Source organism: Cedecea sp. P7760, assembly GCF_013386425.1.
In the GTDB taxonomy this organism is placed as follows: domain Bacteria; phylum Pseudomonadota; class Gammaproteobacteria; order Enterobacterales; family Enterobacteriaceae; genus Cedecea; species Cedecea selenatireducens.
The window spans coordinates 72,971-123,722 of the sequence record NZ_JACARU010000026.1; the positions used below are offsets into that span (position 1 = coordinate 72,971).

A 50,752-nucleotide genomic window follows, 5' to 3' on the forward strand; every position below is an offset into this window, starting at 1 on the left:
ACCGAGCCTCGCTTCAAACCCGCAGCTACACAGAACGTTACAGCTGCTTCAAGACCTACAGCCACACCCTTGTTCCCGGCTCTCATCGACCCTGAATGTTTGGGTGATGGCGTTATCTCCCTGACACGTTCACCGTGCTCTAAACGTGCAGTGTAAACAGACCTACAGGTGAACGGAATAACTGCGGAGCGACAGAATTCTCCCGGAAGATTTTGAAAGAACGTGGGATAAGAGACAGAGAGAAAGATAAACGCCCCTCCGGCGAGAGGCGTCACCACGATTAAGAACTTTCCTTAAGCTAAATCAAACCCGGTTGTCAATGCTGATTAATGCCCTATAAGCTTTGATTTGAAACAAAATTTAACGCTTATAGCGGTTCATCTAATCCGTTAGTGTGATAAAAATCACATTAAGACGGTGGGGGACCTGCCGTCGACAGCCCGTTTTTGTTTCAGTTGAAAAAGTTAGGTCGAACGTTATGGATGCGAAACCAACTCGCAGCCCCGGTGGAAAAATTGCGCTGTGGCTGTTTTATGCTTTTTGTTTGTACATCGTTTGGGCGATGGTGCGTTATTTTTGGGTCGTCAGTGGGGTCACCAGCGGCGATCTGGGCACCTTCGGCGGGAAATTGCTTGGCGCATTAATGGGGTTGCTGGTACTTGGCTCCGTTGCGGCAGTGCTGGGCTGGGTTGCCTGGTATACCCGGCCACGTGTTTATCCTGCCCGCGTCCGCGATAATCGCCAGCATTAAAACGAACTTTCTTAGGCAGAGCCGCATTTGTCTGTGGCTCTGCGCGTTCCCCCGCCTTACCTGCCTTCACTCCCGCGTCCCCAGCCTGCATTGATGTTGTCATATTATTGTCATCAATCTGGTTATACTCAAACTTGCGCTTTTCACGAGAAGGGGAGTACGTGTATGCCGATTGCCCGCTGGCAGCAGCAGTTTGAGCAGTATCTGATTGAGAACTGGGCGCAGGACGACAAGGCCCATGACGTGGCGCATTTTCGGCGAGTATGGAAAACCGCTCAGCATATTATGGAAGGGACCGAGGCCGACAGGCTTGTGGTGCTGACCGCCTGTTATTTCCATGACATTGTTAACCTGCCCAAGAATCACCCGGAGCGCCATCTGGCCTCAACGCAGGCCGCGCAGGAAACGCTGCGTATTCTGGAAACGCACTTCCCGGACTTTCCCCGCGAGCTGTATGACGACGTAGCCCATGCGGTGCGGGCCCACAGCTTTAGCGCCGCCATTGCGCCGCAGACGCTGGAAGCAAAAGTGGTGCAGGACGCGGACAGGCTGGAATCGCTGGGGGCGATAGGCCTCGCGCGCGTGTTTTATGTCTCCGGGGCGCTGGGGCGCTCGCTGTTTGACAGCGACGATCCGCTGGCCGAGCGCCGCGAGCTGGATGATACGCAGTACTCGGTGGATCATTTTCAGAAAAAGCTTCTGCGCCTGCCGGACTCAATGCAGACCGAAGCCGGGCGAGCGCTGGCGCACCACAATGCGGATTTCCTCGTGGGCTATATGGCGAAGCTGTGCGCCGAGCTGAAAGGCGACTATCTGCAGGTAGACGAGCAGGTTCTGCAGCGTTTTAAATCACAGGCTTAATCTTCCCGGCCCGCAGTTCAGTCTGCGGGCTGTTTCCGTTCTCTCTGGGTCAAATCAGTGATACAGTTTCACTCCCTTTTCCCATCTTTGGTTCACGATGAACGATCTTGACGCGATAGCAGAACACCTCTCCCTTCAGGCACAGCGCCACAAACAAACTCAGCAAGAAGAAGATCACGCCCTGGTCAGCCGCTTACTCGAAATCTACGATCAAAAAACCGTCGCCCTGCGCCTGCGACAGGTGGGAGGTGACTGGACGCGCGAATCCCTGAACCGCTGGTATAACGGCAAGTCTGCGCCACGGGGCTTAACCGAGGTGGAAGTGCAGATGCTGCAAAGTATGCTGCCGTCGCCGCCGTCGCATCATGGCCGCTATGCCTTCCGCTTTATCGACCTGTTTGCCGGCATCGGCGGCATTCGCAGCGGCTTTGAGGCGATTGGCGGCCAGTGCGTGTTTACCAGCGAATGGAACAAACATGCGGTGAAAACCTACAAGGCAAACTGGTATTGCGACCCGGCGCAGCATCAGTTTAATGAAGATATTCGTGACGTGACGCTCAGCAACCGCGGCGACGTGACGGACGAGCAGGCGACGAAACACATTCAGGCCACGCTGCCCGACCACGATGTGCTGCTGGCCGGCTTCCCCTGCCAGCCGTTTTCCCTGGCGGGCGTGTCGAAGAAAAACGCCCTTGGGCGCGCGCACGGCTTTGCCTGTGAAACCCAGGGCACCTTGTTCTTCGACGTGGCGCGAATTATTGCCGCCAAACGTCCGCCGATTTTCGTGCTGGAAAACGTTAAAAACCTGAAGAGCCACGACAAAGGCAACACGTTCCGCATCATCATGCAGACGCTGGACGAGCTGGGCTATGACGTGGCCGATGCCGCCGTCACCGGGCGCAATGACCCGAAAATTGTCGATGGCAAAAACTTCCTGCCGCAGCATCGCGAGCGCATCGTGCTGGTCGGCACGCGCCGTGACCTGAACCTGGACTCTGCGGTGACGCTGGCAAGGCTCAGCGATTTTTATCCGGCTCGTCGCCCGACGTTTGGTGAGCTGCTGGATGATGAAGTCGAAGCAAAATATGTTCTGACCCCGACGCTGTGGAAATACCTCTATAACTACGCGAAGAAGCACCAGGCCAAAGGGAACGGCTTCGGCTACGGGCTGGTTGACCCGACCAATCCGGCAAGCGTGGCCAGAACGCTGTCGGCCCGTTACTTTAAGGATGGCGCGGAGATCCTGATCGATCGTGGCTGGGACAAGGCGCTGGGCGAGGTTAACTTTAACGATCCCGATAATCAGCTGAACAGGCCGCGCCGCCTGACGCCGCGTGAATGCGCCAGGCTGATGGGCTTTGAATCACCGAAGGGCAAAGCGTTCCGCATTCCCGTGTCCGACACTCAGGCTTACCGCCAGTTTGGTAACTCCGTAGTCGTTCCCGCGTTTGCCGCAGTGGCAAAACTGCTGGAGCCGGTCATCAAGCAAGTGGTGAAAAAGCGCTAAGCGGAGAAAGATATGGCGGATGTACACAGCAAAGCTATACGCAGTAAAAACATGCGAGCCATTGCTACGCGCGACACCGCCATTGAAAAACGCCTTGCCGCGCTGCTGGCCGAATGCGGATTTAGCTTCCGCGTTCAGGACGCAGCCCTGCCCGGCAAGCCGGACTTTGTGGTGGATGAATTCCGCTGCGTTATCTTTACCCACGGCTGTTTCTGGCATCACCACGACTGCCACCTGTTTAAGGTCCCGGCCACGCGCACCGACTTCTGGCTGGATAAGATCGGCCGCAATGTGGCAAGAGATAAACGCGATGTCGGGCTTTTACTGGCGCGGGGCTGGCGGGTACTGGTGGTTTGGGAATGCGCGCTGCGTGGCCGCGAGAAAATGAGCGATCGGGCGCTGTGTGAACGTTTAGAAGAGTGGATTTGCAGCGGCGGGCGTAGCGCAGAAATTAACGTGACCGGAATACATCAGCGGGATGAAGGCGACCAGCAAACGCTGGCCGCAGAGTAGCTATTTTTCTACTTCACAAGTCTCAACAACCGGTTTGGCTGGGAAGAGATATTTGCCCAGCGTGACCAGCACCACGGCAAAAATGATGATGCCCAGCGCCAGCCATTCAATCGGCGAAAGGTTTTCGCCCGCAAAGGTGGTGCCCAGCAGCACGGCGACGACCGGGTTAACGTAGGCATAGCTGGTCGCTACGGCCGGGGAAACATTACGAATCAGGTACATATAGGCGCTGATGGCGATCATGGAGCCAAACAGCGCCAGATAGCCTACCGCCAGGAAGCCTGCGGCATCCGGCATAGCCGTTAAGCGTTCGCCGCTCAGGGCCGAAACGCAAAGGGCGACAATGCCCGCCGCTAACATCTCAATGGCGCCCGCCATCATCCCTTCGGGCAGCTCGATCCGCGAGCCGTAAACCGAGCCAAATGCCCAGCTTAATGAGCCAATGAGAATCAACAACGCGCCCGTCGGATTTCCACTGAGGTTGCCGCCGCTGTTCAGCAACAAAATGCCCGCCAGGCCAATGGCAATGCCCAGCCACTCCAGCTTGCGGGTTTTAATCCCGAACAGGCGGCTGAAGCAGAGGGTAAACAGCGGCACGGTGGCAACCATCACCGCAGCAATGCCGGAAGCAACGTGTTGGTGCTCGGCAAGCGTCACAAAGCCGTTGCCAACCGCCAGAAGCAGGACGCCTATCAGCGCGGCATTAAGCATTGGCCGCAGGCGCGGCAGCTTGTGCCCCCGGAAAAGCAAAATAGCCGTTAATATCACGCCAGCGCAGAGAAAACGCACGCCGGCCATCATAAACGGCGGCCAGCTTTTTACCCCAATGGCGATGGCAAAATAGGTCGATCCCCAGATGATATACAGCGCGAAAAGAGCCGCAATCAGCGGCAACAATTGGCCAGAACGAAGACGCATATTCCCTCACCAGGCTTCAATTTCAGGCCGATAGTTAACGCCAAAAGGCAGCGGATAGCGAGCCTTTTACTTGTTGATGTAATGTTAATTTACATTGACAAAGACGAGTAATTTTCGCGGCGGCGATTTTGCTTCATACTCTTGGGTAACGAAATCAATAAGGACAGATATTTTGGCTGGAAGTAGCTTACTGACATTGCTCGACGACATCGCCACGCTGCTGGACGACATTTCCGTGATGGGCAAACTCGCGGCAAAAAAAACGGCTGGCGTACTGGGCGATGACCTTTCGCTTAATGCCCAACAGGTGTCGGGCGTTCGCGCTAACCGGGAACTGCCCGTCGTCTGGAGTGTGGCAAAAGGGTCGTTTATCAATAAACTGATTCTGGTGCCGCTGGCGCTGATTATCAGCGCCTTTGCTCCCTGGGCAATTACGCCGTTGCTGATGGTGGGCGGGGCATTTTTATGTTTTGAAGGCGTGGAAAAGGTGCTGCACAGCATAAAGGCGAGCAAGCACAAGGAAAGCGCGGAGGAAAAGCAGGCGAGGCTGGAATCTATAGCTGCCCAGGATCCGATGGCTTTTGAGAAAGACAAAGTAAAAGGGGCAGTGCGTACCGACTTTATTCTTTCGGCGGAAATCGTCGCCATTACGCTGGGCATTGTGGCCGAAGCGCCGCTGCTGAATCAGGTACTCATCCTGGCCGGTATCGCGATTCTGGTGACTATTGGCGTCTACGGGCTGGTTGGGATGATTGTGAAAATCGACGACCTGGGCTATTGGCTGGTGGATAAACGCGCGGCGCTGGCCCGGATGGTGGGCAAAGGGCTGCTTGTTCTTGCGCCGTGGCTCATGAAGATCCTCACGATTGTTGGCACGCTGGCGATGTTCCTGGTTGGCGGCGGCATTCTGGTACACGGTGTGCCGGTGCTGCATCACGGCATTGAGCAATGGGCGGGCCAGTTGGGCGGCGTTGTGGAGCTTGTCGGCCCCACGCTTGCTAATCTGGTGCTCGGCTTTATCGCCGGCGGTATTGTGCTGCTCGTGGTGAATGGCATAAATCACCTGCGGGGCAGCGCTTCGCACTAAGTTCGAGAAGAAAAATATCGCTTTAGTCAGGAAAAAACGCTGACCATTGGCTATACCTTTAGAGGTTTTCACCCCTAACGCCGGAGGCGGCAATGGTCTATGTGGTCAGCGATGAAGTCCGGCGTAAAAACGGTGGTCCTCGCATGATAGTCACGGGTTATTCCAGTGGCATGGTGGAGTGCCGGTGGTACGACGGTTATGGCGTAAAGCGCGAGGCGTTCCGTGAGGACGACCTGGCGCCTGTTGAAACCAGAGAGCATCACCAGGCGTGAAGCCTCTGGTTCTCTAACTGAACCCGGCATTGCCGGGTTTTTTTATGCCGCCGTAGCGTGGGCTATCTTCGACAAAGCGCCGCCGCGATGGCAAAATCTGCCATGATTTCATTCTTCCGGCATTTCCGGGAGGAGTTGATAACGGCGGCTTAGGCCACCAGCCAGGGAGTCTCCCCCTTGATCGGTAACGCATTTGAGCGGTTTTTAAGCCGCTATAAAAGACCGCAGCGGGTGGTAAACCTCTGTTTTGTTGTGGTGTTTCTTTGTTCAACGCTGCTGACCTGGCGCGAAGTGGCGGTGCTGGAATCAGCCTATATCTCTAACCAGCGCAATAGCCTGGATAACGTCGCTACCGCGCTGGACCGGCAGCTGCAGCACAGCATCGATAACCTGTTGTTTTACCGCAATACCATGCACTACGCGCTGCAGTCGCCTATTTCGACGGACATTTCCCGTAAAACGCTGGCAGATTTCGCCATCCAGCGAACGCAACCTTACTGGCAGCTGAAGCTGGATCTTAATCGTGGCATGCCGGTTAGCGGCGTTTCCGACGAATTTGTCGCCCATAACAGCCTGCTTGGCCGCGATGAAAACTGGCTTTATCCGGAGCTGGAGGCGGCGCTGGAGTTCAGCTACATCATGCAGCTTGCCGACGCTAAGCGGGACCTGCAACGGCGGGTATTTTACGCCTCAAGGGCGGGCTTTTTCCTTTCCAGCACGCCACCGGAAAACGACCCGGCGATTGTTTCGCTCTACCATCGTTTGATTGCCCAGCCCTATTTTGTCGCCCAGTCACCGGAAAATAACCCCGGTCGTGGCCTCCAGTGGACCCACACCGATAACCCCGGCAGCCACAGCGGGCAAATAATCACCGCGTCGGTGCCGCTTGATCTGAATAACCGCTGGTATGGCGTGCTGGCGATGGATTTCCCTATCAACGGCATGCACGAATTCCTCCAGGCGCTTTCTCACGATCGCTATGAAGGCAAGGTTATGCTGTTTGACAGACAGTTCTCGCTGATTGCTACGGCGGCTGACCACGTGTCGCTCGCGCCGGTGTTTAACGAAAAACAACAGGCCGAGATTGCACGCTCCATGGAAAACGGAGAAGAAGGTGAGCTGCGGATGGATACCCGCTTCGTGACGTGGGCGAAGCTGATGAACTTTGACGGCGTGTTGATCAAGGTGCATACCCTGGGCGAGGGCGTTCAGGGAGAGTTTGGTCGGATCAGCATTGTGCTGACGGTGCTTTGGCTGCTCTTTACGCTGATGCTGCTTATTTCCTGGCGAATCATCCGCCGGCTGGTGAATAACATGCTGACCCTGCAGCAGACGCTTAGCTGGCGTGCGAATTACGATACCCTTACCCGGCTCTACAATCGTGGCGCGTTCTTCGATATTGCCCACGGTCTCGCCCAGGATTGCCAACGCGAGGATAAACCTTTTTCGGTTATCCAGATGGATCTCGACTTCTTCAAAGGGATTAACGATCGCTATGGGCATCACGCCGGGGATAAGGTCCTGGCTCACGCTGCAGCGCTGCTAAGCTCAGCCCTGCGTGAGGAAGACGTGGCCGGGCGAGTGGGCGGCGAAGAGTTCTGCGTCCTGCTGCCGGGAACTAACCTTCCTGCAGCCGCGAAAGTGGCAGAGCGTATTAGATTAAGGATTCATACCAAAGAGTTGCTTCTGATGGCCGGTGAAACCATTAAAATCAGCGCCTCGTTTGGCGTCAGCTGCGCGCATGAGCGCCATGATTATGATTTTGAACACCTGCAGTCGATTGCCGACAGGCGTTTATACAAAGCGAAGCAAAACGGCCGCAATCAGGTTTGCACCCAGGACTGATCCTTCCCGCGAACGATGTCCGCTATATCATATAAGCACTGCTGATGTTTTGTTCGCGGTGTAAGCGGGAGCCGTTGCAGAAATAAGGGTAATGTTTTGCCGCGTCATACACTGCTGCCTACGGGGAAGTTTGCTGAGTTTGCGCTGAGATAATGGGAAGGAAGGGACCGGGTGGTTTAGGATAAATCTCATTTTTATCAGGTGGTCACTTTTGTTTGAGCTCAGGGGGATGGCAAAAAAAATACGTTTCATAAGCAATTAGCATCAAATTCACCACATCAATAAGGTAGCGTCTCTCCATTCTTTAAAAGAATATATCCTTGTATTCAATAAAATTTAAGGTAATGTGGTCAACACATCAGATTTCCTGATGTAACGAATTTCAAGTGCTTCTTGCTTAAGCAAGTTTTCATCCCGGCTCCCCGGCCGGGATGCTTTTCTTAGCGATTAATTTCGTTCACGCTGAAATCCCGAATATCCAGCTCAAAAGCATCCGCCAGTTCCTTATAGCTATGCCATTCCCGGCCATCAACGCTCACTCGTTGCGGGTGCTCATCGTTGCCGGCGTGCCGGATATCGCTCTCGCTAATTTCATTGATGGCGGCCAGCAGCGCGTCAACATCGACTTCCGTGTCCTGATGCGCCGCGTTACCGCTCATTTTCACGGTCTTCATCACTTTACCCTCGCCTGACTACCAGCCTTAAGTATAGACGCTTCAGATAATGCGCCAGACCGTCCGCAGAGAGGGCGCTGAAGGGCTTTTTGATCTACAATGGCAAACAATGTATCTGGAGGAAATAACCATGAAAATCAACGATCGGGTGACCGTTAAGACCGACGGAGGCCCGCGACGTTCGGGCGTTGTTCTGGCGGTGGAGCCGTTTAACGAGGGGACGATGTATCTCGTGGCGCTGGAGGATTACCCGCTGGGGATCTGGTTCTTCAACGAGTCCGGGCACCCGGACGGGATTTTCGTGGAGAGGGACGAGTAGGTTTTGGGGATGAACCTCACCCTGGAAGGGAGAGGGAATAAAAAATGTTCCACGTTGGCTGTTTTCCCCCTCTCCCTCTGGGAGAGGGACGGGGTGAGGGGAAGATTTGTTCCCGGCTCTCATCACCCCCGGCTATGACCCAACTCAGGCGGGGTTGGGCTGCCGGGAGCAGCGAAAGAGAGCGATCGCCTGGCACGATAACCGCCGCAAAAATCGGCGTAATCAGCGAATATTTCATCGCTTAATATACCTTACGATTTTGCTTCTTCAGGGTTTGCTGCTGTTGAGGTCACGCTCGTTGTTGCGGTTTTGTTACGGTTATGGGTGTCGTGAGCTTGTATTTAATCTCTGACACCGTCAGAGATTAAATACCACGGCCTTAAAGGCGTAGGGGAGAGGCGCAAGTAAAAAAAGCTACCGAAGGTTAACAAAAATACCGTTGGTGACGTTATCGGTGAGGCGAACTACATGATATATCACCTGCTTGTTGTGGGTCTTGATTTTGCGTTTAATATTCCCTTTATGCGATGAAACGGTTTTTGCCTTGATGTTCATTTGATCGGAGATTTGAATCGTTCCCTGTCCTGACATCCACATTTTCAGCATGCTGGACTCTGTGCGACTAAGAGAAAGTGTCGGCAAATTAATATGTCCAATACATTGTGCATTTTTTGCTAAGTATTCCGCTAAAATATCGTCTAAAGATTCAGGCTTGATGGATTTCGAACTGATCAACAGGTTTTCCCGAACCAGCAGATATTCATCAAAATGAATATTGGCAATAGCCATAAAGACTAAAAATAGCGTCCCTGGATGTTGATTAATGATCTGCTTTATTTGCTGATTGCTTTCCGGGTCATGAATAAAGCAGTCTTCATTAATAAACACCACGCTGGGTGCCTGCAACCGGCATGCCTGTGCCAGCTGTTCTACCGTTTCTACATCTGTAATGTGCCGTTTTCTAACCCCGCGGCTGGCTAAGTAGCCGACAAGCCCCAGCCGGGTATAGCTGCATAAGTCCATAATAATCGTTGACATAGCAAACCCTCACTAAGCGCGTTATACCCGCAATAAGCCGCAGTGCAGATTGAAAGCTGTACTGGTTTTACCAGTGACTGACGAGGTCAATCTCAGGGCAAAACCCGCCCGCCGCATTTCCGCAGTTCGAATTATTTTGGGTAACCATTATTAATAATTTAAAAGGCGAAATCACTATCCCGGAAAGTTGCCTATAATTTGCCAGGAATGTTCTTAAAGTAAAGTGAATGTTGCGTATTGTGAGCAAGGTAAAAACTTATATTCCGCGCCAGATATATCTTGGCGGATGTTATTAACAATTTTTTTTAGGAATATCCTCAGAGAGGCATCATGAAAGGTGTGGGAATTAATTTGCGGGGATTTCGCTGACTATATCCGCGAGAAGGTCAAAAATCTCGCCGAATAAATGCTCGGTGAAGGGGGCGATAAGCGGCATCATTACCATAAAAATTAGCATCCCGATAGACAAGGTGACCGGAAAGCCGATAACAAATACCGATAGCTGGGGCGCCATACGGTTTAACAGGCCCAGGGCGATGTTAAGGGTAAGTAACAAAGTGACTAACGGCAGCGCCAGCATCAGGCCATTGAGGAATATAAGCCCGCCTGCTCGCGTCAGCGCCATAAAGGCGTTGCCGTTGATCGGATTGCCGCCGATGGGCAAGGTGTGAAAGGTATCGACCAGCATCGAAATCAGCCATAAATGGCCGTTAAAGGTGAGAAACAGCAGCATCGCCAGAATATCCAGAAACCTGGCCAGTACCGGCATGTTGAGGCGGCTGCCGGGATCGAAGAACGTGGCAAAGGAAAGGCCCATCTGCAGGCCAACAATTTCCCCGGCGGTACGCACGGCGGCAAACGCGAACTGCATCGTAAAACCCAGCGCTACGCCAATAAGAATTTGCTGCATTGCCAGCCAAAACCCGGCGGCGGAAAAAATCGTTACGCCGGTTGCGGGCAGGGAAGGCGCGATGATGAAAGTTATCATCAGGCCGAGGCCGATTTTGACGCGCTTGGGGATCGAACGCTCGCTAAGAATTGGCGCCGACATGATAAGCGCGAGCACGCGCAGCAGCGGCCAAAAATAGAGACTCAGCCAGTTAAGCCACTGGTTGCTGTCAACGTGGATCATCCAATGGTGTTCGGCAGATTAGTCAGCAGAGAGCGCATGTAGTCCAGCAGCAGGTTGAGCATCCACGGCCCGGCGATAACGATAGTCACGAACACCGCCAGGATTTTTGGAATGAAAGACAGCGTCATTTCGTTAATCTGCGTCGCCGCCTGCAGCAGGCTGATGACCAGGCCGCTTATCAGCGCCACCAGCAGCAGAGGTGCCGCAAGGGCAAGGGCGACCTTCATGGCTTCGGTGCCCATCATCATGACCGATTCTGGCGTCATTTTCTCTCTCCGCTAGCTGTAAAAACTTTGCGCTAATGAACCCACCAACAGCTGCCAGCCGTCTACCAGCACGAAAAGCATCAGCTTAAAGGGCAGGGCAATTGTCGCAGGGGGAACCATCATCATCCCGAGCGCCATCAGGACGCTGGCAATCACGAGGTCAATAATCAGGAACGGAATAAACACCGTAAAGCCAATCTGGAACGCCGTTTTCAGCTCGCTGGTGACGTAAGCCGGCAGCAAGATGCGCATAGGCACGGCTTCCGGTCCCTGCAGCGGCTGCGTATTGGCGAGGCGAGCAAACAGCGCCAGGTCTGCTTCACGCGTCTGGCGCAGCATAAACTCACGCAGCGGCTGAGCGCCTTTATCGATGGCGACTTCCATCGATATTTTGTCTTCGCTGAAAGGCTGGTAGGCGTCGCTATAAATTTTGTCGAACACCGGCGACATAATAAAAAAGGTCAGAAACAAAGCCAGGCCGACCAGCACCTGGTTAGGGGGGGCGGACGGGGTGCCGAGGGCGTTACGCAGCAGGCCAAACACAATAATGATGCGCGTGAAGCTGGTCATCATCAGCAGAATGGCCGGCAGGAAGGTCAGGGAAGTAATAAAGACCAGCGTTTGCACCGGCAGCGACCAGCTCTGCCCGCCGTTGGCGAGGGGCTGGCTTATCAGGCCCGGTAACTGCGCAAAGGCGGCGGCAGGGAGCAGCAAAAATAAGCCCGGTAACGAGAGCGTTAGCAACCGTTTCATCAATCTTTCCCGTTACGTTTAAGCAGGTTCTTCATCACTTTCTGGAAATCAGCAGGCGCAGGCGCTTTTTCCACAACGTCTGCGGCAGGCGCCGGAGGCAATGTGTGCAGATGGGTTATTTGGGTGGACGTCACGCCGAGCACCAGGCGAGCGTCCTCAACGTCCACCACCACCACGCGCTCGCGCGGGCCTACGCTCACGCTGGCGCTAATATTCAGCGACTTTTTTGCGCCAACGCCCGCGCCGGTGAAACCAAAGCGCCTGGCCAGCCAGGCGGCCACCAGGATAAAAATCACAATACCGGCCAACGCGCCGCTTACCTGAACAAGCGGCGAGCTGGCGTTGACGGTAGGCTGACTGACGGTGGCCTGGGTTTTCATTTAGCGGCTCAGGCGACGCATACGTTCTGATGGGGTAATGATGTCGGTAATACGCACGCCGTATTTGTCGGCCACCACCACCACTTCACCCTGGGCAATCAGGTAACCGTTGATCAGAATATCCAGCGGCTCACCGGCCAGCCCGTCGAGCGCCACCACGGAACCCTGCGTCAGGCGCAGCAGCTCTTTGATGGTCATACGGGTGCGGCCCAGTTCGACGGTCAGTTTGACCGGAATATCCATAATCAGGTCGATATCCTGCACGTTACCGGCAATATCATTACCTTCCAGCGCGCGGAACACGTTGTCTGCGGTACTTTTTCCGGAACTTTTCTGCTCGTTTAACGCATCAGCCCACAGATCGTCCACTGAGCCTGCATTGTCATCGGACGGTTGATTAATATCACTCATTTGGGCTGTTCCTCATTCAGCGAATTCAATATCGGGTTGATCAAATGTTCGACGCGCAGGGCATACTGGCCGTTGACCGTGCCGTACTGGCTGGTCAATACCGGCACGCCGTCTACATGCGCGATAATACGATCTGGCTTTTCGATGGGCAGCACATCGCCAGGTTTCAGTTTTAGGATTTGGGACAACCGCAGCGGGATATCGGCGAAGTTCGCCACCAACTCCAGCTCGGAATGCTGCACCTGACGCACCAGGGTGTCGCGCCAGCTTTGATCTTCCTGACGTGAGTTCTCCAGCGGAGGATTCACCAGCAGCTCGCGCAGCGGCTCAATCATGCTGAACGGCAGACAGATGTTGAACTCACCGGTCAGGTTGCCAATTTCGACGTGGAACGGGGTGTTAACCACGATGTCGTTAGGCGACGTGGTGATATTGGTAAACTTGACCTGCATTTCCGAACGAACGTATTCCACGTCCAGCGGATAAATCGCCTTCCACGCGTCGCTGTAGGATTCCAGCGCCAGCTTCAACATGCGGTTGATAACGCGCTGCTCGGTGTGGGTGAACTCGCGGCCTTCCACTTTGGTCGGGAAGCGCCCGTCACCGCCGAACAGGTTGTCGACCGCAATAAACACCAGGCTTGGTGAAAAGACCAGCAGCCCGGTGCCGCGCAGCGGCTTAAGGTGGATCAGGTTCAGGTTGGTTGGCACCGGCAGGTTGCGGGCAAACTCGTGGTACGGCTGAATACGAATCGCCCCGACGGTAATGTCCGGGCTACGGCGCAGCAGGTTAAACAGCCCCATACGGAACTGACGAGAAAAACGCTCGTTAATGATTTCCAGCGCCTGCAGGCGCTCACGCACAACGCGACGCTGGGTGTTCGGGTCATAAGGACGAATGTCGGTTTCGCCCGGCGTCCCGGCCTTCGGCTCGTCTTTATTCTCACTGTCGCCGTTTAACAGCGCATCGATTTCGGCCTGAGAAAGAATACTGTCGCCCATGGAGTTACCGCAAAATAAAGGCGGTATACAGCACGTCGCTGACTACCTGTTGAGGTTGCCCGGCGACCAGAGGCGGCGCCAGAGTAGTTTTGATCGCTTCTACCAGCTTCTGCTTGCCCGCATCGGTGGCGAGCTGGTTGGCATCCTGACGAGAGAACAGCAGCAGCAGGCGGCTGCGGACTTCCGGCAGGAATTCGCTCAGGCGCTGGCGGGTGGCTTCATCTTTCAGGCGAAGCGTAACGCCGATGTACAGGACGCGATCCGCATCACCCAGATTGACGGTAAAGGTATCCAGAGCGAAGAACACTGGCGCAGGCGGTGGCTCAGGCGCTTTGGCCTGGGCAGTGGCTGGCGTTTGCTGCATGCGCCAGTAGCTATAGCCTGCGGTTGCGCATGCGGCGAGTGTGATAAGAACCAGTATCGGCACCCAGATGGCGCGCTTACGGCCTTTCGTGATAGCGGTATCAGTCATTGAACGCTTTATTCCTGTATCGGTACTGCTGAATAGCAATTATCCCGTGTCTCCGGGCGGTCAAAGCCCGGAAAACACGCGTTTATTGTCGCTAGCTCTGGCGTTTACCCGTCAACGGGGCTCAGGCAAAGATATCCACCGCGCCGTTGCTGTTGGCCAGACGCTGCAGGCTATCGGCCACCGGCAACGGTTCTGCGTCGCTGCCGTTAAGCGAGAAACGCTCCGTGCCGCGGGCGCTTTGCTGCTGTTGCTGTTGGCCAGATTGCTGCTGGGCAAAGCTTTCGCTGCTGATGTTGCTCTGCCCCAGTTGAATACCGCTTTCCGCCAGCGCCGTGCGCAGGGTTGGCAACGCGGCTTCCAGCGCGGCACGCACGTGGCTGTGCGGGGACATCATCTGCAGCTGCGCCTGGTTATCTTCTAGTTTTAGACTAATTTGCACCTGACCGAGATCTTCCGGGTGCAATCTCAGCTCGGCGCTGTGCTGGCCCTGGCGGGTGAACAGCGTCACGTGCTGAGAAATCTGCTGTTGCCACTCATGGCTTCCCAACTGGGCGCTGATCATCGGCGCCGTTGGGGTGGCGATGTGCGTGGTCGTCGGGGTGGCGATGGTGGCGCTGCTGATGGCCGGGGTTATCTGAGGCGTAACCGGGGCCGTGTTATTTACCTGCAGAGGCGCGTTGTCACGGCCGTCGCCACCTTTGTTGGCGGCCAGTTGGGCTTTGTCGTCAGCGGGCTGCTGAGCCATGGAGGCAGCCGTTGCCGCTGCGGTTTTGCTGTCAACAAGGGCCGAGGTTGCCGGGGCTGCTTTTTTAACGTTAGCGTCGGCCGGCAGCAGGCTATCCGTGGCGCTTTTGCCTGCGGAATTACCCGCCGTGGTCAACGCAGATAACGCTTTTGTATCGATGCTGGCACCGGTTTTACCCAGCGTCGCGGGCTGTGCGGCGGAAACCGGCTGCGGCAGCATGGCAAGCAGTGCGCTCAGCGTTTGCAGCTCGGCGTCGCTCAGCGGCTTGTCGCTTTTGGCGTCTTTATCTGCCAGTTCTGGCTTGCCGCTCGCGTCGGTTTTACCGATGGAGGCGAGCAGGGCGGACAGCGCTTCTGGCTGCTCCGGCGTACTGAGCAATTCGTTCAGCACCGTCTGGCCGTCTTTGGCGTCGCCTTTCGCTGCGTTAGTGGCCGCGACTTTGCTTAAGGCCGCGCCCAGAGGCAGAGATTTGCCGTCTTCCAGCTCGACCTTGCCCGGCAGCGCTTTACTCAGCAAATCTAAAAAGCCTTCGCCGAAGCCTTTGCCATCCGCGCCCGTACCTTTTACATCCCCGGTCGCAGCGGTATCGGCCCCGTTGTTTAACAGAATTTTTGGCAATGCGATCATTCACCTTTCCTCAATGTGGCCCGCTGGGCGTATTCGTCCATCTGCTTCTGATCGAGTCTGTTCTCTGCGAGCAACAGCTCCGCTGCCTTTCTGTCCTGCAGGGTTTGCCATGCCTGCAGGCGCTTTTGTTTTTCCTGCCACGCGCCCAATGCCTGGTCGACTTTATTGGTCCACTGCATCAGCTGCTGGCGGTGCTGGTCGATAGCTTTTTCCAGCGTGCGTATAAACTGCTGGTAGTTTTGCCAGCGGGTGCTGGCAATCCCCTGGCTCATGTTGTTATTCAGGCTGTTGCTGTACTCAAACTGATAGTTAATCAGCATATTGAGCTGCTCTTCTGCCTGTTGACAGCCCCGGCGCATCTCCCCTAAACGAATCGCCGCTTTTTCTACTTCCTGGGCGGCGAGCTCACGTAATGTATCCAGTGCGCTGTTTTGGTTCATGGTCACCTCTCATCAAACCGTTGGGAAGAGCGCCTCCAGTGCGAGGCAGGCTTCTTCCCAGCTTGCGCGTTCAAAAATGCCTTGTTGCAGGAATGCTTCCAGATGCGGCCACAGTTCAATGGCCTTATCGAGCATCGGATCGCTGCCTTTGGCGTAAGCCCCCACGCTGACCAAATCACGGTTGCGCTGGAAGCTGGATAACAGCTGTTTGAAACGACGTACCCGGGCGTAATGCTGCTCGGTAATCAACGATGTCATGGCACGGCTGATAGAAGCTTCGATGTCGATGGCCGGGTAGTGGCCCGCTTCTGCCAGGCGGCGCGACAGCACAATGTGGCCGTCAAGAATGGCTCGCGCGGAGTCGGCAATCGGGTCCTGCTGATCGTCGCCTTCGGTGAGTACGGTATAAAAAGCGGTAATCGAACCACCGCCGTGAATGCCGTTGCCCGCGCGTTCAACCAGCGCCGGGAGCTTGGCGAATACCGAAGGCGGATAGCCTTTGGTGGCCGGCGGTTCGCCGATGGCGAGGGCAATTTCACGCTGCGCCATCGCGTAACGGGTCAGCGAGTCCATGATCAGCAGCACGTGCTGGCCACGGTCGCGGAAGTCTTCTGCGATACGCGTGGCGTAGGCGGCGCCCTGCATGCGCAGCAGCGGGGAAACGTCCGCCGGAGCGGCAATGACTACCGAACGCGCACGGCCTTCAGCACCGAGAATGTTCTCGATAAAATCTTTTACTTCGCGCCCACGTTCGCCTATCAGGCCCACGACGATTACGTCGGCCTGGGTGTAACGCGCCATCATGCCGAGCAGGACGCTTTTACCGACGCCGGAGCCGGCAAACAGGCCCATACGCTGGCCGCGACCTACGGTCAGCAGGGCGTTAATCGGGCGTACGCCAACGTCGAGGACATGTTCAATGGCCGTACGCTGGAGCGGGTTAAACGGCGCAGCGCCAAGCGCGCCCATCAGGTCGGTATCCGGTGAAGGCAGGCCGTCGAGCGGGCGACCGCTGCCGTCAAGCACGCGCCCCAGCAGCGCCGGGCCGAGCGGTAATTTTTTACCGCTGTGCAGGCCTTCCGCCGTGGCCGAGCGGGCATAAACCCTGGCCCCTGGCAAAATGCCTTCGACTTCTTCGAGCGGCATCAGGAACAGCTTGTGGCCGTTAAAACCGACCACTTCACATTCGACTTCGCGATCGTGCTGCTCAATGATGCAGGTTGCCCCGAGCGGCAGCTGCAGGCCGGTGGCTTCCAGAACCAGGCCGGTGGCGCGGGTCAGGCGGCCGTAGCGACGAACGGACGGCAGTTCTACCATCCGCGCTTCGAAGTTATCGAGTGTGTTCAGCCAACGGGTGAGGCGGGCGGTCATCAGAGCACTCCCGGCGCGGCCAGACGGCAAAGTTCTTGCCAGCGGGTTGCCACGCTGGCGTCGAGATCGCCCTCATCGGCGGAGACTTTGCAGCCGCCCTGATGCAGGCCTGGGTCACCGCGAAGGCGCCAGCCGTGCAGGCTTAGCGTGGCACCCAGCATTTCTTCTACCCGCTGCAAATCATCCGGGTGGACGCGAAGCTGCGGTTTACCGCTGAACAACGGCTCCTGCATCAGCAGTCCCTGAATCTGTTTGATCAGCGCATTGTTATCGACCGCTGGCGTCTCGCCGATGACCTGGCGAGCGGCTTCCAGCGCCATTTGCATCAGGCGGGAGGCGATAACGCTGTCCAGCGCGTCCAGCGTGTACTGGAACTCGCTCACTAGCTGCTGCATACGTGCGTGCACCGGAGCCTGCTGCTGACGGGCTTCATTGATGCCCTGCTCAAGCCCCTGCTGGAATCCGGCCTTGCGGCCTTCTTCTACGCCCTGATCGTGCCCTGCGGCAAAGCCCGCGCTGTGGCCCTGTTCACGCGCCTGAGCCTGCATCATCGCCAGCGTTTGCTGGAGGTCCGGCTCGCTTTCCTGCTCTTCCTCTTCTGTACTGGCTTCCGGCATCACAATCTCTTCGAAAACCGGCGTTGGGAAGGCAAGGTCGTCAGGCGTCCAGCGTTTCCATGGCAGCGTATTAGACATAGGTATCCTCGCTGGTGCCGATTACCATTTCGCCGGTCTCCGCCAGGCGACGCACGATGAGCAGGATAGCTTTCTGTTCGTTTTCGACCTGCGACAGACGTACCGGGCCACGGTTGGCAAGGTCGTCGCGCAGGATGTCCGCCGCACGCTGGGACATGTTGCGCAGGAACTTCTCGCGCAGGGCCTGCTCCGCGCCTTTGAGGGCGATAAGCAGAGATTCGGACTCCACTTCCTGCAGAAGACGCTGGATGCTGCGGTCGTCGACGGCCACGAGGTTTTCGAACAGGAACATCTCGTCGATGATTTTCTGCGCCAGCTCGCCGTCGAAGTCGCGCACGGCGGTAATAACGGCCTCTTCCTGCTGGGTTTTCATCAGGTTGATGATTTCCGCAGCGGTTCTTACGCCGCCCATTTTGCTGCGCTTGAGGTTCTGGCCGTCGAGCAGGTTGTTCAGTACCTCGGTCAGCTCCGCCAGCGCGGCAGGCTGGACGCCGCCAAAGGTGGCGATACGCAGCATCACGTCGTTGCGCAGGCGCTCGTCGAACAGCGCCAGAATGTCCGCGGCCTGGCCACGCTTGAGGTGAACCAGAATGGTGGCGATGATCTGCGGGTGCTCGTCGCGAATAAGGTCTGCGGCGCTCTGCGGCTCCATAAAGTTGAGCGTTTCGATGCCGCTCGTGGTGTCGCGCGTTTCGAGAATATCTTCCAGCAGGCTGGAGGCGCGTTCTTCGCCCAGCGCCTTGATCAATACGGTACGCAGGTAGTCGTTGGCGTTGATGCTCAGCGCCGCGAACTGTTCCGCTTCCTGCTCAAACTCCGCCAGCACTTCGGTCAGGACTTTGTTGGAGATCTGATGGGTGTTCGCCATCGCGGCACTTAAATGCTGCACTTCACGCGGGCTGAGGTGCTTGAACACCTCCGCGGCGCGGTCTTCACCAATGGTCATCAGCAGGATGGCGCTCTTTTCGGTTCCGGTCATACTCATATTTCAGTACTCATCCATTGGCGGATCACCAGCGCGACTACGCGAGGATCGTTATCGGACATATCACGAATTCGCTGACTCATGACTTCTGCGCTCAGGCGCTGGTTAGCTTTACGCTGCTGCTGTTGCTCGTCACGGCTAAGCGTAACGGCCACGGCTTCTTCTTCGGCTTTAACGCTCTGCTTCGCTTCGTTAGTGGCTTTCAGGATTTCCGCGCGGCGAGTCAGCTGCGGACGAATCGCTTTACGCCATATCAGCCAGGCAACAATCAGCACAATCAGCCAGCGACCTGCGGAGAGCAGCATGTCGAAGAAGGCCGGAGACTTCCAGAATGGCAGGCTGCTGCCGGCGTCGTCTTCGGTGGCGGTAAACTGAGAGTTGACCACGTTCAGGGTGTCGCCACGGGTTTCTGAATAGCCCATCGCTTCACGCGTCAGGTTTTCAATCTGCTTCATCTGATCGGCGGTCAGCGGCAAAGGTTTGCCGTCGGCAAGCGTACGGTAGTTCACTACCACGGCTACCGACAGGCGCTGGATATCGCCCACGTTCAGCTTGGTGTGGCGAATGGTGCGGTCCACTTCATAGTTGGTGGTTTCGTCACGTGACGTGTTGCTGCTGCCGTTCTGGCTGGACGTGCTGGTCTGGTTCTGCTGGCCGTTATTGGCCTGCTGATTGGCCTGGTTATTGTTCTGCGGCGGCGTTGAAATTGGCGCCGTGTTAGCCGGAGCGGGCTGGTTGGAAAGCGCGCCCGGCACGCCGCCAGGGAACTGACCGTTAACCTGAGAGGTCTGGTTCAGCTGGCGTGAACGCACCGCCGTTTGAGCCGGATCGCCGTTCGGGTGGTATTGCTCTTCGGTCTGCTCTTTATTAGCAAAATCAATCTGCGCGGTGACCTGGGCGTGAACGTTGCCGTTGCCGACTATCGGCCCGAGGATAGATTCAATGCGGCGCTGGTAGCGGCTTTCAACGTCGTTGGCGTATTTGAGCTGCGCATCGTTAAGATCGCGTCCGGCGTTGTTCGACTGAGTCAGCAGGTGGCCTGCCTGGTCAACCAGCGTGACGTTACCCGGCGGTAAACCCGCCACGGCGCTGGAAACCATGTGCACGACGGCGTTGATTTGCCCTTCGTCCAGCGCGCGGCCAGGTTCAAGGCTCAGGGTAACGGAGGCGGAAGGGGATTTTTGCTCACGAACAAACAGAGAAGGTTTTGGCATCGCAAGGTGAACGCGGGCGTTTTTCACCGGGCCAAGCGTTTCGATAGTGCGGGCCAGTTCGCCTTCCAGCGCGCGCTGGTAGTTCACCTGCTCGCTAAACTGACTGATACCAAACTTTTCCTGATCCAGAAGCTCGAAGCCCACGGCACCGCCTTTCGGCAGACCTTGCTGAGCCAGGCGTAGACGCAGATCGTAGACGTTATCTGCCGGGACCATAATGGCGCTACCGTTGTCTGAGAAGCGGTAGGGGATATTCATTTGCTGAAGCTGGGTCACAATCGCGCCCCCATCCTGATCGGCGAGATTGCTGTAAAGCACGCGGTAATCAGGCGCTTTTGCCCACAGTACCAGGGCCACCAGCACGGCAACGGCGGCGGCTCCGCCCATCATCAGCGGAATTCTTGGATTTGCACGAAGGCGATTCAACCACTCAAGAGTCTTGTTTTGCGGCGTTTGTGCCTGAGCAGCAGTGGTCATTCCACACCTCGCGGCTTAGCGTTGACAAAATTTTTAGAGTAATGAGTGAACAAGACTGACTCCCGGGTCGACAAACACGACAAAAGTTCCATATGGATGGCAGTGTCATTATTTTCGTTTCGGGAAATTTCGATGGCTGAATTAGCTCTATTTTTTACGTCTATTTAACGCCTTTATCCTATTGACAAGGTGGTAATCTTGTCCCGCTTAACAAAAACGGGGCTAAAAAATGGCAATTCAGGGTATCGAAGGCGTACTGCAACAACTTCAGACGACCGCGCTGGCGGCGACCAATCCCGCGGCATCGGCTGCTGCGCCAACGGTCAGTTTTGCCGGCGAGCTGCAGGCGGCTTTAGGGCGCATCAGCGAAACGTCCAATACCGCGCGCGCTCAGTCAGAGAAGTTTGCCCTGGGCACCCCTGGCGTAGCGCTGAATGACGTAATGGTCGATTTGCAAAAATCTTCCGTTTCTCTGGCGATGGGTATTCAGGTACGTAACAAGCTGGTTGCAGCCTACCAGGAAGTGATGAACATGCAGGTGTAGGTGATTAAGCTATTTGATTTTACTGAATAATTTAATCAAACCACTTTTGCGTGGGGCATGGATGGGGCAAATGACGATAATTTCTGGTTCAGGATGGCAAGCTGCTCACGGTCATTATCAGTCATCCACTTTCCGTAAACCTGATAAACCATCTGGGCATTGGCGTGTCCCATTTGAGAAGCTATAAAGTTTGGGTTGGCTCCAGCCGTTAATGACCAACATGCATATGTGTGCCTGGACTGATACGCTTTACGATAGCGTAAACCAGCACGACGCATTGCTGCCTCCCAACTCTGATTTACTGAGCCAACCGCATAGTGATTCCCAGACCGTCCGTTCTTTGCATGCAAAGAAGGATTAAACACAAAGGTGCATTTGTGTACCTCCTTCTTTTTGTACTCCCTTAAAACCACATCGATCTCATGTTGTTTTCCTAATCTGGTTAGTTCAGCCTGATCGCGCAAAACCTCCAGAGCAGCATCAATAAGTATGATGACCCTGTCTGTGCCCGCGTCTGTTTTTGGCGGGGTGAACTCTTTGGTTAAGGTATGGTTTCTTTTGACGGTCAAAGTTCCAGCTTTGAGGTCAATGTCTTCCCATGCAATGCCACACATCTCACCATGCCTCAATCCCGTATACACGGCCAAGGACCAGAAGTTCTTAACCTGTCGATTTGAACATGCATCAATCAGTCGAACAAATTCATCACGAGTAAGAGGATCTGGCTCTACTTTGGAACGGCGAAGCGGAGACATCCCATCCATGGGATTTTCGCTGATATAGCCATTGGCTTTAGCAAAGCCCATCATCCCGTAGATAACACCCATGTAGAAATTTACCGTTGCTACTGAACGACCTTTAACTATCGACTTATGGCCGCGCTTTGGGTTCTGCATGCCTGTGAGAAGTGACTTCCTCAGTGACATCATCTTTTCCTGATTAATGGAAGACAGAAGGGTGAATTCTCCGAGCATCGGCAGAGTGTTTCTCGCTGCAGACTTATACCGACCCATAGTGTTGTTGCAGATGTCTATTTCCTTGAGGGAAAGCCATTTTTCACATAACTCACCCACTGTTATATCGATCCTTTCCTCGCCAAATTTAGAAAGGTTAATCGAATCAGGGAACTGTGCTGAATAGCTGAATGAACCGGTCTTAATCGCAAAGCAGACGGCAGACCTGAGGTCTCCTGCAGACTTCCTGTTTTTTGGCGTGTCCGGGATGCTCAGTTTCTCCCTCACCCTCGATCCCTTGTACATAAACCATATGCGCAAAAAACCTCCATGGTTCTCTACGCCTGGCGGATAGCTGACTTTAGTCATTACTGCTCCTTAGTGGATAAAAAGAATCGGTAGGTTAAGCTTTTTTCCGTGCAACAGCACCTGGCTGATTCGATGCCTGACGCTCAATCCACACGTTTATCTCGGCCAGGTTATACATGCACTCGCTAGTCGGCTTCGGCTCACCTTCTGGAGAAACGTGAAGATATTGCCTTCCCTGCATCCATGATGCCTTCCTTGCTCTCTTTATCGTCCCCTCCCGCAGTCCTGTAATTTGCATCAACTTCTCTTCGGTTACCCACTTATTAGGCACTAGTTGAATCACTTCACTCATAACTTCCTCCCAATAAAAAACCGGCTCAGTGGCCGGATTTAGCGATGATTATTCGATGCGGATTCCGGGCATCCCTCCGGTAGCGATGACATCGTAGATAAGCTCTGCTGAGTGCGCATTACTAGCAGAGTTGCGACAGATGTCTGCCATTGCACTTACGGCTAAATCGCGCTTCCTGTCTGCTTCTGAACGGATAGGGCGGAAGCTCAAGGTTTTGTGCTTGTATGCATCAACGTTATCAATTCTGTAGTCATGCAGAACAACGATTTCACCTGCCATGTACTCGACGCGGAAGCGAGTCCACACGCGACTATCATCGCCTTCAAAATGAACCTCAACCTCAGTGCCTGCTGGGATTGGATAATCGCCATCCCACTCGGGCTTCTTAGATGCCACTAGTGCAGCTTCGTATTGCTCTCGTGTGACCTCTGCCAATTCCCAATCATCGGCGAGCGCAAAACCCAAGAGGGATGAACCGCCGCCAGCTCGATAAATATTTCCTGTGCGCCCTTGCACGAGCGCATGGATGTTCTCTGATGGCCACCCGCCACGCTTAGGAAGCTCTTTCACCAAAATCTCTAATAAAGTCATCACATCCTCCATAAACAACAAAACCCGCCGTAGCGAGTTCAGATAGAAAGAAACCCGCACTTGGCGGGCTATTCAGGCTTTGGTGCTGCGGCTATCGTGAAGAAGCCCTGACCAGAGCACTCCTCATACATCTGCCGTGCCGTTGCCAGTGCGCTATCCTTCTGAGCATCGTTGAGCAGATAAAAATCATGCCTGTAGCGCATAGCGATGCTATTTAAATGCGCCTTACTTGGAACCTTGGGCACCATCACCCAGCCCCCAGGCAGCTGCGGCGCTGCGTATAAGCCGACGGTGTAACCCTCTATAGCATTTCGCTTTCGGTCAGCAGGCCAAGCCCGGAGGTATAGCCCGGTAGCCTGCATGTTAGAAATCTCATGCTTCTCGGTGAACGCCACCGGCTCTTTCCCCGCTTCCCGCAATGCAAGTAGCTCGCGTAAACCATCCGCGGCCTGCAGCAGTTCCTGCGCCGCGCTTACATTGCCAAACTTGACGTTATCAGCCACATGCTCAAGTCTGCCAATAACGTATTCCAGGCGCTCATTGCTCAGGTTATTCATAAAGCCTCCTTCATGCTGTCTATTCTGCCTATTAGGCCGCTGAACAGTGCCGGGTGTATTTGGTCGCAAACATCCTTGAATTTCCCTGCCAGGAGTGTTTTTTGTTTGTGCCACTCCAGGTGGGCTGATACCGCATCATCAAATGAACCAAGGTGCTTTCTCTTCCCATTGACATTTATGTAGGAGTCAAACTTCTTCTTGAATTTACTTTTTGATGCTCCAGCAGGAAGACCGTTTTTCTTAACATTTCCAGCAGTCGTGAAGGTATTTAGTTCTTGGGGAATGAAAACGCAGGTGCTTGGTGAATAAACTTTATTGCCTGGAACAAGAAGATCTTTGTCAAGATGCCAGCCATCAACATGATTTAAGTCCCACCACTCCTTGAAGGCGCTGAAACTTTTCCACTCATCACACACCTTGCAGCCTTGGTAGTGTTTGCGCTTTTGTTGCTCCTTTTTGTCGTAGCAGCGCTTAATCATGTCTCGCCAAACTTGGTAGCTTTTGATATTGAACCTTCTCTTGCCAGACAAAAATGAAACAACACCGGGAAAATCATTAAAACCAAATCCATATACAGGAATCAGCGCTTCGAGTTGTTTAGTCATTGCTGGCCTCCTCACATTCGTGCATTTCTGGCTCATCCGCTTTGTAATAACCGCCGCAAAATCCGCAACGAACGTCCGGGGCTTCATCGTAATTTGCCGTGCCGGTAATCATCCCGCGCTCTTTCAGCGCTTCGGTGTTATTGCTCATCGCTGGCCCCATTGCGCAGTTCAGATGCGAATCCAGTACAGAGAAGAACTACACCTTTCCACTTGCGTTGCATCGCCTTATCCCCGGTGTGACGTTGATATTCTTGTCCTGCAAATTTTGATAAGGCATCAACACCCTGGGCGCGTATCTCTGCCAGCGCGGCGTCGGTGGCGCGAGTTTCGATATTCGGCAGTAACGCATAGTCGCAAACTGTCTCGATTGCCGGATCACAACTGTCATCACCGGTGAGCGGGCGCTCATCGACCTTCGTTGAGCTTTGCATAATGATCCCCCAGCACACGCTGCTGGTTTCTTCATCCCAGCCGTCGCAGGCATCACCGCGATAGTCGTCGATCGCTCCTTCGGCTGACTCAATCGCTTCCTTAGCCGACTTGTGCCACTCAAAGCCATGTTCTGAACCGTAGGAGAAGAATCCTGCAGCAGACTCACCAGACCTCAAGTCCGCGTTCTCCGCCGCCAGCCCCTGCACCTGCGCGGTGAGGTTCGTCACCGTGGCTTCGTAGGCGGTTAACTGGCGCTGGAGTTCGGCTATCTGCATGTCACGCCAGCCAAGCTCCGCTGCAATATCGGATTTGCTGTGAAGCCCTTCGCCGGTCATCGCTGACACGTGGCGGCAGTAGTGTCCGCCTGCTTCGTCCAGCGCCATAAGGTCACGTTCGGCGTAAAATTTATTTGTCATAGTCTTTCCTTAAGCGTCCCGTTAATGACGCCAATGTGATAGAGGAGTTGATAGATAGTGAATCGTGGAGATATGCGGCGCTCGTAGCTGAGAAGGATTCTGCGGTTGATGACTTCCCTGTCTTTTATGCTCTTGGCTTCCTCTGCCTTCCACGCTCCCTGAATCTCTTTCCAGCACTGACGAGCGGTTGCGCGAATGGCGTTAAGCTCTGCTGTTTCCATTGCGTATCATCCGGTTCAGATACTTGTTCTGGTTCACACTGGGAAAGCTGCAGCGAGCTAATAGCTCTGCTTTGGTGGGCATGGGTGCTTTGCAGGATTTATGGCGAGCTGATGCGTCACCCGGCGTTACATCCGGGTTGAACTGATGGCTAAACATGCTCACGCTCCACGTATTCAGAGATTTGTTTGCTGACGGACTGGCTGAGGTTTTCGATATGCAGAACCAGAGCTTGCAGGGACTGAGCTTCAGAGGTAAGGATTTCTCGATGGCAAAGCTCTTTTACCAGGTGCTCAAATTTGGAGTAGTACCGAGCTGAACTAAGGCCTTCCTTGCCAGCGTTATCGCCTTTTTCGATGATTACCTTCTCGCGTAAAACGAGGTCGTGAACAGTCCCGGTAATGACGTATTTACCGATTTCGATGTGAAGCTTCATGATGTTTTCCTGTTATCAGGCGCAAAGACCTAGCGAGGCGGCCAGTAGCTTTAGCCGCTCGTTTTCTTTCTCTGCGATTAATTGGGCTTTGAATGGGTTGGTTTCGATTCGGTTGTCTGGGGTAATCCAGCCACGGCGTTGGTAGAGATAGGGAAGGGTTACGCGGCCTGCGGTTATGGGGTCGTAGATGCCTTTCAAATCACCCTCACTTAATGATGAGGGATGGCTTGCCAAGCTTGATAGCAGCACCAGGGATGTCTATGCCAGCCTCAATCTGATGCTTTATTGCGAGCTTGTCAGGCTTGATGGTGGTTTCGTACTCGACGAACTCAGCAGGAATTAACCCAGCATCGACAATCTCAACGCATTTAGATGGCGCCCTAACGGTGACCTGATGAATCCCTGCTTTGATGGACTTCTTGCCAATTGTTTCCAAGGATGCAGCGATGTATGCCTTGATGCTTTCCACCTTGCCTTCGGTTGACCTAGCTCGCTCAGAAAGCTTCTTCGCCTCATCCTTGAGGGCGCCAGCATAGGATGATTCGTTTTTGCAGATTGCCAGCAGCTGCTCAACCTTATCGGTGAATTCTCCATCCAGACCCTCAATGGTGTCGGCGATCATCTCGGGCTCTAAGTCAGCGTCCAGCAACTGAGCGTACTGATTTGCGACTTCATACAGTTTGGTCATCGGTAACGGCCTCTAATTTAGCTTTGCATTCTGCGTAAATGGCCTGGATGTTTTGCTGCAACTTCATCCCGGCAGTCATCTTATAAGCGGTCTGGAAAAGACGTTTAAGCGAGTCCATTCCATCTGCTTTTTCCATTTCGTCGCAGAGAACCTTCACTTTGTCGAAAACTTCCTGTTGTCGTTGCTTTTCGGTAAGAACGACCTCGCTTTCCGTCGTGTGTGGCATCACTGGCTCCTGGTGAATTCCCTCTTCCTCATTGATAACGTGAATTGCGTTATCCAGGCGCTCAGCGCGAGGCCAGTATTTGCTTGCTCTCTTAACGATGGTTTTACGGGCCATCTCTTCCCAGAAGTTTTTCCATGGTCCATTTTTTGCCTTGCTTGTTGCTTCCGTAGCTTTGATTTCTGCCAGGCTCATTTCTTCAGTGAGATAGTCTCCATCAGGAGTTTTCACCGTGCAGTAGCCACCGACTACAGTTCCGCGGTCGCCGAATGCGTTGTATTTATGCGTCGGTGCAGTGTCGAGGCCATTCGATTCGTAGGTATCGTTTGAATAAACCAGTTTGCACTGACCCCACTTAATTGATCCGGCAGACTGAGCGAGGTGAAGAAGCCCCATGTAGCTGATATCAAGGCAAACCATGCCGTCGCGAGGGACCAGGTAAGCAAGCTTGCTGGCTGGGTTGAGAGTGATTCCAATGGCCGCTACGTTGATGATTGCGTTCTGTGCGCTGACAGGGTTAGCCATTGCTGTTTTTGTCAGGTAGTCATTGCGCTGGAATAGCTGCATTGCGAACTGGCTTTCCTTGGCCCATGTCACTGCCTGGTCGGTAAGCGCCCCGCAGAAAAGATGCTCCTGCTGTTTTACGAACTCGACGATATTCATTACGCCGCCTCCCTGTGTTCGTGTTTGGCTTTGAAAATCCCGAATGCATACTCAGCAGTTACCCGCGCCGTTAATGCATCCCAGAACCACTCAGAGGACTTTTCCTGATAATCCACATCATCACCTTCGAGATACTCAACGGCGTCTGCTGTGTTCTCGTCAGGCTTAAAATTGCGGAGTATCGTGGTTATCGGATCAGAACCTTTAGCTAGGCGCTCAACCTCTTCGGAAATTCGCTCGTTGTCGCGCTCGCTCAGGCCGGAAATGATGGCCTTAATTTCCTGCTTATCGGCATAAGTCAGTCTCATGATTCCTCCTTCACTGGCTCAGGAATTTTCACCGGTACGCCGAGGTCTTTAAGCAACCTGGCGAATTGTGCGTCGGTCATATCGCGAGGGGATTTGTTATTCATTTTCCCCTCCGGTACCACGGATGATTGATTGCAGACTTCATCTCTTCTCTGGCCTGCTGCCACATCTGGCCGTCGCCGAGATATCGAGCGATAACGGCCTTGCTCTGCGCTGCTTTGAGCTTGTTGTGGTTGATGCTCAGATGCTGTTGCATAAGGCCTCCAGTTGCTTGCGTGCTGCTTTGATGATTTGCTTAAAGCGACGGGATAATTCGGATTCTGGCGGGTAATAAGCGGACATGACGCCGCTACCCGCGATGGCGTACATCATGGGCTGTTCCTTAATTAATTTGTTTTGTATTTGATTTCGTAGAGTTCGGTAGTGACTTGATTTAGACGGCTCTGTAGTTCATTCAGATTTCTCGCCTGAGTCTCTATCACTTGGCGTGAAACTTCTCCAGACGCCATGGCAATTGCTAGCCGGGCTTTGTCAAGAACTGTTCCTTTTCCTGAAAATTTCTCGTGACCACAAAGCGATGAGCCAGAGAAGCCGTTCTCTGTCATGCCGTAAATGTCGATAATTTGCTCTGTTACGTGTTTTATTACGGCGTCGTAGCATGAAAGCGTTTCAATCAGTTCAACCTGCTGCTCGCCACTCATTAGTTCTACTAGCGATGAAAAATCATTCAGAGATATCGTGATGCCATGTGAGGATTTAATTTCGATGCTCATATGTCTGTCCTGTTTAGTTGTGCTCATTAATCAGCGACTGCGCTCAGTAATAAACGCGAATAAAAAAGCCGCACGAGGGCGGCTTATGACTACTGTTTTTCTACTGCTTTATGAGACCTGTAATCTTCAATAGCGTTAGCTATCGTTTCGATTGGGTCATGCTCTTGCGAGATAACTTCGCGGATTGACTCCTCGCTCGCATTAATCACGCCATCACCCAAATAAAACGCCAGGGCATTGATGATTTCTTCATACGGTGTTTCTTCCATACTTTTCTCCAGTTAAAAAGAAGCCCGCACAGTGGCGGGCAAACAATGATTCAGTATCAGCTCTCATTGGCATCTCATCATGTAAAGACTGATGTTCCTACAGCTAGACGGCGATGCCCCGCCGCAAGAATGTTCATTGCCGCATTTATATCGCGGTCGTGTGTTTCTCCGCACTCAACACATGTCCATTCTCTTATTCGCAAGCCTGTCCTACCTTTCGGACTGTTTTCGGATATGCATCCGCAACACGAACAAGCCTGGGTGGAGTAGTTTTCGTTTACGATTTCAAACACCACTGACCGCGCAATCGCTTTATATTCCAGTTGTGTTTTTAGCATTGACCAGCCAGCGTCCAGGACGCTTTTTGCCATTTTGGTTTTAACAAGCTTTGTGGAACTTACATCTCCGACAAATATCGCCGCATTCTGATTAACTAGCTCAGTAGTAAATTTGTGAATCGCATCCTTTCTGCGATTTTTAATTTTTGCGTGTATCGATCTGACTCTGCTTTTCTTTCTTGCCCTTTGTGAAACCCCAAGTGATGACTGCAGTTGTCTGTAAAAACCCCCAGAGGAAAGTCGCATTCCAGTTGATGTGGTAGCCACATCCTTTAACCCCAAATCAATTCCTATCGATGAGGTAGCATTTGTCTGCTCAGCATCAAATTTAACGCATATATTTAAGTACCATCTGCCCCTTCTGTCTTCGGAGAAGCATCCCGATCTTAAATCGTAATTGCCAATCCCATAGGTATCCCATACCTTAAAGTCATAGCCAGCAAACCTGATAGAGTCTTTTGACCATGTGACAGACCTTGATTTAAATGGCACCCAACCAAGAGACCTTCCTGACCCATGACTAATGCGCCAACGAAGCTTTGATCTCCTTGATTTGTTCCTTGATTTAGCATGTACAGCTATAGCCTCCTGAACAGTTGAGCTTCCTATGCTCCAATTGTTTATCTTTTGAATTCCAGATGTGGCCTTTTGCAATTCAAAAGCAGATAGCCATTTTGGTACCTGAGGCCCGTAATCCGAATGATTTTTATATGAATTGCAACTGATTTCATTTACAAGATTAAAAACCTGATTCACTTCTCTCGACATCCTTATAAGAAGTCTTGCGTGTCGGTCCTTTACCCTCAGAGATAGGGTTTTAAACATCTCGCTCATAAATGAAATCCTGTACTAATAGCAATCCATATTTATATAGCTAATTGCATCTCAGTGAAAGCTGATGCGGAGGTTACTCGGTGGGTGGTGCGGGAATTTTCATCCAGTGGGTGAATGCATTTAGTGACCTCGGGTCAGCATCTGCATTGGCTGAAAACCACATTCTTTCCCCTGAAATCATGTCATCTTCGACAAAGTGCGTTTCAACCCAGGTTGTGTCGTCAGTAGCGACAATCACGTATTCGCCTTCCGCTGGCATCTGTTTGCTGCATGGAATCCACTCCATATCCTCACCCTCTATTTAGTTGTGCGCCGAGAATCACTCATCTTCATCATCGAGTCCGTTATAGCATTCACGGCAAAAATCATCCCATTCACCATAAACCTCACCTTCTTTAAGGTGCTTACCGCATCCATCGCATACTGCATATGGCTCACTCATCACTCACCTCTGTTAAACCGTATGTAATAAAAAAGGCCGCCTAAGCGACCTACTGATAGTTATCTTCGTCGTATTCGTTCATGTTCACCTCAAATTAACGAGCAGTAACGCTCTCAGATTTACGATAGCCCGCCCGATATAGCGATATCTCTGGAAGGCAGCAGCTGCCATCCGTATAAACTTTGGTGTCCTGGGCGATTAATGCTTTCTGCACCCGGTCAACCTTTCGATTCAGCGTCAACACCTGGCGCTGCGGCTTTGCGCTTACTCCCACTAACAGGGGGTTAGCAGCTTTCCATTCAGCCTGTTTAGCTGCGCGGCGTTCGCGGCGACGTGCTTGTGAGTCCATACATCCTCCTGTCAGTGTGTTTAGGTAGATGGCGCGCCAGATGCTTATCTTCTGGTTGCTTCGGCGAGCTGCAATTCACGCCATCTCCAAAACAAACTGTTTCGGTGTATTTGCGCTTCTTCAGCGCTATCTGTTAATGAGCATTCACCGTCCTGGTGAGTAGTGCGTCCTGCTGATGAAACTAAGTATACAGATGGTAAACTTCATTGCAAATACAATTCGTATCATTGCGTTGTGATTAAATACAGATTGTTGATTGCTAAAGTAATTTATTTTTGTAAATGCCATCTCAGTGGCTGTGCGGTGGGTGGTTTTGGTGATTTGGTGGCTAGTGAGGCTGGGTAGTGCGGTGCTGTGCCTGGTTAGCTGCCGGGGTAGCGGCGCTCTGTGGATCAGTAGCGGGCAGGTGGGTTTTTAAGAAAATTGGGATCTGGAATTAAAGCATTGATATATATGGAATGATTGTTTATGCGGTGTTTGTAAGTTATTGATTTTATCGGTGGGCGCGTAAATTTGGGATCACGCTATTACAGGCAACAAAAACCCGGCTCGGTGGCCGGGTTGCATGTGTTACTTTTGGTTTTCACTTTTTGCTTTCTGGGCTGCCTGCTCAACTTGAATTGCCGTCAGAGTCTTCCCGATGTCATCCAGCTTGTCAGCTACTCTATTAAAACCCTGGGTCATGTCGTTGCGAAGCGCTGCATTGTCATCTGAGGCTGCCTTTCTGTCTGCTGCCATTTGCACTCTAATTTCTGACATCTGCGCATCTATTCTGTTTTGAGTCAGATTGAAGAAGCCAAAAACAGCGAGAATGACCAAGGCAAGGAAAGGCCAGCTGATTTTTAGAGCGTGAAGAAGCTCCTGCACATATGTTTTATTTGTCACTTGCTCCTCCTCAATCTCAATGGTTACAGTTTCAACAGCATACATTTTGCTGCCATCTTCATTGTCTATTCTAACACCGATTGCCTCTCGGTACGCGCTTTTCACTGTACCAGGTTTTGGCTCCCAAGCAAGATCATCCCACGGTATTACATTCATAACTTGCCGCTCGCTTCGAGTTTCCTCACTACTGAGCTGCAGTTGAATAGCATCGTATAGCCGCAGGTGTCACAGATAAGCGTGTAGTTCCAGACGCCTTTCCCTTGAAGCTGAGGGATCGGTAGTGTAACTATCATCGGCTTCTTTTTGTCATCATGGGAAGCTGCTACAGCCCAGTTGCCACTTTTGCAAACAGGGCATTTTACTGTGTCCCGGTTGGCATTCAGAGAATTGAAGTATGATTCCAGCCCTTCAATATCAAGTGCCATAGCCAGCTCTGGCATGCTTTTCTTATTATCAGACATTATTCATCCTTAAAATCAAATTGCAGCCTGTGTGCGGCCTCTACTCGAACGTCTCGTCAGGCCATTGGGACTTGACCACCTTGCCGATCACCCTACATGTCTCATTGCACGGTATGCTCTGGTAGCGCGGGTTAGGGTTAAGCGGCTCCAGCCAGGGCTGCCCGTCATCCCACGTGAACTTCTTGAAAGTCACCTCTGTATCACCAAACACACTGGCAACACAGAAATCACCTGGATTAACGTCCTCTGCTGGGTCTACCAGTATCAACATGCCTTCAGGGAAGCTGGGTTTAAGACCCTGCGGCGCAGTCATAGAGTGACCAGATACCTCAAGCCAGAACGAATCGTTGCTCGCCTTCTTGGTTGTGGCTACAAGCCTCTGTGCGTCGCGTTCAGTGAATGTTCCTACCTCTGCAAACTGACCAGCCTGAACAGTAGTGAAGAGCGGGTATTCATATTGAGGAGTTACTGGTTTTCCTTCAGAAAACTCCCCAACAGTGAATGTCCCATCAGAATTTAATTTAACATCCTTAACCCCAAGCATCTCGAAGACAGCGCCTATTTCCTGAAGTGACGGATTTCTCCTTCCATTCAGCCAATGGCTTACCGCGCCTTTGGTTACCCCAAGGCGTTCCGCAACCTTATCCTGGTTTAAACCAAGCGCATCGATCCTTTGCTTCGCAATATCGTACCAGTTCATTTTCATCCCTAAATTATACATTCCGTATCAATCGTTGATAGTCACAACTCGTAAACCATGTATTGCGATTTTGAATACGATGTGTATACTTAACATTGAGAAAGGAGAACCCTATGAATAACATTCGCACTTTTCGTGAGCGCTTTGGGTTAACGCAGGGAGACCTTGCAAAAATCGTTGGTTGTACTCGTGGAGCAATCTGTCACTACGAGACCGGGCGAAGAGGGATGGACATCAATTTATGCCGAACTTTCATCGAGGCATTTAAAGAGTACGGCCATAACGTAACCATTGATGACCTTTTCCCACCTAAAGCAGCATAAGCACCACCCCCGCTCTTTACACATCCCGAGCTGAAGAAGCTCAGTAATCCAAAAGAATACAAATCTCAGTGGCGACCGCTACGGCTTCGTCACGTAACTCATTAACTATGGAAATTATTACGCATGGAGCACGCAAGCTACAGCAAACCAACCCAACGCGAGATTGATCGCGCAGAGACAGACTTACTCATAACCGTATCTCAGCTAACCGGCAGAACCTTTGCAGAGCTTGCTGGATGGCATGAATCGAAGGTAAGTCGCATGAACTGGCGTGATATCGCCACAGTTTTCTGCATAGCCAGGATAGCTATTGAGGTGAGTCCTATTGGACGGGTATTGCAGGAAATTAAGCAGGTTGCAGGAAAGAAAAAATCCCCGGCGGCAACCGAGGATTCTAAGCAAATAACCATGAAATTCTAGTCGTAATAACTGGATCAATTCACAGGAGTAATTCTAATGCCGAAACGAAGAAATTACCAGGAAAAAGAAGAGCGCCGCCAGCCGGATTCACCTGATGGATTGGTCGTTGCAGCTGCCAATAACAAGCCGTTTGCAGAGCGGTTTATTGGCGTTTTCAGACTAGCCAAAGCAGGAGTGAAGAAAGATGGGCGTCGTTAAGTTATCAGACTACAGGCCGCCGCTGGAGGTCGTGGAGCATCGCGTGGCGCAACTCGAAGATGGCTTTACTCGCATAGCGAATGAGCTACTGGATGCCGCTATGGCCTCCGGGCTGAGCGAAACGGAACTTTGCGTACTGCTTGCTGTATTGAGAAAAACCTACGGGTTTAGCAAGAAGATGGACTGGATAAGCAACGAGCAACTGGAAGAGATGATAGCCAAGCATCATACCCACTGCTCAACGGCTAAGAACCTGCTTATCAAAAAGAAAGTGCTTATGCAGGAAGGAAGAAAGGTCGGCATGAATACCAATATTTCTGAGTGGGAAACAAAGCTTAACGGGTTCTGCAAAACATTAGCTAAACCTGCTAAGAAAACCTTAGCAGAAGTTGCTATTGAACCTAAGCAGAAGTTGCTAACCACAAAAGACAATATACAAAAGAAAAAAGAAAATACCCCCATACCCCCACAGGGGGCTGTCAGAAATTCACGACAAACAATCCAATTCGACCGTGAAAGAGTTAAGTCCACATGGAACGCAAAAGCTGAGTCCTACGGACTGCCAAAAATCCGCAGCATCACTTCCACTGTCGAAAAGGGTTTAACCAACCTCTACAAAGCCCACCTGAAGCAATGCAAAGAAACCGGCCGTGAGCCGCGGGACGTTGACACGCTGATTAACGGATACCTGGAGTTTGGCTACCAGCCGACGCGCTGGGCGATGGGGGACAACCCTGAGGGCAAGAAGTACGGAATCGAAACCGCACTTCGCCAGCAGAAAATTGACGAGATACTCGGACAGGAGGCCTGATGGACAGCTACGCATTCGAAGAGCAGCTCATTGGGGCAATGATGATCCGCGGCGACCACATCGACTGCCGAGACATCGCAGGAAAACTCCCTGAAGAAGCATTTTTCAATCATCACCTGCGCCAGATGTACCGCGTTATCACTTCACTGCTGAGCAAAGCTGAGCCCCTGGAGATGTTCGCCGTGCAGGATGGCGTACCGGAAGCGACAAAGCACTTCGTTCTGGAGGTCGCCGGCCGTTGCACATCAACCGCAAATCTCCGCGGCTGGGCTAAGCGAGTCAGGCAGTGCTGGATGCTCCGCAAGGGTGAGGCTGAATTACTCCAGGCTGCCGAACTTCTGCGCTCCGCAAGCACCCACGACATCAACGAAAAAATCGCAGAGGTTAGCGGTATTGTCGGCCGGCTGCAGTTCGAAACCAATTACCGCCTGCCGCGGAAGATTGGCGACATGCTCGGTGATTACATGGATGTCCTGGAAAAACGAATGCATGGCTCTGAATCTGGGCTCTACCTGAAAACCGGTATCGAACCGATGGACGAAGAGTACGGAGGATTTGACCGGACAGACCTGATCATCATCGCCGGTCGGCCTGGCATGGGGAAAACAGAGCTTGCTATCAACATCGGTAACTCAATCGGCCGGCAGCGTGGACGAGGCTTAATGATTTCGATGGAGATGTCCGAAATGCAGGTTGTCGAGCGTCACGTAGCTGATCGCGCCGGAATCGCAATCGGATCCCTGCGTAACCCACTGGATATGATTGATGAGCAGTACACGCGATTAACCGCGGCAACAGGGCAGCTTCAGGATGAAGAAAACTACGTGCTGGATGAAACCCTGGGTGTGGACGAGATTATCGCCCATGCAGAGCGGCTTAATATGGACGGCGGCCTGAGCTTTGTCTCTATCGACTACCTTGGCCTGATGAAGAAACCAAAAGCCGAGCGTAACGATATCGCCATCGGTGAAATCACCCGCAAGCTGAAGCAGTTCTGCCTTCGCAACAAAGTCCCGGTAATCCTTTTGTCACAGCTTAACCGCGGCGTGGAAACTCGCATGGATAAGCGACCGACACTGGCAGACCTGAAAGACTCCGGCGCGATAGAGCAGGATGCAGACGTAATCATATTCCCGTACCGCGACGAGGTATACAACGACAAGAGCGACATGCGCGGTATCGCTGAAATCATCGTTGGCAAATACCGGTCTGGTCAGCCAAAGACGTTCTACATGGGCTGGCGTAACGGGCATTTCACAAACATCGATCAGGACGACGCAGCGCGACAGTTCGCAGAAAACGAGCGCAAGCAGGAGCCGGTTAAGGACTGGAGATAAACATGAACACAGCACAGCAAATCATCAATGCCAGCAAGTACCGTGAATTCCCGGACACGCTGTTAACGCTTGAGCTATGTCGATCAATGGCTCGCACAGAAGGCCGCAAGGTAGGCGATTCCCTACGGAAGTGCGCCAAGGCACTATCCAGCAAGGTTCGCAATCGCAACCTGGAAGGAACGCTGCTGACGATGAGCCGAAGCATGTTCCCGGAATCTGAAATTACCCGCATTCGTGGCTGCATTGGCAAGATGGAAGCCGCACTGATGCGTGAGGTTCGCGATGTCGAACTCACGGAAGATAACCTGAAAGAGCTAGCGGAGGGTGCGGAGTGAGCGATAGTAAAAAATTCATGATTACTGGACTCTGGAACGGTAAGCCATTTGAGAAAATTATCGAAGCTGAGGACGAAAATGACGCAGCAGGCCACTTCATGTTTTTCGCATCTATGGCTTATGCGCAGATAGATAATTTTGAGATTAACAAGATGCTTGAAGGAGTGAGGCTGTGAGTGATTTAGCGTTTCGAGCGATGAAATTTGCGATGGATAAACACAAAGACCAGCGCAGGAAGTACACCAACAACCCATACACCGATCATCTCGCAGAAGTGGCAGGGATTGTCTACGGTGCTGCTTCATGACATGGCTATTGCCTGTGCATGGCTCCACGATGTGGTTGAAGACCAGGGCATTACAGCAGAGGAATTGCGAAGAGAGTTTGGCGTCACCGTTGCTCGCGGTGTTATGGCACTTTCAGATTTGGAGGAAGGTAACCGAGCGGAGCGTAAGAGGCTGAGCCGCGAGAGATTGGCAAAAGCACAATCATGGGTACAAACCATCAAAGTTGCAGACCTCATCAGCAACACTTCAAGCATCGTTGAGCACGACCCAAAGTTCGCGGTTACATACCTCGAAGAGAAGCGCCTGCTGCTTGATGTGCTAACGGAAGCTGATCCACTGCTTTTGGCTATCGCAAGGGAGCAGGTAGAGAATAAGTCATGACCGCTTACATCACAGAGTTAACTTTCGGGCTGCTGACTATCATCGCAGCCTTTTTTATTTGTGCTGCCGGGAGGAAAGAGAAGTGACCTACAAATACGTTAATCCGTGCGAGAAGGGCTTTGTGCGAATCCCCATCACCCGAAAGCAGCACAACCGATTCATCCCAAACCGCAAACAGAAATTCGGCGCAAAGGTCGAGTATTACTGGCTACAGGAAAACAACACTATCGAGGCGCAGTATTTTTGCTCTTGGTGGATGAAGGCACTCCTGATTACGGTCATGTTTCTACCTGCCATTTTGATGCAGGGAGTACCTGAGACCATTCGCGATATTGGCAACCTGATTCACGAAAGAGAGCGCGGGAAATTCAGCGCTGACAGATGGCATCTTAATCAACAGAAGACAACAGACGGTGAGCTTGAGGCATTCATAGCTGCAGCCATCAAGAAATCGTAACCGGCCACGGCCTTACTGGAGGGGATATGGCAGACATTCAGCGTCGCGTTGTTTGTGCGGCAAACAAATACGAATCGAAACTTGGCATCTCGCCAATGACGTTTGTCGGCGTGCGGCACTTCTGTCCCATCATGCGACAGAACATGCAGCCATTTTTCAAGCATATTGAAAGGAGTTCTGAGGTTCAGGGGTTCGTTGACCAGTTCGGTACATTCATGGACAGAAGCGAGGCTCTTGAAGTGGCTAGAACCGCCGGGCAATTGAATGTGGCAAGAGTTAAAACATGGCCTGATAACGAGCTATTTAGCGAAGACCTTTACTGAGTAACGGAGGGGATATGGAAAGTAAATCAAGAGAGCAGTCGCTGAGAGAGCAGTTTCAGGAATGGTGGGAGGAGTGGTTTGGTGATGCTCCATTGACGCCATGGGATGAGTTGTGGCACGGCGATGGGTATACAGCAGAGAGCATCGACATAATGTGGGATGCATGGCAGGCCAGCAGATCGACGCTCGTTGTTGAGCTTCCTGATGGCTGCGAGTTTGGCGTCGGTTCATCGTGGATTTATTCGGGTAACGTATCAGAGGCAATCCGCGCAGCCGGGATAACCGTTAAAGGAGGAGGGGATGAGTAAGAAGAAACTTGCAGAGAAGAAATTCTGCGAAGCGATGGAGCTTTTGAACAAAGCTGGTGAGTGCCCGGTTAATTACTGCCTCAGCTACGTTAGAGGCTTCATGTGTAGCGACGGCAGTAATGACTATCTGCATGAATGGGATGATGCCTGTATGCGCATCAAACTTACTGAAGGTGAGCAGATTCACTAATTGAGGTAACAATGCAAATCGACCTGGTTAAACACCCAGGCGGCGTATTCTCTCCAGCGCATGAAACAGACCTCGAAAGACTCCAGCGATTCAAGAACGGCGAAACCTACACCGCCGAGATAAAGCTAACCCGTAACCCAAAATTTCATCGAAAAGTGATGGCCTTCTTCGGCTTTTGCTTCGAATTCTGGTGCGCAGAACGCGCCGGGCTCGGGAGTGCAGATGAAACCACGCAGTTCAACCGGTTCCGCAAAGACCTGACGATACTCGCAGGCTTCTACGACACCGTGACGAACATCCGGGGTGAGGTTAGAGCAGAGGCAAGGAGCCTGGCTTACGCAAACATGGATGATGAGGAGTTTTCCAGGTGCTTCTCAGCACTGATTAACGCCGCCATTAAACACGTATTCGCCGGCACTAAAGACCAGCGGATTCTCAATCAACTACAGAGCTACTTCTAATGAAAAAAGGAACCATAGTAACCCTGTGCGACCTGACCGGGAATATGGTTAAGCCATGGTTAGATGCCGGGTATGACGCAGTGCTTGTTGACCCGCAGCACACTGAAGGAATTCACACCGATGGGGCAATTACCCGTATCGGCCATGTGATAGACCATCCGGCAACCTGGGGATATCTGAGCAATTTAAATGATGTTGTATTTACTGCTTGCTTCCCGCCATGCACCGACTTGGCTGTAAGTGGTGCGAGATGGTTTGAGAGTAAACGTGAAGCTGACTCGGCATTCCAGTTCAAAGCCATGCAGGTTGTCTGGCAGTGCCATGTCATAGCTGAAATGCTGGGCGCTCCATACTTCATCGAGAACCCAGTTAGCCAGATAAGCAGTCTGTGGCGAAAGCCAGACCACTCCTTCCACCCGTATGACTTCACTGGTTATCAGCCGGAAGACAACTACACGAAGAAAACCTGCCTATGGGTTGGCCGAGGATTCAGGATGCCGCAGCCGCATCGAAACATGTCACTTGGGGCTCCAGATGACCGAATCCACAAATGCCCACCTGGTGCAGAGCGCGGGAATATCCGCAGCGCAACGCCGGAGGGATTTGCAATCGCGGTCTTTGAGGCAAATAAACCGGGAGGGCTGTCAATATGCGCCAGCGGAAAAGCAGCATAGTTTCCGTAATGGAGAATGCCATCTTCAACGTCCGACACCGCAGTAAACGCAAGCCTGAACCACTCCCATCCGAAATCAAGACTTACGACCCGATATGGCCGCTTCTGTCAAAGCGCTGGCTGCGGGTTAAATCGAGGAAATCAGCATGACCGACTATTCACAGATGAGTGATTACGAAATCAGTTGCGAGGTTGGTAGGGCGATTGGCTTTGCCGATTATCTTTTGGCTCGCAATGAACAAAAAAACTACTGCAAATCATGGGCTGATGCCGGTCCGATTATCGAGCAGAACGGCATCGGGATTTATTTCATTGGCGAAGGTCATCATCGCGGCAAGTGGGGCTCTGACGCTCCAAGCGGGAAGCCATATGTTTACGGCGACAGTTTGCTAAGAAACGCAATGATTGTCTTCCTCATGATGCAGGACTCTTCCAATGCTAACCCCATCTGAAACCACATCATACGAACGCAGCAGCAATACAGCAGCAGGGTTATGCGCTGGTTGTGCAAAGGTGCTTGATGATGACGAAGTGCATGTGTGTTGGCAGTGCAGTAAGGAATTCGCGAGGAGGGGCGCAGATGAAAGTGCCGAAGGGTCGAAACTGTAGGATATGCAAGAAGCGATTCAAGCCACTAACTATGTACGAATGGTGGTGCTGCGAAGACCACCGGGATGAATTAGTTACCAAGTTAGCAGCAGAGGCCAGACAGAAACGAATACTTAAGCAGGAGAAAAGCCGTAAGAAAGAAGCCCAGCAAGAACGCCAGTCACTCAAAGTCCGCAAGTTAGCACTACAGCCAGACAGCCACTTCAAGAAGCAAGCCCAGCAAGCATTCAACCAGTTCATTCGATTACGTGACCATGACCAGCCCTGCATAAGTTGCGGAGAAACGAATCCTCCTGATTTGCACGGCGGCCAGTGGGATTGCGGCCACTTCAAAACGGTCGGCGGTTTCCCTGAGCTGCGCTTCGTCGAAAAAAATGCGTATCGCCAATGCAAATCCTGCAATGCAGGATCGGCAAAACACGGGGCAAAAGCAGCGACGGTGGCGCAGCAGTATGAGCAAACACTGGTTCGACGCTTCGGTCAGGAATTAGTTGATTGGCTGAACGGGCCACATGAAATGACCCATTACCGCCGGGACGATTTTATCCGAATTCGAGATGAGTATCGCGCCAAGGCGAAAGAGCTGAAAAAGAAACTGGAGGCAGCATGACACGCGAATATGTGAAGAAAATACATTACCCATGCGAGACGGCGGCAATCTTTCAGGATGTGCTTTTTATCATTCATCCTCAGCACGCAGAAGATCTTCTTTATGAATGCGACAGGGCTGCAGAATTCTTTCTGGGGTATTTCCCGTACTGCGAGCTAGCGGATGTCCGCGAAGGAATAGCATACAGCTTTGGTGGTCTTTACCTGAATGATGATGAAATCATTATGGAGGCAGCATGTGCAGCGTAACCAACATAGCTCTGGCTCAACAGAGACAGAAAGACAGAGAGATGCTTCAGACGTTAGACGAAGCGCTGAAGTGCAACGAAGGGGTTAAGCAGCGCTTAGAGGAAGCAAGGCGCGAGATTATCAACCGGCTCGGCTTAAACAAACCTGATGGTCCGGAGGATGCAGCATGACATTCATCAAAAAGATACTCAGCTATTTCACTCCAGCAAGGCCGGTGCTGGAACACAAGAAAGGACGCAATAGCTATCCGGCAGCCCCTGGAAGAAAGCGCAGGGAGAAGAAGGCATGAGACGAATAGACGCCATTTATCACCTGCCATCAATCACCGACGAATCCCATCTCCGCAGAACCTGGAAATACACCAAGAAGACCATCACCAAAAAGCAGCGGGCATGGGTTCACTACATGCTGGCGGTGTGGGGGCGCGTTAATCGCGGTGATGATTCTCCGGCAGGCGCAGTAAACGTGATCGGAAGGCTGATGATTCGTAGTCAGTGGAGCCAGGATAAATCAGACCAGATTTGCCGGGTGGTAACGACGCTGCACGACGAAGAGGGTCTGCGTGGGGAAGAGTTGTATCGCAGGGCTCGCGACCTGGTAATCCCTCAATCTTCGATAAGCAACATCATCGCTCTCGCCAAAGAATCAGATGATGCCGCTTTCGTGGAAAGGGTGCTTTGCAAAACCATTAACCGTGATAGCCCGGTTCGCGATGTAGCCATTAAACAATACTGCGAGCGCAAATGCCCGCAAGACATTGCTAGGTTAATTAACTACCACACAGGCCTCGATGTTCAGGCTGCTCGTCGCCGGGTGGTGTGGTGCTCAAATATCCTCGATGCAGAAATGTTTTATGCATTGAAGCGAGAAATGGAGAATGAATTTTCACAAATGGCAGCTTAAATAGGAAAGTTTTCCTAAAAAGGTTGCAATCGCGAAATTAAAGTGTATATTTTCAGGTATGCTCGGGAGCAATAGCGAAAGAGCGAGGTGATGAAGAGCAAGATGACAGCGCTCATGAATCGGGGACATCAAAAGCCCAAAAGCTGAATTGTGTGGCGACAGCCAAAACGCGACTTGAGCCATCACCAATCATTAAAAGCCACTGGTTAACGCCGGTGGCTTTTTTCTTCACAACAGGTAAGGTGTTTCAGATTCCCTGATTCACGGCAGTTATGTGTATCACAGTCGGTTGAAATAAATTCCGCTCTGGTGAGGCGCCTTTCCGTTGTGGTGAATGCGCAGGCTGATGCGCGGGTGCTAGGCAGCGCTTACCTCGCGAAGTGGAAATTGCCGCCATTTCAATGAAAGCCGGAGATCAGCACCGGCCACCACACATTATTCGAAGCCTCGGTTAACGCCGGGGCTTTTTGCTTTACGCGCCATTCTCAGGAATAGCTCTGCGTGGGCTATACAGTATTCCGGCTATTACTACCCATCCGTCAGCAATCCAGTTCCCTACCACATCGCGGCGAACGCCCATGATTCTGGCAAACTCTGAATTGTTGCCGTCATGATATTTCTCTATGTAGTCACTTAGTGGCATAGCTTACTCCGCTATGATTTTTGGATTAACGATCAGGTAGCTTGTTCCGTGCTCGTCTTCCATCTCGATAGCGTCAAAACCGAGGTGAGCAGCTACACGACCGCGTAGGCGCTGCATTTCCCAACCAGCATCACCGGTGCATGAGCGAGGGGAGAGCATGTCTTCAAAGCGGCTATCACACTCATCATCTGCGATAGCGTACGCTAGGCTTTCAACATCATCAGACTCCAGTTCTTGTGAGAGGAAAGTGATTACTTCTTCGATACGGTTGTTCAGCACTGAGTTGTCAGCGACGGAGTTGACGCTGTAAGCGTGAACGAAATCACCGTGGGAACCAGCCACATCAGATTCAGCACTTGCAAAGATGCCGTCAAAAACGTTGTCGCCAGACATTGCGTAAGTGCCAACTTTGATGGCAGGAGCGGTGTTGCTGAATGAGCCGTGAAAGAGTTTCATTTGGTATTCCTCAGTGCGTTTCGATGAATATAGTGTACATAAAAAACATGTACAACGCAAGCTGCATCTATCACACTTTTTTGTTTTGCGTTCATCCCAAATCCCGGAACACCCTCATTCCTTCGTAGCGCATCGCGGTAACGGGGTGAGCGCAAACCAAAAAACACTTAGCGCTATCTGCGCATTCACTTTTCCCTTCAAACAAACACACAGCACAGCCCTTAACCGGGAGGTGAGAGATATGCGTATGCCTGACAAACAACCCGATATCTGGGCTCAACTATTCCTGTGGCTGATGTCAGTGAAAGAGCAGGGCATTGGCGCTCTGCTGGCGGCCACGATGGCCTATCTGCGGGGCCGTTACAACGGCGGCAAATTCTGGCGAACGGTAATCGACGCCATCATGTGCGCGATGATCGCCTGGTTCGTCCGTGACCTACTAGATTTTGTAGGTCTGAAAACTGACCTCGGCTACATCGCCAGCGTATTCATTGGGTATCTCGGTACTGACTACTTCGGTGGTCTGCTGCGCCGGGTTATTGGCAACAAGACAAACACAGGTGCCAGCGATGCAAACCAGTGAGAAAGGCATTGCCCTAATTAAGCAATTTGAAGGCTGCCGCCTGACCGCATACCAGGATAGCGTTGGCGTCTGGACTATAGGCTATGGCTGGACCAATCCCGTAGATGGGAAACCGGTGAAGGCCGGAATGACCATCACTCAGGAAGTTGCTGAGCGACTGCTGAAAACCGGCCTGGTCAGCTACGAGAATGACGTGTCGAAACTGGTTAAGGTAAAGCTGAGCCAAGGGCAATTCGATGCTCTGGTGTCATTCACCTACAACCTCGGCGCACGTTCGCTATCGACTTCAACTCTGCTGAAAAAGCTGAATGCTGGCGACTATCTCGGCGCTGCCGATGAATTCCCTCGATGGAATAAAGCTGGCGGCAAGGTTCTGGCGGGATTGACCCGTCGCCGTGAGGCAGAGCGATCTCTGTTCCTGTCATGAACCGCGCAACGTTAATCGTCATCGCTGTAGTGGCCGCTATCCTGTTTGGCTTGTGCTGGGCTGTAGATCACTACCGCTCAAACGCAATTCTGTATAAAGAGCAGCGAGATAAATCGCTGGCTACCATCGTTGACATGCAGAAGCGGCAGTTGGATGTTGCTGCTCTCGATAAGAAATACACGCAGGAACTATCAGATGCAAAAGAAACCATTGAGCGTTTGCATAGCGATGTCGTTGCTGGCCGCAAGCGGTTGCAGCTCAACGCCACCTGCTCAAATAACTCCACCTCAACCGGCAGCCTGGGCGATGCTTCCACCGCCAGACCTACTGACTCCGCTGAACGGGATTATTTCACTCTCCGACAGCGAATCGAAACAGTGACCGGCCAGGTTAACTACCTGCAGGACTACATCAAACAACAGTGCCTAAGATAACGAAGCCTCGCAATAGCGGGGCTTTTTTATGCACCAAAAACAGCGCCCGCAATGCGCTTCTCACCAAGTCGAACCAATCCCTTTGATATGAGCCCTTGAGGAAGTCAGTTAGTGCTGGCGAGCCTCGACGGGCTGATTTCCATTGCGGCAAGGGTTCATTTCAAAGAAAGGTATACGCCATGAATAATCCGTCAGTTATTCCTGAGTTTGATTTTCGTTCGCTGATATCGGCAGCTGATGGCGAGCCGGTAACAGATACATTCCAGATCGCAAAGGCGTTCGGAAAGCGACATCAACATGTCATTCGCGCCCTTGAGGGAATCCAATGCTCAAAGGAATTTTCGACGGCCCACTTTTGGGTTTCCGAGAAAATCAATGAGTTAGGGATTTTCGACAAAAAGCAGAAGTATTACCGGATGGATTTTAGTGGGTTCGTGATGCTCGTCATGGGCTTCAGCGGCGCAAAGGCTGCGTCCATAAAAGAAGGCTACATCAACGCCTTTAACTGGATGACGGCAGAGCTTAGAAATCTCAGTCAAGGCTATGAGGCCGAACGCAACGCGGTAATGCTCGAATACATGAAAGAGAAGGACGTTGCCAGCATGTCAGGCCGCCTTCTCAATCGCTGGGGCAAGGTAAAGAAGCCTGCCTTGTTGGCGCGAATCGAGAGAATCGAACAGCGCGGGCAGATAACACTGCCAGGCATCAGCGGTGTATTGCCAAAGTAATTCCCCCGACAAGGAACAGATTGCTAAACCCCAATAAGGCGGTGATCACAATCTTGCTGGCGGGTAAGCCGCAAGTGACATAGCCACTGCGAGAAGCAGTAGCGACCGTTGCGCACCAACTTCACCACAGCGTCACCCCGTCGCAGTCTCTCCATCTCAACGAAGACCATGCCGCCATAGCGGGCTCCTTACATGCGAGTGGATGTAGTTAATCAGTAACGGGTTACACCGGGTTTCCGCATAAGCGGGTTATCCCTCATTAGCAGTCAACCTGAACTGCGGTGGATGAATCAGGGAAACACAAAGAAGACACGGGAGATTGCCATGCAAAGCAAAAACTACATACCGGCAGTTACTATGCCAGATGGCGAAAAGATAAAAGGCAGCGGCTGGAAAATAACCGAGCCTAAACACCCTGAGCCTGAAGAGGCCAGCGAAGAGGAATAAGTAATGGCGAAACCAGATTGGGAGGCCATCGAATCGGCTTACCGGGCTGGTTTGATGTCAGTAAGAGCGATTGGAGAAAAGCACGGGGTTAGCCATGCGACAATCCTCAAGAGGGCAAACAAAGAAGGCTGGCAGCGAGACCTAACTGAGCAGGTCAGGACTGCTACGAAGGCGAAGGTCACCAAATCAGTAACCACTCCTGGTAACCATCCGTCGGTGGTTACTGACGCGCAAATAGTTGACCAGGCCTCCGACGAGGCGGCCGCAGTTGTAATGGCTCATAGGGAAGGGCTTGCAGCATGGCGAGGCATTACCAATAAGCTTCGTGACTTCCTTGAGGACGCAGTAATAACCGAAGGTAATCACGCCTCCATGTCGCGCTCGATAACTGCTGGCGTCGATGCTCAGATAAAGGTTATCAACGCTGAGCGCAAGGCATACAACCTCGATACCGACGAAGGCAATAAGACGGTCGATGACTTGTCTAACCTGATGGATTCATTGTCTCAGGGGGCTTAATGAAACCTGAGCACTTAAAGCTGCTGGCAGATAAAGACTGGCGGCTAAACAATCTCTACTGGATCACCGACAAAGAAGGTAAGCCGCAACGCTTCAGGATGACCCCTGAGCAGCGCGAGTACTTTGAAGGCATTCACACTCGAAACATCATCCTGAAAGCCCGTCAGCTCGGTTTTACGACTGAGGTGTGCATCATCCAGCTCGACGCCGCTCTTTTTGAGTCGGCTAAGTGCGCTCTAATTGCCCACACTCTGAACGATGCCAGGCGACTATTCCGCGAAAAGGTTAAGTATGCCTATGACCGGTTGCCTTCAGAAATTAGGGCGGCCAATCCGGCAAGCAATGACTCTGCCGGAGAGCTGGTCTTTAAGAAGGGTGGCTCACTCTACGTAAGCACATCATTCCGTGGCGGTACGCTGCGTTACCTGCACGTTTCAGAGTTCGGCAAGATATGCGCTAAGTTTCCGCATAAGGCGCGTGAGATTGTCACTGGTGCGTTTGAGGCGGTATCGACTGATTGCTTCACCACCATTGAGAGCACGGCAGAAGGCAGGGCTGGTTACTTCTTCGATTACTGCCAGGCGGCAGAGAAATCACAGCTTCAGGAAAAGAGGCTTTCCAACCTCGACTGGAAGTTCTTCTTTTTCACCTGGTGGAGAAATCCGCAGTACGCAATTGACCCGGTAGAGGCGCTGCCAGAGCGTCTTGTTGATTACTTCTCTGAGCTTGAGGTCAAACATGGCGTAACGCTCAACGATCGCCAGAAGGCATGGTACCACGCCAAAGAGAAGACGCTCGGCGATGACATGAAGCGGGAATACCCGTCGATACCCGCCGAGGCGTTCCAGCAGTCTGTTGAAGGCGCGTACTACGCCAAGCAATTCCGCTGGCTCTACACCAACAAGCGTATTGGAAGTCTTCCTGATAACTCACATCAACCGGTACACACGTTCTGGGATATCGGCGTGGGTGACTCTACGGCCATCTGGTTCGTCCGCGAGGTCGGCGAAGAGTTCCACGTCATCGACTACTACGAAAACTCTGGCGAAGGCCTGAGGCACTACATGAAGGTGCTGAAAGACCGAGGATATGAGTACGGCGAGCACTGGGGGCCTCATGATATCGAGAACCGCGAGTTCGGCTCTGATGCAAAGTCTCGTAAAGAGCTAGCCCGCGAAGGCTACGAAATCGACGGCCAGAAATATTCGATGACGTTCAAAGTTGTTCCGAAGGTCGGCGTAGACACTGGCATTGAATCAGTGCGAGAGATTCTAACGAAATGCGTATTTGATGATACCAGGTGCGCAGAGGGAATAACCCATCTCGAAGGCTACAGGAAAGAGTGGGATGACAAACGAGGCTGCTGGAAAGACAAGCCGCTTCATGACCATACGTCACACGGCGCTGATGCCTTCCGCTACTTCGCAGCAGCTAAGCACAACCGCAAGCAAGTAGGCGGTATATTCTTCTAAGGAGCCACTCAGTGAGTGAACAAAGTAACGAGGTAAAATTCCTCGTAAACGCCCTTGCTGAGCAAATAGGGCGGCAGCGCATGCTGTATGCCGGTCGCAATGGCAACGTTAAGCGCACGAAGCTGTGGGATGAGTTCGGTTACCCGGACACACTGAGCTTTGATAACTTCTACCGGCAATATCGGCGCGGCTCAGCAGGGTTCTCAGCAGTGCATAAGTTGCTCGACTCTTGCTGGGTTGATCGCCCGACCATTATTGATGGCGACGAAGACAAAGAGTCCACTGAGACCACTGCGTGGGAAAAGAAGGCCACTAAGCTGATGAAAAAGCTTTGGCCGAAGATTAAGGACGCTGACCGCAGGAACATGGTTGGTCGATATTCGGCGCTGCTCATTCAGGTCAGGGACAGCAGAGACTGGGACCAGCCTGTAGATACTGCCGTTGTGAAAGCACTGGGCACTAGCGCCCTGGTTAAGCTGATCCCGGCATGGGAACCGCAGGTTAAGCCAGGAAATCTGGATATCGACACATGGTCAGAAACCTACGGACAGCCTGTCAATTACCAGTTCAACGAGCAGCCCATTGGCGATGAGGGCGCATACAGTAGCCCTCGCTCTGTGATGGTTCACCCAGACCGCATCATTCTTCTGTGCGAAGGCTCTGAGGACGAAAACATCCTCTCCGGCATCCCACTTCTTGAGGCCGGGTACAATGACCTCCTGGATATCGAAAAGACAAAGGGCGGCAGCGCCGAGGGGTTCCTTAAGAATGCCAGTCGTCAGCTCGGGATAACCTTCGACGACAAGACAGACATGAATGCTATCGCAGCTCAGGCTGAGAAGGCTGGTTACAGGGACATTGGCGAGGCGATGAACGACAAGATCGCCCGCATGAACCGAGGAACAGATGCTGCTCTTGTCACTCAGTCTGGAAGCACATCAGTCCTGTCCGTAGCTGCAGCTGACCCAACACCTACATGGACAGTCTCAGCCAACCAGTTTGCAGCAACCATTCAATGCCCGTTCAACATTCTCTTCGGAAAGCAGACCGGCAATCTCGCCTCAGAGGAAGACAAGACGGCATGGGCTAACCGCTGCAATGAGCGTCGCTGGGGCTTTATGTCCGATGTCATTACTCGTCTGCTGGAGCGGTTATGGAAGATTGGCATTATCGAGCCTCCTTCTTCAGGCGAGGTTACGCTGGCATGGTCTGACTTACTGGCTCCAAGCGAGAAGGAGAAGTTGGCGAACATGGCAACCATGGCCGACGTGGCTTACAAAACCCAGCAAGCCTTCGGCACCCCTGTGGTTGATGAGAACGAAGTTCGCGCAGTTGGTGAGCTTGAGCCCCACAAAGAGGCAGAGATACCAGACCCAAACAAAAAGGTGACCACCGATGATCCTCTTACCGGAGCAAAAGACGAGAATCGGAACGCCGATAGTACCGCGCAATAAGAAAGACCCCACGCAGTCAGCGCGACAGGTCAGCCGGATGTTCAATGATATAGAAAGCCGGTATCTGGACATAAAGCGGCGTCTGAAGGTGCTATTCGACCAGAGGATGACAGGCCGCGAGAGAGTGGATAACTGCCAGCAATCTTGGTTGATGTGCAATAACGAAGGTGCAGAGCCTACGCTCTATCAGGTTAACGCCGGTACGTACATCTACGACATGACAGCTGCGCAGCTTGCTGACCTGCTGCAAGTGGTGCAAACCATCCTGGATGACGCGTTGCTGGATGGCGGCAGTCAGAGGCTCTGGGCACTGGATTATGTCGCAGCAGAGTATGAGCGTGGGACGCACTCGGCATACACCAACCTTTCTGCTCAGTCATCTGTGTACGCCAGTCAGACAACGCTCCAGCAGCTGCTATCAACTGCGGCATACCAGAACCAGATCGCCAGCGCATTTATCAGCACCTACAGCGACTGGAAAGGCATTGCCGACTCTGCCCGTGCTGACCTTGCGAACATCATTGCTGATGCGATAGGACGCGGCATCAACCCGCTCGAAACCGCCAGCATCGTTAGTAAGCGGCTTGATGTTTCGATGGCAAAGGCAAAGACCATCGCTCAGACAGAGCAGGTTGGAGCGCTTCGCCAGGCTCAGTGGAATGAAACTGACTGGGCGTCTGACAGGCTTGGGCTGAAAACCGGGCTCCTGCATCTCTCAGCCCTCAAGCCAACAACCCGGCAAACTCACGCATTTTGGCACGGGAAGGTCAGAACCACTGCAGAGGTTCGCGCATGGTATGCGGAGGATGGCAATAAATATCATTGTTACTGCTCCCAAATTCCATGCCTGCTGAACGATGACGGCAGCATCTATAACGAAGGCCTGTCCGATCGACTGGCTAAAGAGCGCAAAGAATGGGCTGAAGCAGCCTAAATCACAGAGGACATGGCATGAAACGCAATCGCGTTAACGTGCTGACCGTCGTCAACTCCGCTTCAAACATCACCACTGAAACCATCGACGGCAAGCCACATATAGTGGTTCGCGGCATCACGCCTGTCGTGGACGATATTGTGATGAACCGGAAGTTGTACCCGGCAGCCGAAATCGAAAAGGCATACAACACCCTCGAGCGAAACCCAATGCCACTCGGTCACCCGAAGGTAGATGGAAAGCATGTTTCAGCCCGCGACGTACGGGCGGTGAATAACTACCACGTAGGCGCATGGCTCCAGAACGTCAGCCATGAGGATGGCCGGGTCAGCGGTGACATGTACGTTGACCGGCAGTATGCAGAGTCCAGCGAGAAAGGTAAGCGACTGGTTAACCGCCTTGATGAAATGGCGGCAGGAACCAACGTAGAGCCGATTCACATCTCAACAGGGCTTCTGTACTCCGGAATCGCCGCCAATGGCGAGTCAAAAGGCAAGAAGTACAACGAAATCGCCACGAACATGAACTTTGACCACGTGGCCGTGCTGCTTGATGAGCCTGGGGCTGGAACGCCAGGAGAGGGCGTCGGCATTTTCGTTAATGCTGAAGGCGATGAGCAAGAGATTGAAGTAGCTCTGCTCTCAAGCGCATCAGACCTCACTCGCGAAGGGATTCTCAAT

General features: G+C 52.6%; 81 protein-coding genes and 2 pseudogenes (1 of these 83 only partly in view). 41 read left to right on the forward strand and 42 right to left on the reverse strand.

All coding sequences use genetic code 11. From position 1 onward, the window contains the following. The first annotated feature begins 478 nt into the window (after positions 1-478). The 4 genes from drpB (at position 479) to HX778_RS11720 (ending at position 3,632) form a co-directional block, all read left to right on the forward strand. Positions 479-751 carry a cell division protein DrpB gene (drpB, locus tag HX778_RS11705; RefSeq protein WP_176982062.1) on the forward strand — a complete coding sequence of 91 codons (273 nt, stop codon included), beginning with the start codon at positions 479-481 and terminating at the stop codon, positions 749-751. A gap of 165 nt (positions 752-916) precedes the next feature. After that, positions 917-1,612, forward strand: a complete 696-nt coding sequence (locus HX778_RS11710) for a phosphohydrolase (protein WP_038481569.1) — start codon at positions 917-919, stop codon at positions 1,610-1,612. A gap of 97 nt (positions 1,613-1,709) precedes the next feature. Beyond that, positions 1,710-3,119, forward strand: a complete 1,410-nt coding sequence (locus tag HX778_RS11715; RefSeq protein WP_176982063.1) for a DNA cytosine methyltransferase — start codon at positions 1,710-1,712, stop codon at positions 3,117-3,119. Between the two features lie 12 nt (positions 3,120-3,131). Then, positions 3,132-3,632 (forward strand): very short patch repair endonuclease, encoded by a 501-nt coding sequence (locus HX778_RS11720; protein WP_176982064.1) that lies wholly within the window; start codon positions 3,132-3,134, stop codon positions 3,630-3,632. Here HX778_RS11720 and yedA read toward each other — a convergent pair whose 3' ends face one another. Continuing rightward, positions 3,633-4,550 (reverse strand): drug/metabolite exporter YedA, encoded by a 918-nt coding sequence (gene yedA / locus HX778_RS11725; RefSeq protein WP_038481578.1) that lies wholly within the window; start codon positions 4,548-4,550, stop codon positions 3,633-3,635. Between the two features lie 172 nt (positions 4,551-4,722). On the opposite strand from yedA, the gene HX778_RS11730 reads away from it, so the two are divergent. The 3 genes from HX778_RS11730 (at position 4,723) to dgcQ (ending at position 7,754) form a co-directional block, all read left to right on the forward strand. Beyond that, positions 4,723-5,637 carry a DUF808 family protein gene (locus tag HX778_RS11730; protein ID WP_176982065.1) on the forward strand — a complete coding sequence of 305 codons (915 nt, stop codon included), beginning with the start codon at positions 4,723-4,725 and terminating at the stop codon, positions 5,635-5,637. A gap of 92 nt (positions 5,638-5,729) precedes the next feature. Next, complete coding sequence (locus HX778_RS11735) at positions 5,730-5,909, forward strand: YodC family protein (protein WP_038481580.1); 180 nt, start codon at positions 5,730-5,732, stop codon at positions 5,907-5,909. A gap of 177 nt (positions 5,910-6,086) precedes the next feature. Continuing rightward, the gene (dgcQ, locus tag HX778_RS11740) at positions 6,087-7,754 is read left to right on the forward strand and encodes a cellulose biosynthesis regulator diguanylate cyclase DgcQ (protein ID WP_176982066.1); all 1,668 of its coding nucleotides are present in this window, start codon (positions 6,087-6,089) and stop codon (positions 7,752-7,754) included. Between the two features lie 440 nt (positions 7,755-8,194). On the opposite strand, the gene yodD is transcribed toward dgcQ, so the two are convergent. After that, complete coding sequence (gene yodD, locus HX778_RS11745) at positions 8,195-8,428, reverse strand: YodD family peroxide/acid resistance protein (protein WP_038481583.1); 234 nt, start codon at positions 8,426-8,428, stop codon at positions 8,195-8,197. 130 nt (positions 8,429-8,558) lie between these two features. Here yodD and dsrB point away from each other — a divergent pair, with 130 nt between their 5' ends. Next, the gene (gene dsrB, locus HX778_RS11750) at positions 8,559-8,747 is read left to right on the forward strand and encodes a protein DsrB (RefSeq protein ID WP_038481586.1); all 189 of its coding nucleotides are present in this window, start codon (positions 8,559-8,561) and stop codon (positions 8,745-8,747) included. 414 nt (positions 8,748-9,161) lie between these two features. On the opposite strand, the gene rcsA is transcribed toward dsrB, so the two are convergent. The 14 genes from rcsA to fliF form a co-directional block, all read right to left on the reverse strand. Then, the gene (rcsA, locus tag HX778_RS11755) at positions 9,162-9,785 is read right to left on the reverse strand and encodes a transcriptional regulator RcsA (protein WP_176982067.1); all 624 of its coding nucleotides are present in this window, start codon (positions 9,783-9,785) and stop codon (positions 9,162-9,164) included. Between the two features lie 346 nt (positions 9,786-10,131). After that, the gene (gene fliR / locus HX778_RS11760) at positions 10,132-10,917 is read right to left on the reverse strand and encodes a flagellar biosynthetic protein FliR (protein WP_038481591.1); all 786 of its coding nucleotides are present in this window, start codon (positions 10,915-10,917) and stop codon (positions 10,132-10,134) included. Next, positions 10,914-11,183, reverse strand: a complete 270-nt coding sequence (gene fliQ, locus HX778_RS11765; protein ID WP_008458124.1) for a flagellar biosynthesis protein FliQ — start codon at positions 11,181-11,183, stop codon at positions 10,914-10,916. Before fliQ ends, fliR begins: the two co-directional genes overlap by 4 nt. 12 nt (positions 11,184-11,195) lie before the next feature. Next, positions 11,196-11,936 carry a flagellar type III secretion system pore protein FliP gene (gene fliP / locus HX778_RS11770; protein ID WP_038481596.1) on the reverse strand — a complete coding sequence of 247 codons (741 nt, stop codon included), beginning with the start codon at positions 11,934-11,936 and terminating at the stop codon, positions 11,196-11,198. Next, a complete protein-coding gene (gene fliO / locus HX778_RS11775; protein ID WP_176982068.1) occupies positions 11,936-12,316 on the reverse strand; it encodes a flagellar biosynthetic protein FliO in 381 nt (126 codons plus the stop codon). The genes fliP and fliO overlap by 1 nt, the downstream gene beginning before the upstream one ends. Then, the gene (gene fliN, locus HX778_RS11780; protein WP_008458131.1) at positions 12,317-12,727 is read right to left on the reverse strand and encodes a flagellar motor switch protein FliN; all 411 of its coding nucleotides are present in this window, start codon (positions 12,725-12,727) and stop codon (positions 12,317-12,319) included. Then, on the reverse strand, positions 12,724-13,728 hold the full coding sequence (fliM, locus tag HX778_RS11785; RefSeq protein ID WP_038481602.1) for a flagellar motor switch protein FliM: 1,005 nt from the start codon (positions 13,726-13,728) through the stop codon (positions 12,724-12,726). The genes fliN and fliM overlap by 4 nt, the downstream gene beginning before the upstream one ends. 4 nt (positions 13,729-13,732) lie before the next feature. After that, positions 13,733-14,200 carry a flagellar basal body-associated protein FliL gene (gene fliL, locus HX778_RS11790; protein ID WP_038481606.1) on the reverse strand — a complete coding sequence of 156 codons (468 nt, stop codon included), beginning with the start codon at positions 14,198-14,200 and terminating at the stop codon, positions 13,733-13,735. Positions 14,201-14,321: 121 nt separating this feature from the next. Beyond that, positions 14,322-15,572 (reverse strand): flagellar hook-length control protein FliK, encoded by a 1,251-nt coding sequence (locus HX778_RS11795; RefSeq protein ID WP_176982069.1) that lies wholly within the window; start codon positions 15,570-15,572, stop codon positions 14,322-14,324. Next, on the reverse strand, positions 15,569-16,012 hold the full coding sequence (fliJ, locus tag HX778_RS11800; protein WP_038481612.1) for a flagellar export protein FliJ: 444 nt from the start codon (positions 16,010-16,012) through the stop codon (positions 15,569-15,571). The genes HX778_RS11795 and fliJ overlap by 4 nt, the downstream gene beginning before the upstream one ends. Positions 16,013-16,024: 12 nt before the next feature. Then, the gene (fliI, locus tag HX778_RS11805) at positions 16,025-17,383 is read right to left on the reverse strand and encodes a flagellar protein export ATPase FliI (protein WP_038481615.1); all 1,359 of its coding nucleotides are present in this window, start codon (positions 17,381-17,383) and stop codon (positions 16,025-16,027) included. Next, positions 17,383-18,078: a flagellar assembly protein FliH gene (gene fliH / locus HX778_RS11810; protein WP_038481617.1), complete on the reverse strand. Its 696-nt coding sequence runs from the start codon at positions 18,076-18,078 to the stop codon at positions 17,383-17,385. The genes fliI and fliH overlap by 1 nt, the downstream gene beginning before the upstream one ends. Further along, complete coding sequence (gene fliG / locus HX778_RS11815) at positions 18,071-19,063, reverse strand: flagellar motor switch protein FliG (RefSeq protein ID WP_038481620.1); 993 nt, start codon at positions 19,061-19,063, stop codon at positions 18,071-18,073. The genes fliH and fliG overlap by 8 nt, the downstream gene beginning before the upstream one ends. Further along, a complete protein-coding gene (fliF, locus tag HX778_RS11820) occupies positions 19,060-20,754 on the reverse strand; it encodes a flagellar basal-body MS-ring/collar protein FliF (protein WP_038481623.1) in 1,695 nt (564 codons plus the stop codon). Before fliF ends, fliG begins: the two co-directional genes overlap by 4 nt. 229 nt (positions 20,755-20,983) lie before the next feature. Here fliF and fliE point away from each other — a divergent pair, with 229 nt between their 5' ends. Then, complete coding sequence (gene fliE, locus HX778_RS11825) at positions 20,984-21,298, forward strand: flagellar hook-basal body complex protein FliE (RefSeq protein ID WP_038481626.1); 315 nt, start codon at positions 20,984-20,986, stop codon at positions 21,296-21,298. 35 nt (positions 21,299-21,333) lie between these two features. On the opposite strand, the gene HX778_RS11830 is transcribed toward fliE, so the two are convergent. The 24 genes and pseudogenes from HX778_RS11830 to HX778_RS11945 form a co-directional block, all read right to left on the reverse strand. Further along, positions 21,334-22,620 carry a site-specific integrase gene (locus tag HX778_RS11830; protein ID WP_176982070.1) on the reverse strand — a complete coding sequence of 429 codons (1,287 nt, stop codon included), beginning with the start codon at positions 22,618-22,620 and terminating at the stop codon, positions 21,334-21,336. A 34-nt stretch (positions 22,621-22,654) separates the two neighbouring features. Further along, positions 22,655-22,912, reverse strand: coding sequence for an excisionase family protein (locus HX778_RS11835; protein WP_176982071.1), 258 nt, complete (start codon positions 22,910-22,912; stop codon positions 22,655-22,657). A 48-nt stretch (positions 22,913-22,960) separates the two neighbouring features. Further along, positions 22,961-23,503, reverse strand: coding sequence for a hypothetical protein (locus HX778_RS11840; protein WP_176982072.1), 543 nt, complete (start codon positions 23,501-23,503; stop codon positions 22,961-22,963). Between the two features lie 68 nt (positions 23,504-23,571). After that, a complete protein-coding gene (locus HX778_RS11845) occupies positions 23,572-24,060 on the reverse strand; it encodes a hypothetical protein (RefSeq protein ID WP_176982073.1) in 489 nt (162 codons plus the stop codon). Further along, a complete protein-coding gene (locus HX778_RS11850) occupies positions 24,057-24,665 on the reverse strand; it encodes a hypothetical protein (RefSeq protein WP_176982074.1) in 609 nt (202 codons plus the stop codon). The genes HX778_RS11845 and HX778_RS11850 overlap by 4 nt, the downstream gene beginning before the upstream one ends. Next, positions 24,658-24,813: a hypothetical protein gene (locus tag HX778_RS11855; protein ID WP_176982021.1), complete on the reverse strand. Its 156-nt coding sequence runs from the start codon at positions 24,811-24,813 to the stop codon at positions 24,658-24,660. The genes HX778_RS11850 and HX778_RS11855 overlap by 8 nt, the downstream gene beginning before the upstream one ends. Next, a complete protein-coding gene (locus HX778_RS11860) occupies positions 24,803-25,513 on the reverse strand; it encodes a hypothetical protein (RefSeq protein ID WP_176982075.1) in 711 nt (236 codons plus the stop codon). Before HX778_RS11860 ends, HX778_RS11855 begins: the two co-directional genes overlap by 11 nt. Continuing rightward, positions 25,510-25,734: a hypothetical protein gene (locus HX778_RS11865; protein WP_176982076.1), complete on the reverse strand. Its 225-nt coding sequence runs from the start codon at positions 25,732-25,734 to the stop codon at positions 25,510-25,512. Before HX778_RS11865 ends, HX778_RS11860 begins: the two co-directional genes overlap by 4 nt. After that, positions 25,715-25,891: a DUF2737 family protein gene (locus HX778_RS11870; RefSeq protein WP_176982077.1), complete on the reverse strand. Its 177-nt coding sequence runs from the start codon at positions 25,889-25,891 to the stop codon at positions 25,715-25,717. Before HX778_RS11870 ends, HX778_RS11865 begins: the two co-directional genes overlap by 20 nt. After that, positions 25,884-26,168 (reverse strand): hypothetical protein, encoded by a 285-nt coding sequence (locus HX778_RS11875; protein WP_176982078.1) that lies wholly within the window; start codon positions 26,166-26,168, stop codon positions 25,884-25,886. Before HX778_RS11875 ends, HX778_RS11870 begins: the two co-directional genes overlap by 8 nt. A 15-nt stretch (positions 26,169-26,183) precedes the next feature. Next, positions 26,184-26,417 (reverse strand): DUF1317 family protein, encoded by a 234-nt coding sequence (locus HX778_RS11880; RefSeq protein WP_370527388.1) that lies wholly within the window; start codon positions 26,415-26,417, stop codon positions 26,184-26,186. Further along, on the reverse strand, positions 26,374-26,856 hold the full coding sequence (locus tag HX778_RS11885; RefSeq protein WP_176982080.1) for a siphovirus Gp157 family protein: 483 nt from the start codon (positions 26,854-26,856) through the stop codon (positions 26,374-26,376). The genes HX778_RS11880 and HX778_RS11885 overlap by 44 nt, the downstream gene beginning before the upstream one ends. After that, positions 26,840-27,742: a RecT family recombinase gene (locus HX778_RS11890; RefSeq protein WP_176982081.1), complete on the reverse strand. Its 903-nt coding sequence runs from the start codon at positions 27,740-27,742 to the stop codon at positions 26,840-26,842. The genes HX778_RS11885 and HX778_RS11890 overlap by 17 nt, the downstream gene beginning before the upstream one ends. After that, positions 27,742-28,050 carry a hypothetical protein gene (locus HX778_RS11895; protein ID WP_176982082.1) on the reverse strand — a complete coding sequence of 103 codons (309 nt, stop codon included), beginning with the start codon at positions 28,048-28,050 and terminating at the stop codon, positions 27,742-27,744. Before HX778_RS11895 ends, HX778_RS11890 begins: the two co-directional genes overlap by 1 nt. A gap of 100 nt (positions 28,051-28,150) precedes the next feature. After that, the gene (locus tag HX778_RS11900; protein ID WP_176982083.1) at positions 28,151-28,306 is read right to left on the reverse strand and encodes a host cell division inhibitory peptide Kil; all 156 of its coding nucleotides are present in this window, start codon (positions 28,304-28,306) and stop codon (positions 28,151-28,153) included. Continuing rightward, entirely contained in the window at positions 28,291-28,422 is a 132-nt protein-coding gene (locus tag HX778_RS11905; RefSeq protein ID WP_176982084.1) for a hypothetical protein, read from the reverse strand. The genes HX778_RS11900 and HX778_RS11905 overlap by 16 nt, the downstream gene beginning before the upstream one ends. A gap of 14 nt (positions 28,423-28,436) precedes the next feature. Then, entirely contained in the window at positions 28,437-28,823 is a 387-nt protein-coding gene (locus tag HX778_RS11910; RefSeq protein ID WP_176982085.1) for a hypothetical protein, read from the reverse strand. Positions 28,824-28,912: 89 nt separating this feature from the next. Further along, positions 28,913-29,092 (reverse strand): hypothetical protein, encoded by a 180-nt coding sequence (locus HX778_RS11915; RefSeq protein WP_176982086.1) that lies wholly within the window; start codon positions 29,090-29,092, stop codon positions 28,913-28,915. 77 nt (positions 29,093-29,169) lie between these two features. Then, positions 29,170-30,264 carry a transposase gene (locus tag HX778_RS11920; protein ID WP_304515774.1) on the reverse strand — a complete coding sequence of 365 codons (1,095 nt, stop codon included), beginning with the start codon at positions 30,262-30,264 and terminating at the stop codon, positions 29,170-29,172. A gap of 73 nt (positions 30,265-30,337) precedes the next feature. Further along, positions 30,338-30,550, reverse strand: coding sequence for a DUF551 domain-containing protein (locus HX778_RS11925; protein ID WP_176982087.1), 213 nt, complete (start codon positions 30,548-30,550; stop codon positions 30,338-30,340). Positions 30,551-30,875: 325 nt separating this feature from the next. After that, positions 30,876-31,055, reverse strand: a pseudogene (locus HX778_RS11930) (antitermination protein N); the annotation flags it as partial. A 570-nt stretch (positions 31,056-31,625) separates the two neighbouring features. Beyond that, positions 31,626-32,096: a hypothetical protein gene (locus tag HX778_RS11935; protein WP_176982089.1), complete on the reverse strand. Its 471-nt coding sequence runs from the start codon at positions 32,094-32,096 to the stop codon at positions 31,626-31,628. After that, a complete protein-coding gene (locus HX778_RS11940; RefSeq protein WP_176982090.1) occupies positions 32,093-32,401 on the reverse strand; it encodes a hypothetical protein in 309 nt (102 codons plus the stop codon). The genes HX778_RS11935 and HX778_RS11940 overlap by 4 nt, the downstream gene beginning before the upstream one ends. A gap of 40 nt (positions 32,402-32,441) precedes the next feature. Then, a complete protein-coding gene (locus HX778_RS11945; RefSeq protein ID WP_176982091.1) occupies positions 32,442-33,101 on the reverse strand; it encodes a LexA family transcriptional regulator in 660 nt (219 codons plus the stop codon). Positions 33,102-33,214: 113 nt separating this feature from the next. Here HX778_RS11945 and HX778_RS11950 point away from each other — a divergent pair, with 113 nt between their 5' ends. The 22 genes from HX778_RS11950 to HX778_RS12050 all read left to right on the forward strand — a co-directional run bounded on the left by HX778_RS11950 (position 33,215) and on the right by HX778_RS12050 (position 41,975). Then, a complete protein-coding gene (locus HX778_RS11950; protein WP_176982092.1) occupies positions 33,215-33,424 on the forward strand; it encodes a helix-turn-helix transcriptional regulator in 210 nt (69 codons plus the stop codon). A gap of 123 nt (positions 33,425-33,547) precedes the next feature. Then, positions 33,548-33,844 carry a CII family transcriptional regulator gene (locus HX778_RS11955; RefSeq protein WP_176982093.1) on the forward strand — a complete coding sequence of 99 codons (297 nt, stop codon included), beginning with the start codon at positions 33,548-33,550 and terminating at the stop codon, positions 33,842-33,844. A gap of 36 nt (positions 33,845-33,880) precedes the next feature. Next, positions 33,881-34,042, forward strand: a complete 162-nt coding sequence (locus tag HX778_RS11960) for a hypothetical protein (RefSeq protein ID WP_176982094.1) — start codon at positions 33,881-33,883, stop codon at positions 34,040-34,042. Continuing rightward, positions 34,029-34,853, forward strand: coding sequence for a replication protein (locus HX778_RS11965; RefSeq protein WP_176982095.1), 825 nt, complete (start codon positions 34,029-34,031; stop codon positions 34,851-34,853). The genes HX778_RS11960 and HX778_RS11965 overlap by 14 nt, the downstream gene beginning before the upstream one ends. Next, positions 34,853-36,190: a replicative DNA helicase gene (locus HX778_RS11970; protein ID WP_176982096.1), complete on the forward strand. Its 1,338-nt coding sequence runs from the start codon at positions 34,853-34,855 to the stop codon at positions 36,188-36,190. Before HX778_RS11965 ends, HX778_RS11970 begins: the two co-directional genes overlap by 1 nt. A 2-nt stretch (positions 36,191-36,192) precedes the next feature. Continuing rightward, positions 36,193-36,525: a hypothetical protein gene (locus HX778_RS11975; protein ID WP_176982097.1), complete on the forward strand. Its 333-nt coding sequence runs from the start codon at positions 36,193-36,195 to the stop codon at positions 36,523-36,525. Beyond that, positions 36,522-36,701, forward strand: a complete 180-nt coding sequence (locus tag HX778_RS11980; protein WP_176982098.1) for a hypothetical protein — start codon at positions 36,522-36,524, stop codon at positions 36,699-36,701. The genes HX778_RS11975 and HX778_RS11980 overlap by 4 nt, the downstream gene beginning before the upstream one ends. Positions 36,702-36,818: 117 nt before the next feature. Then, entirely contained in the window at positions 36,819-37,193 is a 375-nt protein-coding gene (locus HX778_RS11985; protein WP_370527389.1) for a hypothetical protein, read from the forward strand. Positions 37,194-37,275: 82 nt separating this feature from the next. Beyond that, positions 37,276-37,650: a hypothetical protein gene (locus HX778_RS11990; RefSeq protein WP_176982099.1), complete on the forward strand. Its 375-nt coding sequence runs from the start codon at positions 37,276-37,278 to the stop codon at positions 37,648-37,650. 26 nt (positions 37,651-37,676) lie between these two features. Continuing rightward, positions 37,677-37,973, forward strand: coding sequence for a hypothetical protein (locus tag HX778_RS11995; RefSeq protein ID WP_176982100.1), 297 nt, complete (start codon positions 37,677-37,679; stop codon positions 37,971-37,973). Positions 37,974-37,987: 14 nt separating this feature from the next. Beyond that, a complete protein-coding gene (locus tag HX778_RS12000) occupies positions 37,988-38,281 on the forward strand; it encodes a hypothetical protein (RefSeq protein WP_176982101.1) in 294 nt (97 codons plus the stop codon). Further along, the gene (locus HX778_RS12005) at positions 38,274-38,471 is read left to right on the forward strand and encodes a hypothetical protein (RefSeq protein WP_176982102.1); all 198 of its coding nucleotides are present in this window, start codon (positions 38,274-38,276) and stop codon (positions 38,469-38,471) included. The genes HX778_RS12000 and HX778_RS12005 overlap by 8 nt, the downstream gene beginning before the upstream one ends. An 11-nt stretch (positions 38,472-38,482) precedes the next feature. After that, the gene (locus HX778_RS12010; RefSeq protein WP_176982103.1) at positions 38,483-38,932 is read left to right on the forward strand and encodes a DUF1367 family protein; all 450 of its coding nucleotides are present in this window, start codon (positions 38,483-38,485) and stop codon (positions 38,930-38,932) included. Continuing rightward, positions 38,932-39,606, forward strand: a complete 675-nt coding sequence (locus tag HX778_RS12015; protein WP_176982104.1) for a hypothetical protein — start codon at positions 38,932-38,934, stop codon at positions 39,604-39,606. Before HX778_RS12010 ends, HX778_RS12015 begins: the two co-directional genes overlap by 1 nt. Before the next feature lie 8 nt (positions 39,607-39,614). Further along, positions 39,615-39,755, forward strand: coding sequence for a hypothetical protein (locus HX778_RS25310; RefSeq protein ID WP_176982105.1), 141 nt, complete (start codon positions 39,615-39,617; stop codon positions 39,753-39,755). Further along, a complete protein-coding gene (locus HX778_RS12025; RefSeq protein ID WP_176982106.1) occupies positions 39,752-40,057 on the forward strand; it encodes a phage protein NinX family protein in 306 nt (101 codons plus the stop codon). Before HX778_RS25310 ends, HX778_RS12025 begins: the two co-directional genes overlap by 4 nt. After that, complete coding sequence (locus HX778_RS25315) at positions 40,041-40,214, forward strand: protein NinF (RefSeq protein ID WP_176982107.1); 174 nt, start codon at positions 40,041-40,043, stop codon at positions 40,212-40,214. Before HX778_RS12025 ends, HX778_RS25315 begins: the two co-directional genes overlap by 17 nt. Next, the gene (locus tag HX778_RS12035) at positions 40,186-40,824 is read left to right on the forward strand and encodes a recombination protein NinG (protein ID WP_176982108.1); all 639 of its coding nucleotides are present in this window, start codon (positions 40,186-40,188) and stop codon (positions 40,822-40,824) included. The genes HX778_RS25315 and HX778_RS12035 overlap by 29 nt, the downstream gene beginning before the upstream one ends. Beyond that, positions 40,821-41,072, forward strand: a complete 252-nt coding sequence (locus HX778_RS12040; RefSeq protein WP_176982109.1) for a hypothetical protein — start codon at positions 40,821-40,823, stop codon at positions 41,070-41,072. Before HX778_RS12035 ends, HX778_RS12040 begins: the two co-directional genes overlap by 4 nt. Next, positions 41,060-41,242 carry a hypothetical protein gene (locus HX778_RS12045; RefSeq protein ID WP_176982110.1) on the forward strand — a complete coding sequence of 61 codons (183 nt, stop codon included), beginning with the start codon at positions 41,060-41,062 and terminating at the stop codon, positions 41,240-41,242. Before HX778_RS12040 ends, HX778_RS12045 begins: the two co-directional genes overlap by 13 nt. Continuing rightward, positions 41,239-41,361, forward strand: coding sequence for a hypothetical protein (locus HX778_RS25125; protein ID WP_255483383.1), 123 nt, complete (start codon positions 41,239-41,241; stop codon positions 41,359-41,361). Before HX778_RS12045 ends, HX778_RS25125 begins: the two co-directional genes overlap by 4 nt. Then, a complete protein-coding gene (locus HX778_RS12050; protein WP_176982111.1) occupies positions 41,358-41,975 on the forward strand; it encodes a hypothetical protein in 618 nt (205 codons plus the stop codon). Before HX778_RS25125 ends, HX778_RS12050 begins: the two co-directional genes overlap by 4 nt. A 472-nt stretch (positions 41,976-42,447) precedes the next feature. Here HX778_RS12050 and HX778_RS12055 read toward each other — a convergent pair whose 3' ends face one another. Continuing rightward, the gene (locus tag HX778_RS12055; RefSeq protein WP_176982112.1) at positions 42,448-42,618 is read right to left on the reverse strand and encodes a hypothetical protein; all 171 of its coding nucleotides are present in this window, start codon (positions 42,616-42,618) and stop codon (positions 42,448-42,450) included. Between the two features lie 3 nt (positions 42,619-42,621). Further along, positions 42,622-43,074: a hypothetical protein gene (locus tag HX778_RS12060; RefSeq protein ID WP_176982113.1), complete on the reverse strand. Its 453-nt coding sequence runs from the start codon at positions 43,072-43,074 to the stop codon at positions 42,622-42,624. Positions 43,075-43,315: 241 nt separating this feature from the next. Between HX778_RS12060 and HX778_RS12065 the strand changes: the two genes are divergently transcribed. The 10 genes and pseudogenes from HX778_RS12065 to HX778_RS12105 form a co-directional block, all read left to right on the forward strand. Continuing rightward, positions 43,316-43,657, forward strand: a complete 342-nt coding sequence (locus tag HX778_RS12065; RefSeq protein ID WP_172743149.1) for a phage holin, lambda family — start codon at positions 43,316-43,318, stop codon at positions 43,655-43,657. Continuing rightward, a complete protein-coding gene (locus tag HX778_RS12070) occupies positions 43,644-44,084 on the forward strand; it encodes a lysozyme (protein ID WP_176982114.1) in 441 nt (146 codons plus the stop codon). The genes HX778_RS12065 and HX778_RS12070 overlap by 14 nt, the downstream gene beginning before the upstream one ends. Then, on the forward strand, positions 44,081-44,518 hold the full coding sequence (locus HX778_RS12075; protein ID WP_176982115.1) for a lysis protein: 438 nt from the start codon (positions 44,081-44,083) through the stop codon (positions 44,516-44,518). Before HX778_RS12070 ends, HX778_RS12075 begins: the two co-directional genes overlap by 4 nt. A gap of 111 nt (positions 44,519-44,629) precedes the next feature. Next, positions 44,630-45,246: pseudogene (locus HX778_RS12080) on the forward strand (Rha family transcriptional regulator). Positions 45,247-45,570: 324 nt separating this feature from the next. After that, the gene (locus tag HX778_RS25130; RefSeq protein ID WP_255483384.1) at positions 45,571-45,693 is read left to right on the forward strand and encodes a hypothetical protein; all 123 of its coding nucleotides are present in this window, start codon (positions 45,571-45,573) and stop codon (positions 45,691-45,693) included. Between the two features lie 3 nt (positions 45,694-45,696). Next, positions 45,697-46,212 (forward strand): hypothetical protein, encoded by a 516-nt coding sequence (locus HX778_RS12085; protein ID WP_176982117.1) that lies wholly within the window; start codon positions 45,697-45,699, stop codon positions 46,210-46,212. Continuing rightward, a complete protein-coding gene (locus tag HX778_RS12090; RefSeq protein ID WP_176982118.1) occupies positions 46,212-47,684 on the forward strand; it encodes a terminase in 1,473 nt (490 codons plus the stop codon). Before HX778_RS12085 ends, HX778_RS12090 begins: the two co-directional genes overlap by 1 nt. An 11-nt stretch (positions 47,685-47,695) precedes the next feature. Next, positions 47,696-49,138: an anti-CBASS protein Acb1 family protein gene (locus HX778_RS12095; protein WP_176982119.1), complete on the forward strand. Its 1,443-nt coding sequence runs from the start codon at positions 47,696-47,698 to the stop codon at positions 49,136-49,138. After that, positions 49,080-50,072 carry a phage minor head protein gene (locus HX778_RS12100; protein WP_176982120.1) on the forward strand — a complete coding sequence of 331 codons (993 nt, stop codon included), beginning with the start codon at positions 49,080-49,082 and terminating at the stop codon, positions 50,070-50,072. The genes HX778_RS12095 and HX778_RS12100 overlap by 59 nt, the downstream gene beginning before the upstream one ends. A gap of 17 nt (positions 50,073-50,089) precedes the next feature. Further along, positions 50,090-50,752, forward strand: partial view of a DUF2213 domain-containing protein gene (locus HX778_RS12105; protein WP_176982121.1) — the 5' portion only. The gene runs 735 nt beyond the window's last position; the window shows 663 of its 1,398 coding nt (coding positions 1-663); its start codon is at positions 50,090-50,092; its stop codon lies off the right edge, out of view.

Excerpts from the sequence above, each read along its gene's own strand:
- drpB (WP_176982062.1), top strand. The coding sequence starts at position 479 with ATGGATGCGAAACCAACTCGCAGCCCCGGTGGAAAAATTGCGCTGTGG.
- HX778_RS11710 (WP_038481569.1), top strand. The coding sequence starts at position 917 with ATGCCGATTGCCCGCTGGCAGCAGCAGTTTGAGCAGTATCTGATTGAG.
- HX778_RS11715 (WP_176982063.1), top strand. The coding sequence starts at position 1,710 with ATGAACGATCTTGACGCGATAGCAGAACACCTCTCCCTTCAGGCACAG.
- HX778_RS11720 (WP_176982064.1), top strand. The coding sequence starts at position 3,132 with ATGGCGGATGTACACAGCAAAGCTATACGCAGTAAAAACATGCGAGCC.
- yedA (WP_038481578.1), bottom strand. The coding sequence starts at position 4,550 with ATGCGTCTTCGTTCTGGCCAATTGTTGCCGCTGATTGCGGCTCTTTTC.
- HX778_RS11735 (WP_038481580.1), top strand. The coding sequence starts at position 5,730 with ATGGTCTATGTGGTCAGCGATGAAGTCCGGCGTAAAAACGGTGGTCCT.
- yodD (WP_038481583.1), bottom strand. The coding sequence starts at position 8,428 with ATGAAGACCGTGAAAATGAGCGGTAACGCGGCGCATCAGGACACGGAA.
- dsrB (WP_038481586.1), top strand. The coding sequence starts at position 8,559 with ATGAAAATCAACGATCGGGTGACCGTTAAGACCGACGGAGGCCCGCGA.
- rcsA (WP_176982067.1), bottom strand. The coding sequence starts at position 9,785 with ATGTCAACGATTATTATGGACTTATGCAGCTATACCCGGCTGGGGCTT.
- fliR (WP_038481591.1), bottom strand. The coding sequence starts at position 10,917 with ATGATCCACGTTGACAGCAACCAGTGGCTTAACTGGCTGAGTCTCTAT.
- fliQ (WP_008458124.1), bottom strand. The coding sequence starts at position 11,183 with ATGACGCCAGAATCGGTCATGATGATGGGCACCGAAGCCATGAAGGTC.
- fliP (WP_038481596.1), bottom strand. The coding sequence starts at position 11,936 with ATGAAACGGTTGCTAACGCTCTCGTTACCGGGCTTATTTTTGCTGCTC.
- fliO (WP_176982068.1), bottom strand. The coding sequence starts at position 12,316 with ATGAAAACCCAGGCCACCGTCAGTCAGCCTACCGTCAACGCCAGCTCG.
- fliN (WP_008458131.1), bottom strand. The coding sequence starts at position 12,727 with ATGAGTGATATTAATCAACCGTCCGATGACAATGCAGGCTCAGTGGAC.
- fliM (WP_038481602.1), bottom strand. The coding sequence starts at position 13,728 with ATGGGCGACAGTATTCTTTCTCAGGCCGAAATCGATGCGCTGTTAAAC.
- fliL (WP_038481606.1), bottom strand. The coding sequence starts at position 14,200 with ATGACTGATACCGCTATCACGAAAGGCCGTAAGCGCGCCATCTGGGTG.
- HX778_RS11795 (WP_176982069.1), bottom strand. The coding sequence starts at position 15,572 with ATGATCGCATTGCCAAAAATTCTGTTAAACAACGGGGCCGATACCGCT.
- fliJ (WP_038481612.1), bottom strand. The coding sequence starts at position 16,012 with ATGAACCAAAACAGCGCACTGGATACATTACGTGAGCTCGCCGCCCAG.
- fliI (WP_038481615.1), bottom strand. The coding sequence starts at position 17,383 with ATGACCGCCCGCCTCACCCGTTGGCTGAACACACTCGATAACTTCGAA.
- fliH (WP_038481617.1), bottom strand. The coding sequence starts at position 18,078 with ATGTCTAATACGCTGCCATGGAAACGCTGGACGCCTGACGACCTTGCC.
- fliG (WP_038481620.1), bottom strand. The coding sequence starts at position 19,063 with ATGAGTATGACCGGAACCGAAAAGAGCGCCATCCTGCTGATGACCATT.
- fliF (WP_038481623.1), bottom strand. The coding sequence starts at position 20,754 with ATGACCACTGCTGCTCAGGCACAAACGCCGCAAAACAAGACTCTTGAG.
- fliE (WP_038481626.1), top strand. The coding sequence starts at position 20,984 with ATGGCAATTCAGGGTATCGAAGGCGTACTGCAACAACTTCAGACGACC.
- HX778_RS11830 (WP_176982070.1), bottom strand. The coding sequence starts at position 22,620 with ATGACTAAAGTCAGCTATCCGCCAGGCGTAGAGAACCATGGAGGTTTT.
- HX778_RS11835 (WP_176982071.1), bottom strand. The coding sequence starts at position 22,912 with ATGAGTGAAGTGATTCAACTAGTGCCTAATAAGTGGGTAACCGAAGAG.
- HX778_RS11840 (WP_176982072.1), bottom strand. The coding sequence starts at position 23,503 with ATGACTTTATTAGAGATTTTGGTGAAAGAGCTTCCTAAGCGTGGCGGG.
- HX778_RS11845 (WP_176982073.1), bottom strand. The coding sequence starts at position 24,060 with ATGAATAACCTGAGCAATGAGCGCCTGGAATACGTTATTGGCAGACTT.
- HX778_RS11850 (WP_176982074.1), bottom strand. The coding sequence starts at position 24,665 with ATGACTAAACAACTCGAAGCGCTGATTCCTGTATATGGATTTGGTTTT.
- HX778_RS11855 (WP_176982021.1), bottom strand. The coding sequence starts at position 24,813 with ATGAGCAATAACACCGAAGCGCTGAAAGAGCGCGGGATGATTACCGGC.
- HX778_RS11860 (WP_176982075.1), bottom strand. The coding sequence starts at position 25,513 with ATGACAAATAAATTTTACGCCGAACGTGACCTTATGGCGCTGGACGAA.
- HX778_RS11865 (WP_176982076.1), bottom strand. The coding sequence starts at position 25,734 with ATGGAAACAGCAGAGCTTAACGCCATTCGCGCAACCGCTCGTCAGTGC.
- HX778_RS11870 (WP_176982077.1), bottom strand. The coding sequence starts at position 25,891 with ATGTTTAGCCATCAGTTCAACCCGGATGTAACGCCGGGTGACGCATCA.
- HX778_RS11875 (WP_176982078.1), bottom strand. The coding sequence starts at position 26,168 with ATGAAGCTTCACATCGAAATCGGTAAATACGTCATTACCGGGACTGTT.
- HX778_RS11885 (WP_176982080.1), bottom strand. The coding sequence starts at position 26,856 with ATGACCAAACTGTATGAAGTCGCAAATCAGTACGCTCAGTTGCTGGAC.
- HX778_RS11890 (WP_176982081.1), bottom strand. The coding sequence starts at position 27,742 with ATGAATATCGTCGAGTTCGTAAAACAGCAGGAGCATCTTTTCTGCGGG.
- HX778_RS11895 (WP_176982082.1), bottom strand. The coding sequence starts at position 28,050 with ATGAGACTGACTTATGCCGATAAGCAGGAAATTAAGGCCATCATTTCC.
- HX778_RS11900 (WP_176982083.1), bottom strand. The coding sequence starts at position 28,306 with ATGCAACAGCATCTGAGCATCAACCACAACAAGCTCAAAGCAGCGCAG.
- HX778_RS11905 (WP_176982084.1), bottom strand. The coding sequence starts at position 28,422 with ATGATGTACGCCATCGCGGGTAGCGGCGTCATGTCCGCTTATTACCCG.
- HX778_RS11910 (WP_176982085.1), bottom strand. The coding sequence starts at position 28,823 with ATGAGCATCGAAATTAAATCCTCACATGGCATCACGATATCTCTGAAT.
- HX778_RS11915 (WP_176982086.1), bottom strand. The coding sequence starts at position 29,092 with ATGGAAGAAACACCGTATGAAGAAATCATCAATGCCCTGGCGTTTTAT.
- HX778_RS11920 (WP_304515774.1), bottom strand. The coding sequence starts at position 30,264 with ATGAGCGAGATGTTTAAAACCCTATCTCTGAGGGTAAAGGACCGACAC.
- HX778_RS11925 (WP_176982087.1), bottom strand. The coding sequence starts at position 30,550 with ATGGAGTGGATTCCATGCAGCAAACAGATGCCAGCGGAAGGCGAATAC.
- HX778_RS11935 (WP_176982089.1), bottom strand. The coding sequence starts at position 32,096 with ATGAATGTAATACCGTGGGATGATCTTGCTTGGGAGCCAAAACCTGGT.
- HX778_RS11940 (WP_176982090.1), bottom strand. The coding sequence starts at position 32,401 with ATGTCTGATAATAAGAAAAGCATGCCAGAGCTGGCTATGGCACTTGAT.
- HX778_RS11945 (WP_176982091.1), bottom strand. The coding sequence starts at position 33,101 with ATGAACTGGTACGATATTGCGAAGCAAAGGATCGATGCGCTTGGTTTA.
- HX778_RS11950 (WP_176982092.1), top strand. The coding sequence starts at position 33,215 with ATGAATAACATTCGCACTTTTCGTGAGCGCTTTGGGTTAACGCAGGGA.
- HX778_RS11955 (WP_176982093.1), top strand. The coding sequence starts at position 33,548 with ATGGAGCACGCAAGCTACAGCAAACCAACCCAACGCGAGATTGATCGC.
- HX778_RS11960 (WP_176982094.1), top strand. The coding sequence starts at position 33,881 with ATGCCGAAACGAAGAAATTACCAGGAAAAAGAAGAGCGCCGCCAGCCG.
- HX778_RS11965 (WP_176982095.1), top strand. The coding sequence starts at position 34,029 with ATGGGCGTCGTTAAGTTATCAGACTACAGGCCGCCGCTGGAGGTCGTG.
- HX778_RS11970 (WP_176982096.1), top strand. The coding sequence starts at position 34,853 with ATGGACAGCTACGCATTCGAAGAGCAGCTCATTGGGGCAATGATGATC.
- HX778_RS11975 (WP_176982097.1), top strand. The coding sequence starts at position 36,193 with ATGAACACAGCACAGCAAATCATCAATGCCAGCAAGTACCGTGAATTC.
- HX778_RS11995 (WP_176982100.1), top strand. The coding sequence starts at position 37,677 with ATGGCAGACATTCAGCGTCGCGTTGTTTGTGCGGCAAACAAATACGAA.
- HX778_RS12000 (WP_176982101.1), top strand. The coding sequence starts at position 37,988 with ATGGAAAGTAAATCAAGAGAGCAGTCGCTGAGAGAGCAGTTTCAGGAA.
- HX778_RS12005 (WP_176982102.1), top strand. The coding sequence starts at position 38,274 with ATGAGTAAGAAGAAACTTGCAGAGAAGAAATTCTGCGAAGCGATGGAG.
- HX778_RS12010 (WP_176982103.1), top strand. The coding sequence starts at position 38,483 with ATGCAAATCGACCTGGTTAAACACCCAGGCGGCGTATTCTCTCCAGCG.
- HX778_RS12015 (WP_176982104.1), top strand. The coding sequence starts at position 38,932 with ATGAAAAAAGGAACCATAGTAACCCTGTGCGACCTGACCGGGAATATG.
- HX778_RS25310 (WP_176982105.1), top strand. The coding sequence starts at position 39,615 with ATGGAGAATGCCATCTTCAACGTCCGACACCGCAGTAAACGCAAGCCT.
- HX778_RS12025 (WP_176982106.1), top strand. The coding sequence starts at position 39,752 with ATGACCGACTATTCACAGATGAGTGATTACGAAATCAGTTGCGAGGTT.
- HX778_RS25315 (WP_176982107.1), top strand. The coding sequence starts at position 40,041 with ATGCTAACCCCATCTGAAACCACATCATACGAACGCAGCAGCAATACA.
- HX778_RS12035 (WP_176982108.1), top strand. The coding sequence starts at position 40,186 with ATGAAAGTGCCGAAGGGTCGAAACTGTAGGATATGCAAGAAGCGATTC.
- HX778_RS12040 (WP_176982109.1), top strand. The coding sequence starts at position 40,821 with ATGACACGCGAATATGTGAAGAAAATACATTACCCATGCGAGACGGCG.
- HX778_RS12045 (WP_176982110.1), top strand. The coding sequence starts at position 41,060 with ATGTGCAGCGTAACCAACATAGCTCTGGCTCAACAGAGACAGAAAGAC.
- HX778_RS25125 (WP_255483383.1), top strand. The coding sequence starts at position 41,239 with ATGACATTCATCAAAAAGATACTCAGCTATTTCACTCCAGCAAGGCCG.
- HX778_RS12050 (WP_176982111.1), top strand. The coding sequence starts at position 41,358 with ATGAGACGAATAGACGCCATTTATCACCTGCCATCAATCACCGACGAA.
- HX778_RS12055 (WP_176982112.1), bottom strand. The coding sequence starts at position 42,618 with ATGCCACTAAGTGACTACATAGAGAAATATCATGACGGCAACAATTCA.
- HX778_RS12060 (WP_176982113.1), bottom strand. The coding sequence starts at position 43,074 with ATGAAACTCTTTCACGGCTCATTCAGCAACACCGCTCCTGCCATCAAA.
- HX778_RS12065 (WP_172743149.1), top strand. The coding sequence starts at position 43,316 with ATGCGTATGCCTGACAAACAACCCGATATCTGGGCTCAACTATTCCTG.
- HX778_RS12070 (WP_176982114.1), top strand. The coding sequence starts at position 43,644 with ATGCAAACCAGTGAGAAAGGCATTGCCCTAATTAAGCAATTTGAAGGC.
- HX778_RS12075 (WP_176982115.1), top strand. The coding sequence starts at position 44,081 with ATGAACCGCGCAACGTTAATCGTCATCGCTGTAGTGGCCGCTATCCTG.
- HX778_RS25130 (WP_255483384.1), top strand. The coding sequence starts at position 45,571 with ATGCAAAGCAAAAACTACATACCGGCAGTTACTATGCCAGATGGCGAA.
- HX778_RS12085 (WP_176982117.1), top strand. The coding sequence starts at position 45,697 with ATGGCGAAACCAGATTGGGAGGCCATCGAATCGGCTTACCGGGCTGGT.
- HX778_RS12090 (WP_176982118.1), top strand. The coding sequence starts at position 46,212 with ATGAAACCTGAGCACTTAAAGCTGCTGGCAGATAAAGACTGGCGGCTA.
- HX778_RS12100 (WP_176982120.1), top strand. The coding sequence starts at position 49,080 with ATGATCCTCTTACCGGAGCAAAAGACGAGAATCGGAACGCCGATAGTA.